Source organism: Thalassospira australica, assembly GCF_000763295.1.
In the GTDB taxonomy this organism is placed as follows: Bacteria; Pseudomonadota; Alphaproteobacteria; order Rhodospirillales; family Thalassospiraceae; genus Thalassospira; species Thalassospira australica.
In genome coordinates this window covers 230,685-273,609 of sequence record NZ_JRJE01000005.1, presented here as the reverse complement: position 1 = coordinate 273,609, position 42,925 = coordinate 230,685, and the positions used below count along the sequence as shown (strand labels likewise).

Genomic DNA, 42,925 nt, shown 5'->3' with positions numbered 1-42,925 from the left:
CATTGCGGCAGGCGACGGTGCCGACGTTATTGATGATGGTGCGGGCAACGACGTTGTCGATGCCGGTGCCGGGAATGACACGCTCGTGGCGGCTGCCGGAGATGACACCCTTGATGGTGGCGCGGGTGAAGATACCCTTGATGTCAGTGGAACCAGCGGTGCGACGGTCGATCTGTCTGCCGGAACGGCGACCTCTGCCGAAAGTGGCACGGATACGGTCAGCGGCATTGAAAATGTTGTCGGGTCGGATGGCGATGATGTTCTGACCGGGTCAAGCGGTGACAACACCCTTCTGGGTGGTGCGGGTGATGACACCATCGAAGGTGGTGCCGGTGGCGATTACCTTGATGGGGGTGAAGGCCGCGATACCATCAGCTACGAAGGTTCTGACGAAGGTGTTGAAATCTTCCTTGGGGATACGGATGCCCACACCCACAATCCGGGTGAAGGCGGACGTGCCTTTGGTGGTGATGCGGTTGGCGACATCCTTGCGAACTTCGAAAAAGTCATTGCATCGGCCCATGACGATTATGTCTATGGCAACAGCCAGAACAACGAAGTTGATCTGGGCGATGGCAATGACACATTTGACAACGTCGAAGCCGATGTCAGCGAAGATACGGTTGATGGTGGTCTTGGCAATGACACGATCTGGACGGGTGATGGTGCCGATACGCTGATGGGCGGGGACGGCAACGATTATCTGAACGGTGAAAAAGGTGATGACCTTCTGGATGGTGGTGCCGGTACGGACCGTCTGATTGGTGGCGATGGCGACGATACGCTGGATGGCGGTTCGGGCGACGACACGCTTTCGGGTGGATCCGGGGCAGACCTTATTCAGGTCAGCAGCCTGATCGGTGACAAACTCGTAACTGATTTCAACACCAGCGTTGATCAGATTTCCCTTGATGCACTCGATGTCAGCACCTGGTCGGAACTGGCCCCGCTTCTGTCGGAAGTGAATGGCAATACGGTTATTGATCTTGGTGATCAGGGCTCTGTCACGTTGCGCGGTGTTCGCCTGAATGACGTTTCGTCTGACATGTTTGTCGGCATCGAAAATGATGGCGGCCCGACACAGTTTGATGATGTCCTGCTGGGCACCAGCGAAGATGATTATATCGATGCCCTTGCCGGGAATGATGTGGTTGATGGCGGTGCGGGTGACGACACGATCAATGGCATGGAAGGTGATGATAACCTTTCGGGCGGCGATGGCGACGACACCGTAACGGGTGGCAGCGGCAATGACGTTGTGTCGGGCGGCGCAGGCAATGACAGCCTTGACGGTAACGAAGGTGACGACGTTATTGCAGGCAATGCCGGTGATGACACCCTGGTTGGTGGCAGCGGCAACGATGTCATGGATGGCGGCGGCGGCGATGATTACATCGACGGCATGGACGGTGATGACACCATCACGGGTGGGGATGAAACCGACACCATTTACGGCTCAAGCGGCGATGATAGCCTTGATGGCGAAGGTGGCGACGACGTTATCTATGGCGGCGATGACAATGACAGCATCGCAGGCGGTGCTGGCAATGACATGCTCTCAGGGGATGGCGGCGATGACACGCTTGAAGGTGGTATTGGCAACGATACGCTTGCAGGCGGTGATGGCGCAGATACGCTGAGCGGCGGTGACGGTAATGACGTTCTGTCCGGTGGGTCTGGCAATGATCTGATGGATGGTGGTGCCGGCAATGACACCCTGACCGGAACCGATGGTGCCGATACCCTGATTGGCGGCACGGGCAACGATACCCTTGATGGTGGTGCGGGTGATGATACCTACACCGGTGGTTCGGGTGCCGATCAGATCCTTGTCTCAAGCAATTCCGGCGATAAGGTCGTTACCGACTTTGATCCGGACGAAGACCAGATCAATCTGGCATCGCTCGACATTGATGACTGGGATGATCTGCAAGACCAGATGAGCCAGGTCGGCAATGACACCGTGATCAACCTCAATGGTCAGGGCACGCTAACCCTTGTCGGGGTTTCGATGAGCGCGCTGACCGCAGACATGTTTGTTGGTGTTGAGCAGTCCACATCCGGTCCGACGCCATATGACGATCTGCTTTATGGCACCAGCAACAATGACACGATTTCCGCTCTTTCCGGTGATGACACGGTCTTTGGCCTTAATGGTCAGGACACGATCAGCGGCATGGAAGGCAATGACAGCCTGTATGGCGGTGATGGTGACGACACGCTTTCCGGTGATGAAGGTGATGACCTGATCGAAGGCGGCAGCGGTCAGGACAGCATCACGGGTGGTACGGGTAACGATACGCTTGATGGCGGTTCGGGCGATGACCGTGTCTGGGCCGGTGATGGTGCGGATACGCTGCTTGGTGGTCAGGGCCAGGACAAACTGTATGGCGAAGCTGGCAATGACAGCATTGTTGGCGGCACCGGTGATGACAGCATCAGGGGCGGTGCTGGTGATGATGTCATCGAAGGCGGCGAAAATAACGACAAGCTGTATGGTGGCGACGACAATGACACTATTTCCGGCGGAAACGGCGATGACAAACTCTATGGCGATGACGGCAACGACACGCTTGACGGTGGTGCAGGCCATGACAGCCTGTCTGGTGGTTCTGGCCGCGATACCGCAAGCTACGCCTCATCGACCACTGCGGTTGCTGCAAGCCTTGAAAACGGCACAGCAACCAGCAGCAATGGCAATGACAAGCTCAGCTCGATCGAGGATCTGATCGGGTCTGACTTCAACGATTACCTGTTTGGTGATGATGGTGCCAATCTGCTGTCGGGTCTGGACGGTGCGGACATCCTTGGCGGTGACGACGGGGATGACACCATCTGGGGTGGAGATGGCGATGACAGCATCAATGGCGGCAAAGGGTCTGACCTGATTGATGCCGGTGCTGGCGACGATTACATCGAATACCAGAAAGATGCGACCTGGAGCGGAAGCTACGCTGCCAAGAACGTTGGCGATCCGAACATGGACGGCAGCAACGAACAGATAAATCTGTCGGGCTATAACCGTTCTGAAGACATCATTGATGGCGGTGATGGTACCGATACGCTGGCGATGACCAGCGGTAATGATGCCCTGTTCCTTGATGACACCATTACCGATCCGGGCACCAGCCCGCGGATTTCCAATATCGAGGTTATCGATGCCGGGAACGGCGATGACATCATCGATCTGACCAGTGATCGGCTGTCATATGGTGACGTCACGATCCTTGGCGGTACAGGTGATGACATCATCTGGAGCAACGCCGGTGATGACGATATCAGCGGTGGTGCCGGTGACGATACGCTTTGGGGCGGGTCGGGCGCTGATACCCTGTCGGGTGGTGCCGGTGAAGATATCCTGAACGGCGGTGCCGGTGGTGATGTCCTGCAATATAATGCCGATGACACCTGGGGCAGCACCTGGTACGCGCTCAATGACGGTTCACCGAGCGAAGATGGCCATCAGCATGACAATGGTTGGGGGCATGATAACCACAATGGCAATGGCTGGGGTCATCATGACGGTGGTGATGACGGCACTGGCGAATATGTCAATCTGGATGGTTACAATCAGTCCCATGACGTGTTCATCGGTGGCGAGGGTGTTGATACCCTGCAAATGACCAGCGGCAATGATGCCCTGTTCCTTCATGACGATGTCAGTGATGGTGATGACGAAGTACGCATCAACGGTGTCGAAGTGATTGAGGCCGGTGCGGGCGATGATATTGTCGACCTGACCAGCAATGAGTTCAGCTACGGCGATGTCACCATCGATGGCGGCGACGGCGATGACACGCTGTGGGGCAATGCCGGTGATGACATGCTGCTCGGTGGTTCAGGTGACGATAACCTCTATGGCAGTGCCGGGGACGATACCCTGACCGGGGGAACTGGTTGGGATACGTTTGAGATCGGCAAGGCCGATGGCCATGACATCATCACCGACTTCACGCCGGGTGAGGACATCATTGATCTGTCTGAATGGAACTACAACAACTTCAATCAGATCCAGCACGACATGCATGTTGATACCGATGGCAATGTTGTCATCGAACTGGGCAATGATGCATCTGTCACCCTGATGGGTGTCCATGATCCCGACGATCTTGATTCTGATGATTTCGGGTTCGGCAGTTAATTGCCTTGAACCAACTGGTGAAACGAAAAACGGGCGGTCATTACGACCGCCCGTTTCTTTTTGGATTAATGCCAGTGTTTCCGGTTATTCCGCGGCAATCAGATCACTTTGCCGCTGATTTTCCGGCAATGACATGTCGTGGCGCAGTTTGGCACAGAGTTCGTCTATGGCGCGAATGCGTTTGATCTCGTCAAAACATTGCGCGCCTTGAACGTGGCTTTTGCGGATCAGGGCCATCCATTGTTTGATGCGTCCGGCCTGATGGTTTTCTGACGCGCCATCGGCAGCCATCAAGTCGCGATAGGCCAGCAACATCGACAGCACATCCGCCCAGCTTTCCTTGGGCAGGTGCGTGCCATTTTCAAACGCCTTGATACGGTTGGCCAAATCTGGTGCTGCAACGGCACCACGTCCGATCATGAAGCTGTCGCAGCCGGAAATATCGCGGCATTTCTGATAGTCTGCGACATCCCAAATCTCGCCATTGCCGGTCATGCCGATTGAAATGGCCTCGCGGATGCGCGCCAAATATTCCCAATGTGCCGGCGGTTTATAACCTTCGACCTTTGTGCGCGCATGAACTGTCAGATGCTGTGCGCCACCGGCCTCAACCGCGCGTGCGATATCAAGGAACAGTTCCTTATCGGAAAAGCCAAGCCGGACCTTTGCACTGACCGGAATGTCATCGGGCACCGCACGACGCACGGCAGAAACGATTTCATACAGATTGTCCGGGCATTTCAAAAGCGACGCCCCGGCTTCGCGTTTGTTCACGGTCTTGGACGGGCAGCCGAAATTGATATCAATTCCCGGCGCGCCAAGTGTGGTGGCGAAGGCGGCGTTTTCACCCATCAGTTCGGGATCATGGCCCATCAATTGGACAAGAACCGGCACCCCCGACAGGGTCTTGCCGCCATTAAGCAGTTCTGGGCAATAGCGGTGAAACACATGGGCGGGAAACAGGTTCTGCGACACGCGGATAAACTCGGTCACGCACAGGTCGAACCCGCCGGCAGCGCTCAGCAATTGCCGAACGCGCCAGTCAACAAGTCCTTCCATTGGTGCAAGCACCAGATGCGTCATCGTCTGTGTATCCTGTCTTCAGGGAAACCGTGGGCGGCTTTTAACACAAAGTACCAAAACGTGCCGTTGAAAAATCACAGATCAGCATTGCCAGATGCGGGGAAAGGCCGCGCAATTGCGGCGAAAATAGCGCATTGCTGACACGGTTTCAGCGGATTTGGCCGCTAGGTCTTAAGGATCAAAAACAACAATCAAGAGACGAAAATCATGCTGTATATTTTTGAAAGTGCCTTTGATGAAGTCGAAGCCGTTTCACGCGAAACCCGCGAAAAGCTGAGTGGCCTTGAAACCGTTTTGAAATCAACGGCCGAAAGTCTTCAGGTCCTTAAGGAGCGACTTGAACAGACCGCCTCCTGAGTTTTCCAGCCACGCTGGAACATGATGCGCCATTGATACGTTACAGGGGAAATTCCGACAGGGTTTGATCTATGTCTTTGATCGGGCACGCCCGTCTGGTCATGATGGACATAAGGTCAATCCGTTACCCGGCAGTGTCCGTCAGGAGGAAAAGAAATGCTCCATATCGTTGAAAAAGCATTGAACGAACTAGAAGCCGTGCCGCGCGAAAAGCGTGAAAGCCTCGTTCATATGGAAGCCGAGATCAATGACGCGGTTGAGAAGCTGAAAGTACTGAAAGCCAAGCTCAAAGAAGCCGATCAGGGCTGATACACCCGTTTGATGATCGCAGATGAATGGTAAAAGGCCGTCCCTGATTGGTGCGGCCTTTTATGTTTCAGGATTGTTTGATCAGTTCCAGCATTTCCTCGACCGCGGCGGTCGGGTTGGTGGTGCCCGAAAGCACGTCTGCCTCAAGCGTCTGAAGGCGGCTTGCCACGTCATCACGTGCGGTAAAGGTTTCAAGCAACCGGTCGCGCAGCATGGTCCACATCCAGTCGCGTTGCTGGCGCGCACGCTTGGCGGTGAACTCGCCTTCCTTTTCCATCACTGTGCGATGCTGGTTGATCAGGTCCCAGATGTTATCAAGCCCGTCATTGATCAGGGCTGAAACCATCACCGATTGCGGACGCCAATGTTTGCTGCTTGGCTGTAAAATGCGCAAAGCTGAGGAATACTCACGTTTGGCTTCACGCGCCTTTGCCGGATCGGCATCGGCCTTGTTGACCGCGATCAGATCGGCAATTTCAAGAACGCCTTTCTTGATGCCCTGAAGCTCATCGCCCGCACCGGGCAGCATCAGGACCAAGAAGAAATCGGTCATTTGCGCGACCATGGTTTCGCTTTGCCCGGCCCCCACGGTTTCGACCAGAACCACATCAAAACCGGCAGCCTCGCATAGCAATATGGTTTCGCGCGTCATGCGATTGACCCCGCCCAGATAGCCACTGCTGGGCGATGGGCGGATATAGGCATTGGGATCAATCGACAGCTCGTTCATCCGGGTTTTATCGCCAAGGATAGAACCGCCAGACCGCGCACTGGTCGGATCAACCGCCAAAACCGCAACCTTTTTCCCAGCACGGGTCAGGTTCTTGCCAAAGGCCTCGATAAAGGTTGATTTGCCAACACCGGGAACCCCGGTAATGCCGATACGATGTGATCCACCGGTATCGGGCATCAGTTGCGCCAAAACGGCTTGCGCCTGTTCGAAATGTTTGGGATTGCGGCTTTCGACCAGTGTGATCGCACGTGACAGAATGGTGCGGTCGCCTGCCAGAACACCCGCAACGATTTCATCGGTTGAAAGCACACGTCTGCGCACGGCCTTGCGCGGGCTGACCGTGCCGCCCGATCCTGCAGGTATGGTGCGAAGCGTTTCTTTCACCGATGGTCCCTTTGCCGATCCAAATCATCCTGCCAACGACAGGGTGGGAAGCAGCCCGGATCAGGCTGCTTCGTCGCCAGATTGATTTAGCTTTTCTAGCAGGTCGCCCGCAGCTTCGGCAATGACCGTTCCGGGCGGGAAGATCGCCTCGGCTCCGGCTTCGAACAGTTTGTCGAAGTCCTGCGGCGGGATCACGCCACCGGCAACAATCATGATGTCATCACGGCCAAGCTTATCAAGTTCGGCGCGAAGCTGCGGCACAAGGGTCAGGTGACCGGCGGCAAGCGAACTTGCACCGACGATATGAACATCGTTTTCGACCGCCTGCTTGGCGGCTTCTTCCGGGGTCTGGAACAGCGGGCCAATATCAACATCAAAGCCAAGATCGGCAAAGGCAGTTGCGATCACCTTCTGACCACGGTCATGACCATCCTGACCCATCTTTGCGATCAGGATACGCGGACGGCGACCTTCGTTTTCTTCAAACGTCGTGATCAGGCGATCGACCTTGGCCAGCGCCTCGTTATCCGCACCGACTTCGGTTTTATAAACACCCGAGATGGATCGGATCACGGCCTGATGACGGCCATAGACCTTTTCAAGCGCATCGGAAATCTCGCCCACGGTGCATTTGGCCCGTGCGGCCTGCACAGCCAGTTCAAGCAGGTTGCCATCACCGCTGTCTGCCGCATTGGTCAGTGCAGTCAGGGCACTTTCAACAGCAGCGTTGTCGCGCTCGGCCCGCAGACGTTCAAGCTTGGCGATCTGTTGGCGGCGGACTTCGGCATTGTCGACCTGAAGCACATCGACCGGGCGATCATCGGTGACGCGGTATTTGTTGACCCCCACCAGTGTTTGGCGGCCGCTGTCAATTCGGGCTTGGGTTCGGGCGGCGGCCTCTTCGATGCGCATTTTCGGAATGCCAGCCTCAATCGCCCTGGCCATACCGCCCTGTTCTTCGACTTCGGCAATATGCGCCCATGCCTTTTCCGCCAGATCACGTGTCAGGCGTTCGACATAATACGACCCGCCCCACGGATCGATGACATTGGTGGTGCCGCTTTCCTGTTGCAGGAACAGCTGGGTATTGCGGGCAATCCGGGCCGAGAAATCGGTCGGCAGCGCCAATGCTTCATCAAGGGCATTGGTATGCAGCGATTGTGTGTGGCCCTGTGTCGATGCCATCGCCTCAACGCAGGTGCGGATGACGTTGTTATAGACGTCTTGCGCGGTGAGCGACCAACCCGATGTCTGACTGTGTGTGCGCAGCGAAAGCGACTTGGGGTTCTGCGGATCGAACTGTTTGATCAGCTTGGCCCAGATCATGCGGGCCGCACGCATCTTGGCGATTTCCATAAAGAAGTTCATGCCAATCGCCCAGAAGAACGAAAGACGCGGCGCAAATTTATCAATCGGAAGACCTGCTGCCTGACCGGCACGGGCATATTCGATGCCATCCGCCAGCGTATAGGCCAGCTCAAGGTCGGCCGTCGCCCCGGCTTCTTGCATGTGATAGCCGGAAATCGAGATCGAGTTGAATTTCGGCATGTTTTGCGAGGTAAAGGCAAAGATGTCCGAAATGATGCGCATCGATGGTTTCGGCGGATAGATATAGGTGTTGCGCACCATGAATTCTTTGAGAATGTCGTTCTGAATGGTGCCTGAAAGCTGTTCGTGTTTCACACCCTGTTCTTCGGCAGCCGCAATGTAAAGCGCCATTACGGGCAGAACCGCCCCATTCATGGTCATGGAAACCGACATTTCATCAAGCGGGATGCCATCAAAAAGGGTTCGCATGTCATAGATGCTGTCAATCGCCACCCCGGCCATGCCGACATCACCGGCCACACGCGGATGATCGCTGTCATAACCACGGTGGGTGGCAAGGTCGAAGGCAATCGACAGGCCCTTCTGGCCCGCCGCAAGGTTGCGGCGATAGAACGCGTTGGATTCCTCGGCCGTTGAGAACCCGGCATATTGGCGGATCGTCCAGGGACGCTGCACATACATGGTCGGATAGGGGCCGCGTAAAAACGGCGGCATGCCCGGCATGGTACTCAGGTGATCAATGCCATCCAGATCCCTGGGGCCATAGGATGATTTGACATCAATCCCTTCGGGCGTGGTCCATGGCGTGCTTTCAAACGGGTCTTTGGCACCGGCGGATGCGCCGTCAAAAAGTGGCAGGTCGGAGAAATCAGGAATGCGGGTCATGGTTATTTCTCCCCCGGTTTGCCAAGAAGGTGATCAAGTGCGGTTTCGCAAATGCCAAGAACGTCCGATCCGACATGGATAAATTCATCAATGCCAGCGGCCTGATAGGCAGAACGGGCATCACCGGGATGTCCGGCAAGGTAAACAAGGCTGGCACCCGATGATTTCAGGGCCTTGGCAACATCTGCTGCCATGTCGCCGTATTGCGGGTCTGATCCACAGATCACGGCGATTTTTGCCCCGCTGTCGTCAAAGCCCTGTGCAACGGATTTTGCGTCCTCGAAACCATTGTTGGTGATGGCCTCAATCCCGCCTGCTTCAAAGAAGTTGCGTGCAAAACTCGCCCGTGCGGTGTGTTGGGCGACCTTGCCAAGATTGGCAAGGAAGACCTGCGGGAATCTGCCGGTTTTGGATTTATGGGCATCTGCACGTTGGCGCAGGTGCTCGTAGTTTTCCGACAATCGGTGTGCGGGCAATTGCGAAATGCGTGTTTCGGCACTGGCACCATAAAGGTCAGCAAAGATATGGCCGATGGTGGCCCCGGAACGGGCAGCCTCGATCATGGAGGCCAGATCAGAACCCACAGTGCCGGCAAAATCGGTTTGACGTGCTTTGCCCTCTGCCCGAATGGCGTCAAGGTCGGGGGTGTCGCAGGTGACTTTGGCCTCGGTGATATTGGGAAATTCCGACACGCCGGTCAGCGGATCGCGCCGGGTTGCCAGACGTTTTTGACGTGCTTGCCAAATGGCATCGATTTCTGTTTTTAACGTTCCGCTGGCGATGGCGCTCAGGATGCTGCCGGTTGCCTCAAGCGACTGGAATTTTGCCCAGGCGGCAGTGGCAAGTTCCTTGGTCAGGTTTTCAATAAACCACGAACCACCCGCCGGGTCGATGACGCGGTGAACGTTGCTTTCTTCCTGCAAGATCAATTGGGTGTTGCGCGCAATGCGGCGTGCAAAGCCATCGGGCAGGCCGATCAGATGATCATAGGGTAGGCAGGTGACACTGTCCGCTCCGCCAAGACCAGCCGCAAAGCTTGTTACGGTGGTGCGCAGCATGTTGACCCATGGATCAACCTTGGTCAGCGCCATTTCGGCGGAGATTGCATTGATGGTAATCGTTGCATCTTCTGCTCCGGATGCGCAAAGCACGCGGCTCCACATCATGCGAAGTGCACGCAGCTTGGCGATTCCGGCAAAGAAATCAGTGCCAATCGCGACATTAAACACAATTGCGCCTGCGGCCTGATCCACAGCCATTCCGGTCTCGGTCAGGGCGCGCAAATAGGTCACCCCGCTTGCCAGAAGGCAGGCCAGTTCCTGTCCATCGGTTGCACCAGCATTGTAGTAGGGGGTGCCATTGACCGAAATGGCAGTTGCCAGCGGGAACAGATCAATCAGCTCAACGGCAATACTTGCGGCGTGATTAACGGCATCATTGGCCGCACAGGGCAGGGTGCCCGTTGCAGCAAGGGTCCCGATCGGGTCAACATTAAAGGCGGGGGCTGCTTCGTCTGCGCCATCTGAATCGGCAATATGGGCCGCCAGAAGGGCGGCGGCAGGAATAGCAGCCGCACCGGCATCAAGAGCAACCGTTGCAAGGTTGGTATACACATCATCAAGTGCGACTTTGAGGTCAGCCAGACAATGAATGGCAATTCCGTCCACGCCGACGTCGCCGGAGTTGATTTCGCGCCCGTTACGCGCAGCGGCATCAAGTTTGAGCGTGACGGACGTCGCACCATTTTCAAGATCTTCAAGAATGGCCGCGTTGGTTGCCTTGGGATCGGGGTGGGTATGAAGCTGTCGGATATCCCATCCGGTAACCGTTTCGCGCGGCTCGACCGAGGCATTGAGAACTTCGTGAATAAGCCGGGTCGCGTCATCTTCGTCATCGCCGGTATAGATCGGCTGAACGGCAAAGCCATCAAGCATGTTTGTCACAAGCTTCTTGTCGAACGGCGCCCCCTTAAGGGCCTCTTCGGCGAGCTTGCGCCAGCTTGCGTAATCAGCAGATGGAAATTCGGATGCGAGCTTAAGCGGGTCGGACATGGTTTCTCCCGGCTTGGTTTGTTTCGTGCCTTCAAAGCGGATATGGGGTTTGAAGGAGCGGAACGTTCCCAGATTTTATTCTACTACGGATTCCCAGTACCCGGTACACCCCGCCCGGCCCATTTATGCCAAGAAAACATCGTCGGTATCCTGACTCGTGCAAAAGCCTTAAAAAATGGCTTCACACTTACAGTTGCGGGGGCAGTTCCGGGCTTGACCAAAGTACGCTAACGATTGGCCTCACCGGATTCCCGACCATGTTTTCCGGTCACATTCGCGACATGGCGGTTTATAGCACTTGTCCCTAATTCCGTAAATAGGCATGGAAATACCTATTTCGATGAAGGGAGAGATACGTTTATCAGACTTCCGTAGCGTTAAATTGCCGAAAACATTGAGCTTTTCCGGTTTGTGAGAATTGCTCATGTTCTGAAAACGGGTTTTGAGGGACTTATACTTTCGCGGAATATGCTGCAATGCGGAAACGATGATGGCAAAAATCTGACGGGTTTAACCAATTTGACATTTTCGTCTGTCAGATTGGGGCTGTCCCAAATCTCGGAGTATCGCCATCCATGAACGCGCTTAGCGCCATGCCGTCGCAGTTTTGTCCTGACGGACTTGTTGCGTTTGCCGACGACAGTCCCAGTGCCAAGGCTGCCCTTGAAACAGTGTTGCGTCGGGCTGGATATGACGTGGCCGGTTTTGATTGTGCTGATGATCTGATTGATCAGCTTGACGGGCTGTGCCCCAATGCCATCATTCTCGATATTGAAATGCCGGGCATGAGCGGCTTTGAGGCGTTCTGTGAAATTCGCCGTCGTTATCCTTCTGCGGTTAATGTGCCGGTGTTCTTCTTTTCCGCGCATTATGACGCAGATACCCGGGCACAGGCAGATGCGCTTGGCGCTGCAGATTTCATCAGCAAGGATGCCAGCCCGAAGGTCGTGCTTGAACAGCTAAACCGGGTGCTTGGCAAATCGATGCCGGCCTGCTGAACCACGCAATTTACCGATTATGATCTGATCGAACGCCCTGCATTACGCAGGGCGTTGTTGTTTGTGCTGTCTTGGCCCAAGGGAAATGATGCTGTTGGCATCACCATGCAGGTGATAAAGGCGATCGGTTGGCAATGTTGTTTGCGGGTCAATTGCGGTTTTGCCAATCAGCCGGTCATAAATCGGCCCCAGGGGCGTATTCATGGCCGCAAACAGCTGATCGTAGTTTTCCAGAACGAAATAGGTCTTCTGAAAGTCATCAATCGCGTAATCGGTTGCCATGACCCGCTCAAGATCAAAGGCGACCCGGTTCGGGGTGGGATCAGTTACCGAATAGATGGTTTCGCTTTGTGATGACAGCATGCCCGCGCCATACGCACGCAAACCGTGGTCGGTCATGATCAGGCCGAACTCGACCATATACCAATACATGCGCGCCAATTGCTTAAGCCCGCCCATGGCAATGGCCTCGGGGCCCTTTGCGCCATAGGCGGCAAGGTAATCGGCAAAAACCGGATCATAAAGCATCGGTACATGACCAAAGAAATCATGGAAAATGTCCGGTTCGACCAGATAATCCATTTCTTCGGGTTTGCGCAGCCAGACCGTCACCGGGAAGCGGCGATTGGCCAGATGATCAAAAAACACATCGTCAGGCACAAGGCCGGGAACAGCAACCAGATGCCAACCGGTTGCAGCATGAAGCTGTTCGCTGACCCGACCGAAATGCGGGATCTGGTCCTTGGCATCCAGACGGGCAAGATTGGCAATATAATCCTCAGCCGCATAGCCAGGCAGAATGCGTGATTGGCGGGCATAAAGGCGTCGCCACAGGTCATGCTCGGCTTTGCTATAAGATTCCCAGTCCTGATTGATCGTGTAGTCATCATTGATGTGGCTGTAATCGCCACGCAGATTGTTTCCCTGATCCATGGCCGTCCTCGTTCGGGTTCTTAAAGCCGTTTTACAGGGATCATTTTACAGTAAATCAAATGTCATTTTCTGACCGATGACGCCGGGAAATAGGGTATGATGTATATATTATGACCGTCTATGCTTGTAATTGAGGTGATAAATGACCGACATCCCCTTGAGCGTGACCGATATTCGAATTTTGCAGGCTCTGCAAAAGGACGCATCAATCAGCAATGTTCAGTTGGCGGAAAAAGTTGGCATGTCTCCTTCGCCCTGTTTGCGCCGGGTCAAGCAGCTTGAAGCATCCGGTGTGATCAAACGTCAGGTGGCGCTGCTGGATCGCAAGAAACTTGGGTTCGGGGTGTTGGCGACCATTCAGGTTCGCTTGCAACGTCATACCGAAGCCGGGGCAGAGGATTTTGCCCGTGTCATGAATGATTTGCCCGAAATCCTGTCATGCTGGGCGATGACCGGCCGTCAGGATTTTCTGTTGGTCGCGGTGGCCAATGATATCGAAAGCTTTGGTGATTTTGTCACGCATCAGTTGCTTTCAATGGCCAATGTGCGCGATGTGCAATCGAGTCTGGTGTTAAAGGAATACAAAAACCACACCGCGATCCCGATGCCCAAAGCTTAAAGTTCGAAAACCTTTGTATTTTCGCAGGTGCAAGATCAGCTCTGCTTGCTTTTGGGGCCGCATTTCGGGCATAGGATGATCAGTCCCACCATTGCCGGAGCATAACCATGTCCCAATCAATCGCCGCCAATCCGATCCTTGTCGAAGCCACCCGTGGCGACATGGTCGAAAGTTTCCATCGTGGTCGCTATGTGGTGATGAAGGCTGATGGCACTGTCATTGAGCAGGGTGGGGATATTGATGCGCTGATGTATCCGCGTTCGGCGATCAAGCCGCTTTTGGCGATTCCGTTGATTGAAAGTGGTGCGGCTGATGCGTTTGGCCTTGAAGACAAGCACATCGCATTGGCCTGCTCATCGCATAATGGCGAGGAAGAGCATGCACAAACCGTCAAAGCATGGCTTGAGAATATCGGGCTGTCCGTCGACACGTTGGAATGCGCACCGCATTATTCGATTCACCCGCCTGCAGGGATCAAGCAGGCCGGTGATCAGATTACCCTGACCAAGGCGCACAACAACTGTTCGGGCAAACATTCCGGTTTTCTGAGCACCGCCCAGCATCTGGGTGAAGCCCCGGCGGGGTATATCAATGAACCCCATCCGGTGCAGCAGCGCCTGATCAAGGTTCTTGAAGAAATGGGCGATTGCGATTTGTCATCGACCCCGCGCGGCATCGATGGCTGTGGCATCCCGGTAATTGGCATGCGTTTGCGTGATCTTGGTCTTGCGATGGCCCGTATGGCCGATCCGGCCGGGCTTTCTGAAACCCGCATTGATGCGATTAAACGTATCCGCAAGGGCTGTGCGCAAGCCCCGTTCATGGTCGCTGGAACCGGTCGGTTCTGCACCGGGATCATGGAAGAATGCGGCGAGGATGCCCTGGTTAAGGTTGGGGCAGAGGGTGTTTACTGTGCAGCCTTCCCCAAACAGGGGCTTGGTGTTGCGCTGAAGATTGATGATGGCACCCAGCGCGGCGCAGAGGTTGCGATGGGCGCGATCTTGCGTAAACATGGCGTGATTGATGATGCCAAGGCCGAGGTCCTTAAAAAATACCTGACCCCGGTTTTGACCAACTGGGCTGGCAAATATGCCGGGGATATGCGCCCGGCCTTCTGATCAATACAGGAAACAGATGCAAAGCATTGCGGCCTATATCTTTGCGGCCATTGCAGAAATTGCGGGATGTTTTGCCTTCTGGGCTTGGCTTCGGTCCGGGAAATCAGTTCTTTGGATCGTGCCCGGTATTGCATCGCTTATTGTGTTTGCCTGGCTTTTAACGCGCGTTGAGGCAGACTTTGCCGGGCGGGCCTTTGCGGCCTATGGCGGGGTTTACATCTCAGCATCGATTTTCTGGATGTGGGTGGTTGAACGCACCACACCGGATCGTTGGGACATGACCGGGATGCTTGTGTGCCTTTTGGGTGCCGGGATTATCCTGTTTGCGCCGCGCTAGGCCTTTATCGCTGTTCCGGACTGTTGGTGAGTTCCCGGTATTTTTCGCTGACAATGGCGGCAAGGTTGGTCCATTCTTCAAGGCGGTGCTGTTTGCCGATTTGCGCAAGATAGTCCTGATCAATGTTGCTGATGACAGCATTGCCGGCATCGCGGTCGGCAATTTCACGGGTCAGGTTCTGGGCAACATATATCGCGGTCAGCCCGTTCATTTCCTTGTGTGGCAAATCCATTGGCCGATGGTGATAGGCAACCGCCTGAATGACGGGGGCTGGGAACCCCCAAAGTCCGAGCAAATAGGCCCCAATTTCCGCATGTCCGGCACCGAAATGTTCTTGTTCGGCCTGATCAATTGAAATGCCCTCTGCCTCGACCCGGGCAAGAACAGCCTCCATCTCTTCGGGCCGGTTGGTATGAAGGATCAGTGTCCCGATGTGGCTCAGCATGCCGATTGACGGGACCGCATGGCAAATTTCACGTGGAAGGTTTTCATATTCCGCGATCAATGCTGCGGTAACGCCGATTTGCTGGCTACGGTGGCACAGGCGTTTGAGCTTTGCAGCCTGATGGGCAGGGCCTTCAAACCCGCGATAGAGCCCAACAAACAGCGCCAGTGCCTTGAGGGTTTCCGTGCCCAGCATCCGAACCGCATGGGCAACCGATGAAATATTCTGTGTCACGGCGAAATAGGATGAATTGGTCAGTTTCAGGACCTCTGTTGTCAGGGCGATATCGGATTCAACAACATCACTGACATTGCCCAGCGCATAATTCGGATCGGCAAACGCGGTTTCGAGACGCATGTAGGTGTCTGGCGGGGATGCTAGGCTTTTGGAGCTTGCGACAAGTGTTCTGAGTTCCGAGCTTTGCAATAATTGTCGCAGGCCGACGGCATTTTCGATGCTGTCGATCAGGGTTTTGTTATCGCAAGGCTTGCTTATGAACTGATGTGCGGGACCAATTGTTCGCAAATAGGACGCGTTGTCTGTATGCCCTGTCAGAATGATGCGCACAGCATCAGGTTGGGTTTTCTGAAGCTTTTCAAGCAGGGTAATGCCATCCATGCCCGGCATCTGGATGTCGGAAATAATGACATCGAAATCCTGATTTTCAGCCAGCTTAAGGGCCTCAATTCCGCCATTGGCAAAATGAAGGTTCCATTGCGGTCGGGCACTGCGCAAACGCCGGCGCAGACCGCTTAGGATGTTGGCGTCATCATCGACAAATAAAATATGGTGCATCGCCCGTATTTTTCTCAATTACCCGGGACCCGTCGTAGTCCTCCGGGACCCGTCGTAGTCCTATTGCAGGTGGGACCTGACAGCCTTGATCTCAAGGCTGGTCGTGCAAGGTTGGTCGTGTACGAGGCTTCAAAGCGAATCGACCCAAAAAGCTGAGCCCACCATGCCATTTTGGGTCTTGTCGACCAAGGTGTTTGGTCAAGGATGTCAAGCAACATATCAAAAGACATGCGTTGGCATCGTTTCAATCAGCGCCTATATCTAAGTATGCGTTATTTTTGATGTGATTGTCATATTTTGTCAGAATGTATGATGCCAAGCACAGCTACAATATAGGACGCGTTAAAACCAACGAGCATAAAATGCCGTTCCTGATCGACCGGGGGTGCGATCTAATATCATGACATCGCGTGCAGAACTGATTGATGCGATTAAAAAGCATCAGCTCTACGCAACAAAACAACCGGGCGGCAAGCGTTTGCACTTACGCAACGGAAACCTGTCGCGCATCAAAATGAGCAAGATCAGTCTTGAGGATGCGGTGCTTCCTGGTGCCAATTTCATTCAGGCCACTATTCGCGACGTCAAGTTTGATTTCAGTGATCTGTTTGGCACGAACTTTGTTGAAGCCGATCTGGAAGGCTCAAGCTTCATGCGTGCGGACCTGCGCGGGGCAAATATGGCGCGTGCAAAGCTGCGCAATGCCAACTTCAAGGGGGCTGATCTTCGATCCGGTGTGATGGTGATCGTTGATGCCGGACGCGAAAAGAAGGTCAAGCGTGCGACCGACCTTGCCAATGCCGATCTGCAAGGGTCGATGATGTCCGGCGCGAACCTTGCGGAAAGCAACATGTCGGGGGCGCGTCTGGCCGATGCAGACCTTAGTGATGCGAACATGTTTGCCGTCAACCTTGCTGGTGCTGACCTTTCGGGCTGCAATCTTTCGGGGGCGAAGCTTAAAAATGCCAACCTGAAGGGGGCGAAGCTTAAGGACACTCTCCTTATCGGTACGGATTTATCCGGGGCCAATCTGCGCAATGTGGATCTTTCCGATGTTGATCTGTCTCAGGCCAACATATCCAACTCAATCGGCAGCAAGGCGGTTGCACCCCTGCCAGAAGATATCCGTAGCCTGATCAACGCCCATACCGAATGGTTGACCAGCGGTGGTGCATCGGGCGCGCCGCTTGATGTGACCGGACGCGATTTGACGGACCTTGATTTCACAGGGCTTGATTTGTCTGCGGCGTGCTTTGATGACTGTATCCTGCGCGGTGCGGTGCTGGTTGATACCATTATGGTGATGACCTCCATGCGCAATGCCGATCTGAGCCGCGCACGGCTCAGCGGTGCCATCATGAATGGTGTCAGGATGTCCTATGCAAATTGCAGCAAGATAATCTGTCAGGGCGTGAAATTTGGCGGTGTCGAACAGCGTGATGGCAAGGGGCAGAAAACCGGTGAAGTCTGGCGCGCTGATTTGACCTTTGCAGACTTCTCGAACGCCGATCTTCGAAATTCGGTCTTTGACGAACCACGCATGAAGGGCGCCATCCTGAGTAAAGCCAATATTGCCGGTGTTGCCTTTGGCGATACGGACCTTGCCGAGGTTGATCTTGATGGCACCAACACCGGCTCCATCCTGAACGGGACAATTCCGGAAAAAGTATAGGATCCTATACTTCGTGCTCCGCCCTGTTCCTGAACAGTTGGATGTTTCCAGACAGCTAAATCATTGAATTTCCCGTCAACAAAATTGCGCAAACGGTTAAATGTGTTGCGCTGCGACGAGACTCTTGCGATCTATTAGTTCTATAATAAAAGACTGATTTATCGTCGGGGGTCTATCTGCCAAATGGCATCGCGTTCTGATCTGATTGATGCGATTAAAAAGCATCAAATGTATCTCAATCAAAAACCGGGCGGACAGCGCATGCAGTTGCGTAATGGCAATCTGTCGCGCATCAAGATGAACAAGATCAGCTTGAAAGAAGCCGTCCTGCCCGGGGCCAATTTTATTCAGGCTTCGGCCCGCGAGGTTTGTTTTGATTTTTGTGACCTGTTTGGTGCCAATTTCGTTGAGGCCGACCTTGAAGGATCGACTTTTGAACGCGCCGATCTGCGCGGTGCCAATATGGCGCGGACCAACCTGCGCAATGCCAACCTGAGCGGCATTGATTTGCGCGCAGGCATTATGATTGTTGTCGAAGGATCCCAGGAACGCCCCGTCAAGAAAGCTACCGACATGAGCAACGCCGACCTTGAAGGGGCGGTCATGTGGGGGGCGAATATGGCGGGTACGAATATGTCCGGTTCGCGTTTGGCCCATACCGATATGAGCGATGCCAACATGTTTGCGGTCAACCTCGAAGGGGCGGACCTGACAGGATGTAATCTGAATGGGGCGAAGCTGCGCAATGCCAACCTGAAGGGCGCAAAACTTGCCGGTTGTGAGTTGGTCGGCGCTGATTTGAGCGGCGCCAATCTGCGCAATGTCGATATGAAAGATGTGGATCTTACCCAGGCCAATACATCCCATTCGATCGGAGGTGGCGCACCCGCAGAACCGCTTGTCGATGATATACGCGAACTGGTCAACGGACACAGCGAATGGCTTTCAACCGGGGGCAAAAGCGGCATGCCGATGATCGCAGCCGGGCGCGATTTATCAGGGATGGATTTTTCCGGCATGGATTTGTCGGGGGCTGTTTTTGATAAATGCATCCTGCGCGGAACCCTGTTTGTCGATACCATTCTTGCCATGTGTTCCCTGCGTGAAACCGACATGCACAAAATCCGGATGAACGGTGCAGTGATGGATGGTGTTCGCATGACCGGCTCAGATTGCAGCGAAGGCATTTTTCAGGGCGTTCAATTCGGCGGCATTGATCAGCGTGACAAGAAAGGCCAGAAAACCGGAACGGTGTGGCGTGCGGACCTGACGGATGTAAACTTTGAACAGGCTGATCTGCGCAATGCGATTTTCGCTGAGGCGCAGATGAACGGGGCCAATCTGACCAAGGCAAATGTTGCAGGCGTTGCTTTCGGGGCAACCGATTTGAGCAACGCCGAGCTTGAAGGCGCAAACGTCGGCCTGATCCTTAATGGATATATTCCCGGCAAGAAATAGCTGTTTGAGCTGATCACCCCTGAAACGCAAAACGCCGCCCTTTGTAAGGACGGCGTTTTTGTTTGGCGAATATTGTGACGCTGTTCGCAATGACCCTAGCTGCGGTAATCGGCATTGATCGAGATATAGCCATGGGTCAGGTCGCAGGTCCAAACAGTGGCTGCACCCTCACCAAAGCCAAGATCGACATCAATATCGATATATTGGCCCTTGATGTGGGCTTCGACCGGGGCTTCGTCATAATCTGCGACCCGCTCGCCGTTTTTGGCAAGCGCGATGCCACCGATGGAAATGGTCAGCTTGTTCGGATCGGCTGTAACACCGCATTTGCCAACCGCCATGACAATACGGCCCCAGTTGGCGTCTTCACCGGCAATTGCGGTTTTGACCAAGGGCGAGTTGGCAATGGCCTTGGCGGCAATCTTGGCTTCGGTACCGTTAACCGCCCCGGTGACATTGATGGTGATGAACTTGCTGGCGCCTTCACCATCGCGCACGATCTGATGGGAAAGATCACGCAGAACGCCTTCGAGCGCCCCTTTGAATTCGGCAAGGGCCGGATCATTCACATCACTGATGGCCTTATTGCCGGCCTTGCCGGTTGCCGCCAAAAGCACGGTGTCTGAGGTCGAGGTATCGCTATCGACCGTGATCGCATTGAAACTGCGGTCATTGCAATCGGCCAGCAAAGCCTGCAACACGGCATGCGGCAGGGCGGCATCGGTAAAGACAAAGCCCAGCATGGTCGCCATGTTCGGCTCGATCATCCCGGAACCCTTGGCAAATCCTGCAATCTTGACAGTGGTGCCGTTGAGGGTGGCGGTGGCCGCTGCCCCCTTGGGGAAGGTGTCGGTGGTCATGATGGCCTTGGCCGCATCCAGCCAGCTTGCATCATTGGCCAGAATGTCATCCATGGCATCGGTAATGCGGGTGGCGGTGGTTGGTTCGCCAATCACACCGGTGGATGCGGTGAAAATTTCGGTCTTGGCACAACCTAGCGCCTTTGACGCGGTTTCGACTTTATCGGCGACGAATGTCTCACCTGCTTTGCCGGTAAAGGCAACCGAGTTGCCCGCATTAACAAAGAATGCTCGTGCCGTGCCACCTTTAAGTGCTTCGCGGCCCCAGCGTACCGCTGCCGATGCGGTGGTCGATGTCGTAAAGACACCTGCGACCTGTGTGCCCGGCTCAAGTTCAGCCAGCAAAACATCGGGGCGGCCCTTGTAGCGAATGCCAAGGGTTGCGGTATGCAGTTTGACACCGGCAATGGCCGGAAGGTCGGGAAACGCCGCGGGGGCAAGTGGTGAAACGGTGGTCGCAACCATCTGTGCAAATTCCTTCAATGGGTCGTCAGCTCATCCTGCCGCAACGGTGGCGAAAAGCAAGCAGCAGAATGCATGTTCAGGATCGAAAGGTGATCCAAATAAAACGGGGTGAAGCCAGTGGCCGCACCCCGTTTCCAATCCCGGAAATATCAAAGCGCCCAGAGCATGCTGATCGCTTTGTTTCCTGTTTTATTCAGCCGGTGCTTCTTTGGCAGCTTCTTCTGCTGCTTTTTCGGCTTCGATTTCGACATTGTTGACGATCTCGGCATTCTCGCGCAGATCAGCCAGCATTGCTTCGTAGGTTTCGCTCTGAATTTCGGAAACAAGCTGCCCGCGAACTTCTTCAAGGGATGGCTGTACGCCTTCCTTGACTTCCTCGACCATGATCACGTGCCAGCCAAACTGGGTCTGAACCGGCGCTTCGGAATAGCTGCCAGCATCCATGGAAAAGGCAGCTTCGGCAAACGGTGCGACCATTTCGCCACGGCTAAAGAACCCAAGGTCACCACCATTCGGGCCGGACGGACCGGTCGATTTTTCCTTGGCGAGTTCGGCGAAATCCGCGCCATCGTCAAGTTCGGCGATGATGGCGATTGCGTCTTCTTCGTTCTCAAGCAGGATGTGGCGTGCGTGAACCTGGGCTTCTGGCTCGTTGGTTTCCAGGAAGGCGTCATATTTTGCTTTGATGGCGTCTTCGGTGGTTGCTTCGTCAAATGCGCGCTGGCGGTATGTTTCCGCGACAAGGCGATCTTTCAGTTCTTCAAGAATCTGGGTGACTTCTTCGTCATCTTCTAGACCGGCTTCGTTGCCCGCCTTAATCAGCAGGCGCTGATTGATTTCACGGGTTAACAGGTCAGCCTTGAGCATCTCAAACGGAAGCTGGCGATACTGTTGCGGCAGGCCCTGCTGGGTTGCGCGAACTTCAGATTCAAGGATTTCCTCGCCATTGACTGTCGCCAGCACCGGGTCTTCGGCCGGTGTCGCGTCCTGCGCCATGACAGGGGATGCAAAGATGACGGTTGCCAGTGACGCGGCAAGAAGTGTGTTGCGCAGCATAGTTTCTCCAGACTTAAATTTCAGACGGGCTTTTTGCCCTTTGCCTCTGTCCACGGGTAAAACACATAAGTGTTGCCTGCACAAGGCTTCGGCGTGGAAGTCGCACCTTTTGACAAAGCATTCTGTCGAAAATGTGAAGTGTCTAATCATGAAGACAGTCATATGGGCAAGCGCGGCACAGAGTTCAAAGTAACCGGCCATGCGGGAATGCTGATGAAAAGGCTTTCACACTGATCCAGTGGATGTAATGTGCCAATGCGCGGGCGTGACAGTTCGATGAAATATGTCGATGCCCGGTGCAGAAAGGAGGTTGTCACGCCCGAACATCAAAGAAGACTTCGCCAACCTGACCGGTCGTGCCGTCTTCACGTTCGAACTGCGAACCCGCAACCAGATTGCCACCAATCAGACGTTCATCAAGTGGGGTGATCAGCGACAGAGAGATGGACTTGATCCCGCCATCTTCCAGGCTTTGCTGACTGCCATCCGCACGCAGCAAAACAAGCGAGCTGAAAACGCCATCCATTTCGTTGATCAACCCGTCCAGATTGTCATCATATTTCGACAGTTCTGCAAAGCCGTCCTTGGCCCCGTTCTGATCACCAAACAGTTCACGGCCGTTATTGATTTCACCGTCATTGTTGCGATCAAGTGCCAAAAGCGCATCCGCACCTTTTATCCAGGCGGTTTGATCCAGCGTGCCGTCACCGTCAATGTCGAAAGCTTTGCCGTCCTGAAGGCTGGTGATGTCAATGCCGTTGCCATCAAGATCAAGGATCAGCGGGTCTTGCTGAAAGGCTTGGGCGATTTCGATGCGGATCAGTTCGATGTGTGCCCGAAACTCTGAAACCGAAACATCAGCAGCGCCCGAGATGTTGGAAAATCGACTTTCGATCGCCTGAAGATCGATATCAACCGTACGCGATGTTACTGAAACCTGCCCCAGATTGATCTCGACACCACCTTGGGAAATGTTGAGCGACAATTCCTGTGCAGACACGGCACCTTGCCGACCATTGGCCTCAACCGCCTTTAATTCGCCGGGATCACCGCCGGTCATGGCATTGGCCATTGCGCGCGCTTTGGCCGGTGGAATGCCCATCATCGCAAGCACGATAAAGGCTTCGCGGTTCATCCGTGTCTGGGCGTCATCAAGAGCGGGTTTTAGCGTTTCAAACGCTTCAAGCGGGGAGGTGTCGACGGCAAATACCGGACGCTGGAAATCACCAAGCGTGTTTTCAATGCGTTGGCTTGCCTCGATGCTTAAATCAATCTGATCAACAATGGCGCGCTGCTGTGCAAGATCTGCATTGGCATTTGAATTGGATGTGTCATCGCGCGGAGAATTTGCCGCATTGTTGGCTGCTGCGCGCTGTATTGCGGCGCTGGCAGCGTTTTCAGCCGCATTTGGCGTTGGAAACGTATTGTGGTCAAACATCCAGCGCCTCCTTCCTGAAGGGCTGCGGGATGCCAGTCAGGGCATCCCGTTTACGGTTAAATCAGAACATCCTGTTCCTGCGTCGGATCAATCACGGGCACGGTTTCACCATTGGGGAAGGTGAAGGTGGCATTGCCGTCATCCTGCCCAAAGCGGCCCATCGGCATCATCATATCGACGGTAAGCTGAAGCGGACCTGCGCCTTCACCGGCGTCAGGGGCGGGTTGATTGATGCTGCGTACAATCAGGGTCGCCTGTTCCATGAACTGTTCGGTGATCTGGGCATTCAATGCGGCCATACGTTCTGCGGCAATCGCCTGACCATTGGTTGGCGCGGCACCGGCTGTCGCGCCATCTTCAGCCTCGCCCGCGGTATCGTCGGTACCGACAGTTGCATTCATCAGTTCACGGATGAATTCGGCGACTCCGTTGTCATTGATATCAAACAGAAGTCCGCCATCTTCGGCAGAGGCCGGATTGCCAAGCATATTGACCAACGATCCGCCACCCAAGCCATTCATGACGTTGCCAAGTGCACCAAGGGCGGCACCCATGCTGTTGCCAATGGCGATGGCTTCGGTTCGAACAACTTCGACCTTGGCAGCCTCGTAATTAAACGAGAACTCACCGGTTTCGTTGTTGATGCTGATATCAAGCGATTGCACCGCCATCATTGCGGTTTCGGACACACCAACCGCAGCGCCATCAGCACCGGCGTAAGAAATGGCGGTTTTGCTATGGCTGGCGATGGCCTGATCAAAGGAAAATTCGAACTGGTCCTGCCCCTGAGCCGCGTCACGAATGCCATTGAACATGGTGTTGGTCGCGGCAATCGCGTCTTCTTCGGACATGCCAGACAGGGCAAACATTTCTTCAACACTGCCGCGGATCAGCTCAAGCGATGCATCAAGGGCACGCTCAAACAGCTCATCGGTTGTCAGCGGTTCAGATGAAAGGGCCTTGCCCGTCGCAGGGACAAGCTTCTGGCTTTCGTTATGGGCTGCAAGGGCGTCATCAGACAATGCCACCGGGTCGACACGGGTGCGCGCATCAGATCGGGCTTGCGCAGAATTCTGACCGGCATCGGGACTGGTTTTTGCAAGGGGCTGACGCGTATCCTGAAGGCTTGTCTGACCTTGGCGAAACGGATTTAGCGCGGAAAAATCGACCATATCCTCCTCCTGAGGATGTATTTGGCGTCGCTACCGGGACATTCCCGCGCGCCAAAACGAGCTACATGCTCTGTTAGGGTTTGAAACTTTAACGCGCATAATACGATTAAATTTTGCATTTCTCAAGCAGGAAGGTATCCGCATGGCTAGTTGCATCGGGCCGATGGGGCGAATTTGCTCCTGATCAGGTGCGCAGGATTGTAAATTCCGGCCCAACATTAGCGATATTGGTTCGTTCCGTTGACAGATGGCAGACAGGGTTCTATCTGTGATCGGGCTCCGGCTTATATCGGGGCTCATAGTGTCTTATTCATTTGTTCAGGAACGTATTAATGCTCGGCGCCATTGCCCGGAAAATTTTCGGTTCAGCTAACGATCGTGAAGTCAAAGCCCTGCGGGCCACGGTCGAGCAAATCAATGCCCTGGAACCCGAAGTCGAAAAGCTGTCTGATGATGAACTGCGCGCCCGCACCGACTGGCTGCGCGAACGTCTCAAGAATGGCGAAACTCTGACTGATATCCTTCCTGATACCTTTGCCACCATCCGCGAGGCATCCAAGCGTGTGCGCGGCGAGCGTCACTATGACGTACAGCTTCTGGGCGGCATGGTACTGACGTCCGGCAAAATCGCCGAGATGAAAACCGGTGAAGGTAAAACCCTTGTTTCCACCCTGCCGGTGTATCTGAACGCGCTTGAAGGCAAGGGTGTTCACGTGGTCACGGTCAACGACTATCTTGCAAGCCGTGATGCGGAATGGATGGGCGAGGTTTATGGTTTCCTTGGTTTGACTGTCGGTGTGATCATGCATGGCATGACCGATGATCAGCGCCGGGCGGCCTATGCCTGCGACATTACCTATGCGACCAATAACGAGCTGGGCTTTGATTATCTGCGCGATAACATGAAGTTCCGCCTTGAAGACATGGTGCAGCGCCCGTTCAATTTTGCGATCGTCGATGAAGTCGACTCGATCCTGATTGACGAAGCCCGTACCCCGCTGATCATTTCCGGCCCGGCCGAAGACAGCTCAGAGCTGTATCGCGCGATTGACGCGCTGATCCCCAAACTGGTCGAAGAAGACTATGAAAAGGACGAAAAAGCACGTGCCGTTACCCTGACCGAAGAGGGTACCGAACATGCCGAACAGCTTTTGATGGAAATGGAAATCCTGACCGAAGGCACGCTTTATGACGTTGCCAACGTTCACCTTGTCCATCACGTCAATCAGGCGCTGCGTGCGCACAAGCTGTTCCAGAAAGACACCGACTACATCGTCAAGGACGACAAGGTTGTCATCATTGATGAATTTACCGGTCGTATGATGGAAGGCCGTCGTTATTCCGATGGTTTGCATCAGGCGCTGGAAGCCAAGGAAAAGGTCAAGATCCAGAACGAAAACCAGACCCTGGCATCTATCACCTTCCAGAACTATTTCCGTCTCTATCCGACTTTGGCCGGTATGACCGGTACGGCAATGACCGAGGCCGAGGAATTCGAGGAAATCTACAGCCTTCAGGTTGTCGAAATCCCGACCCATCGCCCGATTGCCCGTATCGATGCAGATGACGAGATTTACCGTACGGCCCATGAAAAATGGGTGGCGATTTCCGAACAGCTTGAAGATTGCCACAAGCGCGGCCAACCGGCCCTTGTCGGCACGGTCTCGATTGAAAAATCGGAAATTCTTTCGGACCTTCTGAAAAAGAAGAAAGTCCCGCACGAAGTTCTCAACGCCAAGCAGCATGAACGCGAAGCATTGATCGTGGCCCAGGCCGGTGCGCCGGGCGCGATCACGATTGCCACCAACATGGCCGGTCGTGGTACCGACATTAAACTTGGCGGTAACGTTGAGATGCGCGTCGAACATGAACTGGCTGATGTGACTGACGAAGCTAAACGCGCAGCTGCAATCGAAAAGATCAAAGCCGAAGTCAAAGCCGATCAGGAAAAGGTTCTGGCTGCGGGTGGTCTGTTTGTCATTGGTACGGAACGTCACGAATCACGTCGCGTGGATAACCAGTTGCGTGGTCGATCCGGCCGTCAGGGTGACCCGGGTGGATCAAAGTTCTATCTGTCGCTTGAAGATGACCTGATGCGTATCTTCGGCTCTGAGCGCATGGACAGCATGCTCCAGAAGCTGGGTCTGCAGGAAGGTGAAGCGATTTACCATCCGTGGATCAACAAGGCGCTGGAAAAGGCACAGCAGAAGGTCGAGGCGCGTAACTTCGACATTCGTAAGAACGTGCTTAAGTTTGACGATGTCATGAATGATCAGCGTAAGGTCGTTTATGAGCAACGCCGTGATTTGATGCAGGCAAAACATGTTGCCGAAGACGTCGCCGATATGCGTGCTGAAGTCATCGAAGACATGGTCGAAAAATACTGCCCGGCCAAGGTTTATCCGGAACAGTGGGAAACCGACAGCCTGCACGAGGAAGTCACCCGTCTCCTGGGAATTGACCTGCCGATCAAGGATTGGGTCAAGGAAGAGGGGATTGATCAGGAAGTCATGCGGGAGCGCATTGAAAAGGCCGCTGACGAAAAAATGGCTGCCAAGGTTGCCAATTATGGTGCCGATATCATGCGCCAGGTTGAAAAAAGCCTTGTGCTTCAGCTTCTTGACCAGTCGTGGAAAGAGCACCTTCTGGCACTTGACCATCTGCGTCAGGGGATTGGTCTGCGCGCCTATGGTCAGCGCGACCCGCTGAATGAATTCAAGCGTGAAGCGTTTAACATGTTTGAAGCGATGCTGGTCAGCTTGCGTGAACGTGTGACCCAGATGTTGTCACATGTTGAACTGCAGTCGACCCCGAAGCCCGAAGACCTTGAAGCGCGTCGTCCGCAACAGGAAATGCGCGAAAATCGTGATGAACTTGAAAGTGCCGAACAAGGCGCTGACAGTGCCACGGTTCAGTCGCGTCAGGCATCAAACAATGTCGATGCCAACGATCCATCCACTTGGGGCCGTGTGGCACGCAATCAGGCCTGCCCTTGTGGTTCCGGCAAGAAATACAAACATTGCCACGGTCAGTTGACCTGATCCTGAAGGGCATGGTTGAAATGAAAAACGCGCTTTCATCGGAAAGCGCGTTTTTTGTTGATCATTGCTGCGCGGTTAACCGTGATGTTGGATGCCGGTTTTCAAGAAACTGTTTGACCGGTTCGAGAACCGCTTTGTCCGTCGTTAAATAAAACCCAAGCGCAATCAGCGTTCCGGCGTGCCCGGCTTCGTCAATTTCAATCAGTTGCGCGGTTGGGGCCAGTTCTGCAAGCCTGCGCGAATTGCGCGGGAAAACAGTGTGGTCACGTGTTCCGGTAACAAGCAAAAGCGGCGGCATATGGGCCAGATCCATCTCGACCGGTTGGCTTTGATGGGCAGGTGTTTCGCCAAAGGCGTCTTGGGTTGCGGTCACATCATAGGGATGAAAATCATAAGGCCCCGACAGGCCGATGATCCCGCTGATGTGCGTGGCATCAAGCCCGACATCACGCAAATACCGTTGGTCAGCCACAACCTGCACGGCGTTATAGGCACCCGCTGAATGGCCTGCCAGTATCACTGGTCCGGTTTTGATATGGTCTGGGTTGGTATCTGCATAATCCTTCATGCGGGCGATGGCGGATGCCGTGTCCGTGATGAAAGCCGGGAAATGGATGTCAGGCACCAAACGGTAATCCGGGATGGCAACCGCATAGCCAAGTTCAGTGAACCGTTTGGCGACAAAGGCATATTTGGCCTTGTCCCCCGAATCCCATGATCCGCCATAAATCCAGATCAAAAGCGGGGCCGGTTGCATCGATTTGTCGGGCAGATAAAGATCCAGAACCTGTCGGTCATCCGCACCATAGGAAAGGTCGATCACATCGGGTTTGGTATCGCCCGCCTGCCAATGATTATAGGCCCCAAGCTTGTCACAGCCCGCAAGCATGAAAACAGCGATGAAAGAATTGGCCGTAACGCCCAAAAATCGGTGTGGGAACGCATTTCGGCGGCGACGTGCAGGTTTGACAGGCGGCATTCAGGTGGCCTTTGTTATGGCAGAACTTTTTGATTTCTTCTGTACGTGATCTGTTGGCGGGCAGTTTGATATTTTCTGTGCTTGGCGAAGGTTTGATGGCGCGATAAAACAGTGCCATGACAATACAACAACCAGATAAAGGCTGCATGTCGATTGACCTGCGCCAAGGCAAAACGCCAGATAAAACTGTTTTCGTCAGCGCGGTTGCGCTGGTTGACGTCGATCATCGTGTGCTGATTGCGCAGCGCCCGGAAGGCAAGTCGATGGCAGGCCTTTGGGAGTTCCCCGGCGGCAAGGTCGAAGCCGGTGAAACTCCGGAAATGGCGCTGGTGCGTGAGCTCAAGGAAGAGCTTGGCATCGACATTACCGAAAGCTGTCTGGCACCCTTTACGTTCGCCTCATTTACCTATGATGACTTCCATCTGATGATGCCACTTTATCTGTGCCGCGTCTGGAAAGGGGAAATTACCCCGATGGAAGGCCAAAAGGTCAAATGGGTGCGCCCGGTGCGTTTGGGCGATTATCCGATGCCGCCTGCCGATGTGCCGCTTGTGGCAATGTTGCGCGATTTCCTGTGAGCCATTCCCCATTTGGGGCCGTATGGACGCGGGAAGAAACGTTTGAGTGAAGTTGTGGGGTTATAATGTCTGATCCGGTCCGCGCCTGTCTGATTATCATCGGCAATGAAATCCTGTCTGGCCGTACGCATGACAAGAATCTGCCCTATCTGGCAGAAGAACTGAACAAGCTTGGCGTGCGTCTGGCGGAAACCCGCGTTATTCCCGATATCGAAGACACCATCATTGCCACGCTTAATGAGTGCCGGGCAAAATTCGATTACGTCTTTACCACCGGCGGGATCGGCCCGACCCATGACGACATCACATCTGAATGTGTTGCCAGGGCATTCGGGGTGCCGATCGAACTCAATGCCGATGCGCATGAACTGCTCAAAAGTCATTACGAAAACCCCGAAGACCTGAACGAAGCCCGTTTGCGTATGGCCCATGTCCCGGTCGGGGCGGAATTGATCCAGAACCCGATTTCCAAGGCGCCGGGTTTTCGCATGGAAAATGTCTATGTCATGGCTGGCGTGCCCATGATCATGCAGGCCATGTTCCAGGGCATCAAACATCAACTGATCGGCGGAAAGCCGATGGTATCGCGGTCTGTAGGGGGCTATATCCCCGAAGGAACGATTGCCAGGGTGTTGGCCGAAATTCAGGGGGATTTTCCGGCAACCGATATCGGATCCTACCCGTTCCTGCGCGAAGGCAAGCTGGGCACGACGCTGGTGGTGCGCGGTGAAAACCCCGATGACGTCAATCAGGCCTCAGAACGCATTCGCACCGCCATCACCGATGGTGGTCGTGACGTGATCGAAGATACCGGCGCTGTCTGATCACGGGAACCTTCCGGCCCCGCCATTGCGTTTGATCAAGGAATTTGGTGGCAACGGCGTCTAGAATTGTTCTGACCTTGTGAGGGAAAGAACATGACGAAGCCAGACCGCAAATCCAAAAACGACACATCAGATGAGGTCCGCAACAGTCAGGCTGCGCGTGAGGCGCGTTCGATTGTGCGTTTTATGATTGAACATACCGCCTATGGCGGTGTCGGCGCGCTGGTGTTTGGCGCACTGGTGCTGTTTTTTGATATTGGCGGGATTTACAGCCTTGCCACAGCATCACGCGATGCGCCGATCTTTATCTTTTTGCTGTTTTTTGGCCTGTTTATCACTTTCGGCGGGATCAGCCTTGGCATCGGTATCATGACGTTGGGCGGTTTTTCCGATGATGACCGTTATCGTGATGAACGCACCCGCAACCGCGATTCCGGTGACGATAGATAAATCAAATACCGAACCCGGATGCCTTTTGTGCCCTTTAACCGGGGTTTCAGCTGTGATCTGCGCCAGATTTCTTCGTCATCATGCGCGCAACCAGCATACCGATAATCCAACCGACCAGCGGGACGATAAAGATATAATCAAACAAGGGGTGGTTTGAATCCCCACCCGATGCCGCGAGAATGAAACCCACCCAGCCTGCGGTCAGCAAGTAACCAATGATCTTGAAATAAGCCCTGGTCGACAGCCCTTTCTTTTTGGGCTGTTCGTTGGGAGTGTTTGGTCCGCTTTCTTGGCCAGACATCATGAATTCCTTGCGCTTGAGAACAAATAATTGATGTTGCGAGATCAGCGTTCGAGTGTCAGCGCATCAGGATCAATGCGTTCCTGCCAACCTTCGCGCACCAGTTCGGGGACAACGTGGTCTTCTTCGGGATAGCCGATGCACAGATATGCGATCAAACGCCAGTGTTCGGGCACATCAAGGGTTCTGCCAACCACATCGGGTTCAAGGATCGAAACCCAGCCAACGCCGATGCCTTTGACACGTGCGGCAAGCCACAGCAGCTGCACCGCCGCCACGGCAGAATAATCAAGCATTTCAGGCATGGTTTTGCGCCCAAGACCCATGCCGGCTTCCGTTTCCTCGTCGGCAAATACGGCAAGCTGTATCGGGGCCTGATCCATGCCCTGCAATTTCAGCGATGCATAAAGCTTGGCCCGTTCGCCGTGATAATCATTAAGCGCTTCGGTATTCGCGCGTTCAAAACTGTCGCGGATGGATTTGCGCCGTTTTGGGTCATTGACCTTTACAAAGCGCCATGGCTGACAATTGCCGACAGACGGGGCAAGGCAGGCTTCCTTGATCAAATCATCAATGTCGTCTTGCGGGATCGGGTCGGTCCGAAAGCGCCGCACGTCGCGCCGCCACAGCAGAAGATCAATGAACTGCTTCTGAAAGGTGTGATCAAAGACCGGCGGTGTCGGTTCATCGTTGGATGTGACAGTGCGTGTCTCAAGATCGGGCTTGGTCATGGCGCAAACCTGCTGGAATTTTCGTTATGGTTTAAGCCTACTCGTCACAGACTCCTGCGCCAATAGCAAGATGTAAATGCCGCCCGTTTTAACGCGATGGTCTGGATTTTCTTTGGTTCCTTGGTGTCATTCAATCCGCGTTGCTTTTGATCTGTGCCTCAAAACGGGAAATCGATGGTCACCAGGCTTGAGAATTCCCCTTGCTGGACCTCGTAGCTGAATGTTCGGCGCATTTCCAACCTTAGTTGTCCGGGGATTTGTCCCCAATCGTGGGTGAGCCCACCGCCAAGCTCCAGATACTGGTTGGTGCTTTCGGTCATGACATGCGGATTGACCGTGCCCCAGTTGCCGGGCAGATCACGCGTTACGTTGATTTCCGAACGCACACCTTCGAGTATGGATGTATCGGTTGCCGTTTCGCGAAAGCCACGCATCTCGATGTTGAAACCAAGCGGGGTATAGGCATATTCACTGCCAACAAAATAGCGCGACACCCCACTGCGCCCGAAGTTCTGGTTCATCATCGCGATTGTTTCATCGCGCCCGGAAAAAGGTGTGAACGCATGGGTTTGGTTACCCAAGTGCAATCGCATTTCTGCCGTGCCATCAAAGGTTTGTGTATGGGCGATGCTGTCGGCAATCCGATCGCCATTTACCGCACGGGCAGAGGCGAAATATTCCCGCGCCGTAATCATATCCCCATCAAGCGAAACCGATAGCGGAATGAAACCCAGTTCGTAGTGTGAACCAAAGCCGATGCTGCTTGATACAGTGTGGCTATCACGTGTACGGGCATAGGCCAGATTATCGGGGACTTCGCCGGTCGCGGATTGATGGATGTCGCTTTGACCGAAGCTTAGGCTGCCACGCAGGTTCAGCCAGTCTGTCATGCGCGCCACCAAATAGGGTGTAACAGACAGGCTGGTTTCGCGAAATCGTAACTGATGGGCGCCGATCGTGCCTTCTGTATTGCCCCAGCCAACGCCAAGGCCGACAACCAAACCATCATCAAGCATATAGTCGACCCCGCTATCAATCGATAGCGTGTCACCGCCAAGTTGCGGATCGTATCCGCCCTCCGAGATATGATTGCTTAGCGACGTCTGATTGCCCGAAACCCAGATGCTCAGTGGTGCGTTTGGGCCGCGGGCCTGAAAAGGAAAGGTTCCTGCCGCACTATCAAAATCAATTTGACCAGCTAGCGAGCTAAGCGCTTCGCGGCCGCTGTATGTTCCGGCGGCGCCGCCAAACTGCAATCCATCCGGCGCACTTGGTAGCTGTGCAGTATTGAGGAAAAATGGCGTGATTTTTGTGTCGTAAAGATCATCATCCATTTTGTTATACAGGCGGTTCATATGCCGAAGCCTGTTTTCCGAACGGTTGATGGTTTCGCTACGCAAAACGGGTGCATCCGGACGTACGTGTTGGTCGCGGGCGAATGCCTGCGGGATCACCATGGCCGTATATATCTCGCGGCGATGTGCAATGGCTGTGGCCGCAAGACAAGTCGCGGCAATCAGGACTGTTTGCAAGTGCCGGTGCATGAAACTGCGCGCATGTCGGTTGTGAATTGACGGCCATGTTGCCGCAAAAACATGCAGGCATTGTGGAGAAACACGGGCAATCCTGCCGCAATGTCGGCGCAAACTTCCAGTCAAGCTGATGGTATTGGGGAAAACGACAATAGAATGTTGCGTCGAAAACAAACCCACGCTAGAACCCTTTTTTACCGGTACAAAACCGGTAACGGCACGATCTGCGGGCGTGGCGAAATTGGTAAACGCAGCGGACTTAAAATCCGTCAGCCCTAAGGCTTTGCCGGTTCAAGTCCGGCCGCCCGCACCATTCCACTTTTGCGATCAGCAACCTTGTCGGTGTTGATCGGCACGGAATGGCCTGATTCTGCCATTAAATTACCCGTTTCCCATTTTAAAACTTCATGCATCGTCCTCCTGTTCTGTGTTCAGAACAGATGGGGCATGGTTGTTAACGACCCAAATCAGGAGACTGAGCATGATCCATTTGATCGCCTTTGGCGTGATTGCGGTTGCCGCACTCGCCGTGAGCTAAGCTTTATCGGTTTTAATCAGTAGAAGGCACGATTTGCCATATGATCGGGGTGGGTTTTCATCGATCAATTGGTGATGCAGATAAGGTGCGTCTGGTTCGATCCCGGTATTTTCCAAACACGGTGCCATTGCCATTATCAAGGCCGCATCCGCACCAACCTGATGATGAGATGCGCATCTTGATCTGAATATGTGCGTGTTAATTACCTGCGCTGTGATGAAAAGCACATTGGGATTGGGTTTACCGGATTTAAATCGGTTGCGACTAGAAGCAAGATACGCTGCTATTTGCGTCCGATGATGAAAGAGATCCGGTGAATATGATCGAGAATGAACAGGACGAAGGTCCACGCAAGAAAGAACGGATCGGCAAATACGTCGCCCCCGAAGAGCGTGCCGCCAATATCGTCAAACAACTCGATGATTTTCTGCGTAAAGGTCCACGCAAAGGGTTGAAATATTCCCGTTGGCAGCAATTGGCATGGTATGAAATCGTTGACGAGATCAAACGTGCCGAAACCGCCCAGAAAAATCAGGATACCCTGACCAAATCAGCCTTCCTGAGCCTTGCCATCGGGTTTGGTACTGTTGGCTTCTGGGGGTTGGTTTTGATGGCGGGAAATGGCCTTGGCGGGATCGCTGCCGGGGTGATCGTTGTCGCCGGTCTGGTGATCTGGCGGGCGATGGCCAAAGCCAAGTGGTTTAAATAAGTCTGTCGGGCAAAGAGCGAAATGAACAAGGACGCAGCAGAAACACTGGCCATTCGTGCGATTGCCCATATCGCTGGTGATGATGAGTTGTTGCAAGGATTGGTCGCACAAACCGGCATGGGGCTTGATGATCTCAAGGCCGGGATCGGATCAAACGAAGTGCAGCTTGGTGCCCTTGAATTCCTGCTCTCGCATGAGCCGTTCCTGATGCGGTTTGTCGAAGATTCCGATTACAGCCCCGAAGACCCGGCGCGCGCGCAAATTGTTTTATCCGGCGGTCCTGTCTGGCAGGACTAAACAGCGATCTGAGCCTAGGCTGGGCGCAGTAAGGGTGGTTTGCCCGCAATCTCTGGGCGTGGGTCTGTGCGCAGCAATCCGTAAACCACAGAGTCGCGGATGCCGATATGGGTTTCCCATTCGCCGCGCAAAACCCCTTCGCGTGTGAACCCCAGTTTTTCAAATGTCCTGAGCGACGCATGATTGTCCGGATCAACATCGGCAAAGACCCGGCGTGCTTTTGTGGTGGCAAACAGGTCATCTATGGCGGCGGAAAGTCCGCGCGCGGCATAATTCTGGCCCCGTGCCTTGGGGCTGATCATGCAGGCGGCTTCCCAGATATCCTTGTCGCGTCCGGTGTTATAAAGCGCAATGCGTCCAATCGCCGGGCCCTTGGGCTGTTCACAAACCACCCAGGACGTGTTTTCAAGCCCCTTTGTCCATGATTTCAATATGGCCGTGGTGGTTTCGATGTCGGGGAAAGCCGGATCGGGAAGCCACAGGCAGCAGGTCGGATCGCCAAAAATCACGTGCAGGTCCGGGCCATCAGCCACCGGATCAAGAGGGCGCAGAAACATGGCAGCAGGTTCTTTGTTTTCGTCAGCGTTAATTGAAGAAGGGCAGGGCCGCAGTATCATAGACATAGATCCAGACAAGCAGCGCGCCCCCCAAAAGAATGCGATAAATGGCAAATGGGGTGAAGCTGGATCGTTTCAGCCAACTCATCAGAACCGCGATGGCAATCAGGGCGGTTACAAAGGAAAGGCCCGCCGCCAGAAGAATCTCCTGATTAAGCTGAATATTACCTGCCTGATGCAAGTCGATACCTGCCAACAGGCCAGCCCCAAGAATAACCGGGATAGACATCAGCATGGAAAACTGTGCTGCGTCTGAGCGCTCATATCCCATGAATCGGGCGGCGGTCATGGTAATGCCTGACCGGCTGGTTCCCGGAATAAGGGCAAGGACCTGTGCCAGACCGATAAACAGCGCGCCGCCCCAGCGCATATGTTCAAGGCGGTTGATCGTCATGCCGACCTTGTCAGCAATCCAAAGCAGGATGCCAAAGCCAAGGGTGGCCCATGCGATGATCTCGATTGAGCGCAGCTGTTCCTCGATTCCCGATACCTTCAGGTAGAATCCAACCGCAATAACCGGAATTGTTGCCAGAACAATATGGATTGCCAGTCGGGCACCCGCGTTGATTCGCCCGGTTAACAGCCGAACGAATCCACCAAGCATGGCGAAAACATCACGCCAGAAATAGATCAAAACAGCAGCCAGCGTGCCAACATGCACTGCGACATCTACCAACAAACCCTGATCGGGGCTGCCGGTGATGGCGGGGGCCAGGACCAGATGGCCAGATGAGCTGATCGGAAGAAATTCTGTGATCCCCTGAACGATCGCCAGAAGAATTATGTGCTGTAGAGTCACGCCAGCCTCTGTGCCTGTTCGCTGCAAAAACTCATCGCTTATAGCAGTTTAGCCCATTTTGACGAAACGCATTAATAGTACCATTATGGTACTAATGAAACAATATTACAGAGGGGTGCAACCCGAACCCGGGAAAGACCGGAAAATTTGTCAGGGTATTTAGGTCAGTAATATTGACCTAGCTTGCATTTTCTGCTGGATTCTTGCGTATGTGCCACGTATATAAAGCGAAACCCGCAACATAAAACCCTTCCAGAGGGCCGTCATGACAGAAAAGATGCTGAAGTTTGTTCATCTCGAACAAAAATATCCGCACAAAAGAGAAGCTTCCGAACGCCGTACCGATTTTGATGAAATTTACGAGCCGTTCGAGGACGACAAGGCCGCTGACCAGGCGTCGCGCTGCTCTCAGTGTGGTGTGCCATTCTGCCAGGCACATTGCCCGCTTTATAATAACATCCCCGATTGGCTCAGCTTGACGACCCAGGGTCGTATGGAAGAAGCGTATGCCATTTCGGCGGCGACGAATAACATGCCTGAAGTCACGGGTCGTATTTGCCCGCAGGATCGTCTCTGTGAAGGCAACTGCGTGATCGAGCAGTCGACCCATGGCGCTGTTACCATCGGCTCTGTCGAAAAATACATCACCGATACCGCTTTTGAAAAAGGCTGGGTAAAGCCGCCAAAGCCGACCAAGGAAAACGGCATGTCGGTTGGCATCATCGGCGGTGGTCCCGGTGGCATGGCCGCAGCAGAGCAACTGCGCCTTAAGGGATATGAAGTTCATATCTATGACCGTTATGACCGCATCGGCGGGCTTCTGGTTTATGGTATTCCGGGCTTCAAGCTTGAAAAAGATGTGGTTGAACGCCGCGTGAAGCTTCTCGAAGACGGTGGTGTTATTATGCACACCGAATTTGAAGTTGGCCGCGATGCCACCCTTGAAGAACTCCGTAAAAAACATGACAGCGTTCTGATCGCGACCGGCGTTTACAAGGCCCGCGATCTGAAACTGCCTGGTGCGGGCCTGGAAAATGTCTATCCGGCGCTTGAATATCTGACCACGTCCAACCGTCATGGTCTTGGCGACACTGTTCCGGCTTATGAAGACGGAACGCTCAATGCCAAGGACAAGAATGTCGTGGTTATTGGCGGTGGTGATACCGCCATGGACTGTGTCCGTACCGCGATCCGTCAGGGTGCGAAATCGGTCAAATGTCTTTATCGTCGTGACCGTGCCAACATGCCGGGTTCCCAGCGTGAAGTGGCCAATGCCGAGGAAGAAGGCGTTGAATTCGTCTGGCTGACCAACCCCGAAGCATTCGTGGGTGATGACAAGGTAACCGGTGTACGTGCGGTCAAGATGCGCCTTGGCGCCCCGGATGCCGGTGGCCGTCAGAGCCCGGAAATCATCGAAGGGTCAAGCTACACCATGGATGCCGACATGGTCATTCTGGCGCTTGGTTTTGAACCCGAAGACCTGCCGACCCTGTTTGATGCACCGGAACTGGGCGTGTCGCGTTGGGGCACGGTCAAAATCGACTTCCGCACCATGATGACCAATCTGGATGGCGTGTTTGCTGCGGGTGATATTGCCCGTGGTGCGTCGCTTGTGGTCTGGGCAATTCGCGATGGCCGTGATGCGGCTGACCGGATTGATGAATATTTGCTGGCGCGCAAAGAAGCTGCCGCTTAAGTCCGCTGCCGCATTAGGAGAGAGAGTTATGAACAAGATCGTTCACAGCAAGGGCGCTATGGATATCGCCCGTTTTGAAAAGAACGCGGCTCATCTTGAAGCCAGCGGAATGTATGATCCGGCAGAAGAACACGCCAACTGCGGTGTGGGTTTGGTCGGTGCCATTGATGGCAAGCCGCGTCGCGAAGTGGTCGAAGCCGGTATCGAGGCCCTTAAGGCCATCTGGCACCGTGGTGCTGTGGATGCTGATGGCAAAACCGGCGATGGCGCAGGTATCCACCTGCAGATCCCGCAGGACTTCTTTAAGGCCTACCTTAAGGTCATCAATCAGGAAGCCCCCGATAGCCTGATCGCTGTCGGCCAGGTCTTCCTGCCGCGTATCGATATGGCCGCACAGGAACGTTGCCGTGCGATTGTCGAAACCGAAATCCTTAAACAGGGTTATGGTATTCTCGGCTGGCGTCAGGTGCCGGTTGATGTGTCCGTCATTGGTGAAAAAGCAAACCAGACCCGCCCGGAAATCGAACAGGTCCTGATTGGTGTGCGCGATGACGTGAACGAGGAAAAGTTCGAAGTCGATCTTTACGCCATTCGCCGTCGCATCGAAAAAGCGGTTCTGGCCGAAGCGATCAAGGATTTCTACATCTGTTCGATGTCGTGCCGTTCGGTAATCTACAAGGGCATGTTCCTTGCCGAAGATGTCGATACCTTCTATCCGGATTTGCGCGACGAACGGTTCATTTCGAACTTCTGCGTCTATCATCAGCGTTATTCGACCAACACCTTCCCAAGCTGGCCGTTGGCACAGCCGTTCCGTGTTCTGGCCCACAACGGCGAGATCAACACGCTGCGCGGTAACGTCAACTGGATGAAAAGCCACGAAGCGCGCATGGCGCACGACGCCTATGCTGACAGCATTGATGATCTTAAGCCGGTCATTCAGCCGGGATCGTCTGACTCGGCGGCTTTGGATGCTGTATTCGAATTGATGGTGCGTGCCGGTCGTGACCTGCCGATGGTGAAAACCATGATGGTGCCCGAAGCCTGGTCGAAAAAGGCATCCACGCCAGACAGCTATAAAAACCTTTATGCCTATTGCAATGCGGTGATGGAACCGTGGGATGGCCCGGCAGCCCTTGCGGCCTATGGCGGCGAGTGGCTGATGGGCGGTACGGACCGTAACGGTCTGCGTCCGCTGCGCTATGCGGTGACCGGCAATGGTCTTTTGATTGCCGGTTCCGAAGCAGGCATGGTTCATATCGACGAGGAACGCTGCGTTGAAAAAGGCCGCCTCGGCCCGGGGCAGATGATTGCGGTCAACCTTGCCGAAGGCAAACTGTTCCATGACGGGGAACTGAAAGACAAGCTTGCCAACCGTCGTGACTGGTCGAAATGGGTTGGTCGCACCAAGGTGCTTGATGACCTGATTTCACCGGAACATTCCGAACCGTCGCACATCGAAAAAGAACGTCTGCTGCGGTTGCAGAAATCGATGGGCCTGACCCATGAGGACCTTGAACTGATCCTTCATCCGATGGGCGAAGACGGCAAGGAAGCCATTGGCTCGATGGGCGATGATACCCCGCTTGCGATCTTGTCTGATCGTTATCGTGGTTTGCATCACTTCTTCCGTCAGAACTTCTCGCAGGTGACCAACCCGCCGATCGATTCCCTTCGTGAAGCGCGCGTCATGAGCCTGAAAACCCGTCTGGGCAACCTTGGCAACGTCCTTGATGAAGACGAAAGCCAGTGTGATCTGCTTCAGCTTGAAAGTCCGGTTCTGACCAACGCCGAATATGACGCCATGCGCGGCTATATGGGCGACAGTGCGGTCGAGATCGACACCACATTTGATATCAACGGTGGCAAGCTGGCGTTGCGCGAAGCAATTTCGCGTATCCAGCGCGAAGCCGAAGAAGCTGTACGCGGTGGTGCCCTGCACATTATTCTGACCGACGAGGCAATCAGCGAAGAACGTGCCGCGATCCCTATGATCCTTGCGACCGGTGGTGTTCACAGCCATCTCGTCAAGACGTCACTGCGGACCTATATCTCGCTTAATGTTCGTTCGGCTGAATGCATGGATGTGCATTACTTTGCCGTTCTGATCGGTGTGGGCGCGACCACGGTCAACGCCTATCTCGCACAGGAAGGTCTGCTGGATCGTTATGCGCGTGGCCTGTTCCCGAATGTGAGCAGCACCGCAGAAGTCATGCAGCGCTTCAAGGCTGCTATTGATGCCGGCCTGCTCAAGATCATGTCGAAAATGGGCATCTCGATCATCAGTTCCTATCGTGGTGGCTATAACTTCGAAAGTATCGGCCTGTCGCGGTCCCTGGTGGCGGAATTCTTCCCGGGCATGCCGTCGCGCATTTCGGGGATTGGCCTTCAGGGCATTCAGCGTCGCTGCATCGCCCAGCACAAAGAAGCGTTTAACGGCAATGTCGTGACCCTTCCGGTTGGCGGGCTTTACAAATATCGCCGCAGTGGTGAACGCCATGTCTGGACCGGTCCGCTGATCCATACGCTGCAGTCGTCGGTCACCACCGGCAGCTATAATTCATTCAAGAAATTCTCCGATGGTCTGCGCTCGCGCGAGCCGCTGCATCTGCGTGATCTTCTTGATTTCCGTTCTGACCGTAAAGGTGTTCGTCAGGATCAGGTCGAAAGCATCACCGAAATCCGCAAGCGTTTCGTAACCCCGGGCATGTCGCATGGCGCGCTTTCGACCGAGGCACACGAAGCCTTGGCGATTGCCATGAACCGCATCGGTGCGAAATCGAACTCCGGTGAAGGCGGTGAGTCGCGTGAACGTTTCCGTCCGCGTGCAAACGGTGACAATGCGCGTTCCTCGATCAAGCAGGTCGCATCGGGTCGTTTCGGTGTGACGGCGGAATATCTCAACAACTGTGAAGAAATTCAGATCAAGGTCGCCCAGGGTGCAAAACCGGGTGAAGGTGGTCAGTTGCCGGGCTTTAAAGTCACGGTCGAGATTGCCCAACTGCGTCATGCGACGCCGGGTGTCACCCTGATTTCACCGCCGCCGCACCATGACATCTATTCGATCGAAGATTTGGCCCAGTTGATCTATGACCTCAAACAGATCAACCCGCGTTGCCGCGTCTGCGTCAAGCTGGTGTCACGTTCGGGTGTCGGTACGATTGCGGCCGGTGTTGCCAAGGCAAAAGCCGACGTGATCCTGATTTCCGGGTATGATGGTGGCACGGGTGCAAGCCCGCAGACCTCGATCAAATATGCCGGTGTTCCGTGGGAAATGGGCCTGTCGGAAGTCAATCAGGTGCTCACACTCAACAACCTGCGTGACAAGGTCAAACTGCGTGTTGATGGCGGTTTCAAAACCGGCCGTGACATTGTCATGGGGGCGATGCTTGGTGCCGAGGAATTCGGTATCGGCACGGCATCCCTGATCGCACTTGGCTGCATCATGGTCCGTCAGTGTCACTCCAACACCTGCCCGGTGGGTGTCTGTACCCAGGATCCGGCGCTGCGTGCCAAGTTCGTTGGTACGGCAGACAAACTGGTCAACCTGTTCACCTTCATGGCCGAGGAAGTCAAAGACGTTCTGGCCGAACTTGGTTACACCAAACTTGAAGAGGTCATCGGGCGTTCCGATCTGCTTCAGCAGGTTCACCGTGGCGCCAAGGACCTTGTTGACCTTGATTTGAACCCGCTTCTGGCACAGGCCGATGCCGGTGATCATGCACGCTTCTGCACCATCGAAGGGCGCAACGAAGTGCCCGATACCCTTGATGCCCAGATGATCAAGGATGCCCGTCCGCTTCTTGAAGACGGCGAAAAGATGCAGTTGCAGTACAACATCCAGAACACCCAGCGTGCGATTGGCACCCGGATGTCGTCCCTGATCACGCAGAAATACGGCATGACCGGCCTGAAACCGGGGCATCTGCATGTCCGTTTGCGTGGCTCTGCGGGGCAGTCGCTTGGTGCCTTTGCCGTGCAGGGGCTTAAACTTGAAGTACAGGGCGATGCCAACGACTATGTCGGCAAGGGCCTGTCGGGCGGTACGATTGTTCTGCGTCCGCGGCCTTCAAGCCCGCTTAAGACCAACGAAAACACCATCATCGGCAACACCATTTTGTATGGTGCGACGGCAGGCAAACTGTTTGCCGCAGGTCAGGCCGGTGAACGGTTCTGTGTCCGTAACTCCGGGGCGACCGTTGTTGTCGAAGGCTGTGGCTCAAACGGTTGTGAATATATGACCGGTGGTACGGCCGTTATCCTTGGTTCGGTTGGTGAGAACTTCGGTGCAGGCATGACCGGTGGCATGGCGTTCATCTATGACGTTAATGGCACGTTCGAAAATGTCGTCAATGACGGCTCCATCCTGTACCAGCGCATTGAAACCCAGCATTGGGACGAACATTGCCGCTCCTTGATTGAAGAGCATGTTGCGGAAACCGAAAGTGGTTTTGCACGCACCATCCTTGATAACTGGGATCGTGAACGCGGCAACTTCTGGCAGATCGTGCCGAAGGAAATCGTCGACAAGCTGGAACATCCTATTCGCTCGGTGAGCGAAGACCAGGCAACTGCGTGATCTGATCACGCTTTTGCGCAAGCTCCCTTGTCCAACACACCTGGACAAATTAACTCGCCCCGTACTTCGGTACGGGGCACTTTTCTTTGTCGCAGGTGATGGGATGACAGGGGGCGAAGAAGGCGGGTCGATTCGGCCCGCCTTTTCTTTTGCGATGGGCCGATCTTTTGCGATGCAACCTAATCGGAATAGACTCTAGGTTTTACAAAACGATATTCAGATAGGTGCCACGCCGCGCATTATGGTCGATTTGATCGGTTGCGATCAGATTGCGCAGGCGGGCAAGTTGGGACGCGATGAAACTGTCCGATGACGGCTGATCGGAATTCGCACCAACGCGGCCACGCGACGCTATCCCGCCTTGCGGGCGGTTGCGTGCATCCTGAAGCCCGGTATGGGAGGAGCCTGTGCCAATTCTGTTGGTGGTCATCTTGCCATCCACGTTTTATGCCAATCGGCAGATTATCATGTGAACGATAAATTGTCATGACCGTGCTTGGCCTAAAGGATGAGCGCGCATTTCAGACAGAAAAAAGGGTGGTCACTTGACCACCCCCGGAGGAAGCTAACGAGAGGGAAAATCACGTTAGGATATTAACTTTGGTGCCACGGTTGC

At 54.4% G+C, this 42,925-nt stretch carries 34 protein-coding genes, 1 tRNA gene, 1 pseudogene and 1 riboswitch (1 of these 37 running past the window's edge); of the genes and pseudogenes, 18 read left to right on the top strand and 18 right to left on the bottom strand.

What is annotated here, in order from left to right; all coding sequences use genetic code 11:
• Positions 1 to 4,141: pseudogene (locus JF44_RS20585) on the top strand (hypothetical protein); the annotation flags it as partial.
• Positions 4,142 to 4,225: 84 nt separating this feature from the next.
• On the opposite strand, the gene JF44_RS0105425 reads toward JF44_RS20585, so the two are convergent.
• The gene (locus JF44_RS0105425) at positions 4,226 to 5,224 is read right to left on the bottom strand and encodes a tRNA dihydrouridine synthase (RefSeq protein WP_033067915.1); all 999 of its coding nucleotides are present in this window, start codon (positions 5,222 to 5,224) and stop codon (positions 4,226 to 4,228) included.
• A gap of 207 nt (positions 5,225 to 5,431) precedes the next feature.
• Between JF44_RS0105425 and JF44_RS20285 the strand changes: the two genes are divergently transcribed.
• Positions 5,432 to 5,581 carry a hypothetical protein gene (locus JF44_RS20285; protein ID WP_156111602.1) on the top strand — a complete coding sequence of 50 codons (150 nt, stop codon included), beginning with the start codon at positions 5,432 to 5,434 and terminating at the stop codon, positions 5,579 to 5,581.
• Positions 5,582 to 5,737: 156 nt separating this feature from the next.
• Entirely contained in the window at positions 5,738 to 5,890 is a 153-nt protein-coding gene (locus JF44_RS20280; protein ID WP_156111601.1) for a hypothetical protein, read from the top strand.
• A 67-nt stretch (positions 5,891 to 5,957) separates the two neighbouring features.
• On the opposite strand, the gene meaB is transcribed toward JF44_RS20280, so the two are convergent.
• From meaB to JF44_RS0105410, 3 genes are read right to left on the bottom strand one after another with little or no spacing between them, the layout of a single operon-like run.
• Entirely contained in the window at positions 5,958 to 7,007 is a 1,050-nt protein-coding gene (gene meaB, locus JF44_RS0105420) for a methylmalonyl Co-A mutase-associated GTPase MeaB (protein ID WP_156111600.1), read from the bottom strand.
• Between the two features lie 60 nt (positions 7,008 to 7,067).
• Positions 7,068 to 9,221: a methylmalonyl-CoA mutase gene (gene scpA / locus JF44_RS0105415; protein ID WP_033067914.1), complete on the bottom strand. Its 2,154-nt coding sequence runs from the start codon at positions 9,219 to 9,221 to the stop codon at positions 7,068 to 7,070.
• 2 nt (positions 9,222 to 9,223) lie between these two features.
• Positions 9,224 to 11,272 (bottom strand): methylmalonyl-CoA mutase family protein, encoded by a 2,049-nt coding sequence (locus JF44_RS0105410; RefSeq protein ID WP_033067913.1) that lies wholly within the window; start codon positions 11,270 to 11,272, stop codon positions 9,224 to 9,226.
• 123 nt (positions 11,273 to 11,395) lie between these two features.
• Positions 11,396 to 11,547: riboswitch (cobalamin riboswitch) on the bottom strand.
• Between the two features lie 300 nt (positions 11,548 to 11,847).
• Between JF44_RS0105410 and JF44_RS0105405 the strand changes: the two genes are divergently transcribed.
• Positions 11,848 to 12,270 carry a response regulator gene (locus JF44_RS0105405; protein WP_033067912.1) on the top strand — a complete coding sequence of 141 codons (423 nt, stop codon included), beginning with the start codon at positions 11,848 to 11,850 and terminating at the stop codon, positions 12,268 to 12,270.
• 42 nt (positions 12,271 to 12,312) lie between these two features.
• On the opposite strand, the gene phhA is transcribed toward JF44_RS0105405, so the two are convergent.
• Entirely contained in the window at positions 12,313 to 13,203 is an 891-nt protein-coding gene (gene phhA, locus JF44_RS0105400; protein ID WP_033067911.1) for a phenylalanine 4-monooxygenase, read from the bottom strand.
• Between the two features lie 142 nt (positions 13,204 to 13,345).
• Here phhA and JF44_RS0105395 point away from each other — a divergent pair, with 142 nt between their 5' ends.
• The 3 genes from JF44_RS0105395 to JF44_RS0105385 all read left to right on the top strand — a co-directional run bounded on the left by JF44_RS0105395 (position 13,346) and on the right by JF44_RS0105385 (position 15,277).
• The gene (locus tag JF44_RS0105395; protein ID WP_033067910.1) at positions 13,346 to 13,822 is read left to right on the top strand and encodes an Lrp/AsnC family transcriptional regulator; all 477 of its coding nucleotides are present in this window, start codon (positions 13,346 to 13,348) and stop codon (positions 13,820 to 13,822) included.
• Between the two features lie 107 nt (positions 13,823 to 13,929).
• Entirely contained in the window at positions 13,930 to 14,940 is a 1,011-nt protein-coding gene (locus JF44_RS0105390; protein ID WP_033067909.1) for an asparaginase, read from the top strand.
• 16 nt (positions 14,941 to 14,956) lie between these two features.
• Positions 14,957 to 15,277, top strand: a complete 321-nt coding sequence (locus JF44_RS0105385) for a YnfA family protein (RefSeq protein ID WP_033067908.1) — start codon at positions 14,957 to 14,959, stop codon at positions 15,275 to 15,277.
• 4 nt (positions 15,278 to 15,281) lie between these two features.
• Here the strand turns inward: JF44_RS0105385 and JF44_RS0105380 are convergent, their stop codons facing one another.
• Positions 15,282 to 16,517, bottom strand: coding sequence for a response regulator (locus tag JF44_RS0105380; RefSeq protein ID WP_033067907.1), 1,236 nt, complete (start codon positions 16,515 to 16,517; stop codon positions 15,282 to 15,284).
• Positions 16,518 to 16,917: 400 nt separating this feature from the next.
• Here JF44_RS0105380 and JF44_RS0105375 point away from each other — a divergent pair, with 400 nt between their 5' ends.
• A complete protein-coding gene (locus JF44_RS0105375) occupies positions 16,918 to 18,189 on the top strand; it encodes a pentapeptide repeat-containing protein (RefSeq protein WP_033067906.1) in 1,272 nt (423 codons plus the stop codon).
• 183 nt (positions 18,190 to 18,372) lie between these two features.
• A complete protein-coding gene (locus JF44_RS0105370; RefSeq protein ID WP_033067905.1) occupies positions 18,373 to 19,647 on the top strand; it encodes a pentapeptide repeat-containing protein in 1,275 nt (424 codons plus the stop codon).
• A 95-nt stretch (positions 19,648 to 19,742) separates the two neighbouring features.
• Here the strand turns inward: JF44_RS0105370 and argJ are convergent, their stop codons facing one another.
• The 4 genes from argJ to JF44_RS0105350 all read right to left on the bottom strand — a co-directional run bounded on the left by argJ (position 19,743) and on the right by JF44_RS0105350 (position 24,638).
• Positions 19,743 to 20,972 (bottom strand): bifunctional glutamate N-acetyltransferase/amino-acid acetyltransferase ArgJ, encoded by a 1,230-nt coding sequence (argJ, locus tag JF44_RS0105365; RefSeq protein WP_033067963.1) that lies wholly within the window; start codon positions 20,970 to 20,972, stop codon positions 19,743 to 19,745.
• A 189-nt stretch (positions 20,973 to 21,161) separates the two neighbouring features.
• A complete protein-coding gene (locus JF44_RS0105360) occupies positions 21,162 to 22,028 on the bottom strand; it encodes a peptidylprolyl isomerase (RefSeq protein ID WP_033067904.1) in 867 nt (288 codons plus the stop codon).
• Positions 22,029 to 22,341: 313 nt separating this feature from the next.
• Positions 22,342 to 23,466: a hypothetical protein gene (locus JF44_RS19865; RefSeq protein ID WP_052065456.1), complete on the bottom strand. Its 1,125-nt coding sequence runs from the start codon at positions 23,464 to 23,466 to the stop codon at positions 22,342 to 22,344.
• Positions 23,467 to 23,522: 56 nt separating this feature from the next.
• Entirely contained in the window at positions 23,523 to 24,638 is a 1,116-nt protein-coding gene (locus JF44_RS0105350; RefSeq protein ID WP_033067903.1) for a hypothetical protein, read from the bottom strand.
• Positions 24,639 to 24,970: 332 nt separating this feature from the next.
• Between JF44_RS0105350 and secA the strand changes: the two genes are divergently transcribed.
• On the top strand, positions 24,971 to 27,679 hold the full coding sequence (gene secA, locus JF44_RS0105345; RefSeq protein WP_033067902.1) for a preprotein translocase subunit SecA: 2,709 nt from the start codon (positions 24,971 to 24,973) through the stop codon (positions 27,677 to 27,679).
• A gap of 61 nt (positions 27,680 to 27,740) precedes the next feature.
• Here secA and JF44_RS0105340 read toward each other — a convergent pair whose 3' ends face one another.
• Complete coding sequence (locus tag JF44_RS0105340) at positions 27,741 to 28,658, bottom strand: alpha/beta hydrolase (protein ID WP_052065455.1); 918 nt, start codon at positions 28,656 to 28,658, stop codon at positions 27,741 to 27,743.
• 146 nt (positions 28,659 to 28,804) lie between these two features.
• On the opposite strand from JF44_RS0105340, the gene mutT reads away from it, so the two are divergent.
• From mutT to JF44_RS19860, 3 genes are all read left to right on the top strand, one after another.
• Positions 28,805 to 29,236, top strand: coding sequence for an 8-oxo-dGTP diphosphatase MutT (gene mutT / locus JF44_RS0105335; protein WP_033067901.1), 432 nt, complete (start codon positions 28,805 to 28,807; stop codon positions 29,234 to 29,236).
• Between the two features lie 65 nt (positions 29,237 to 29,301).
• Entirely contained in the window at positions 29,302 to 30,060 is a 759-nt protein-coding gene (locus tag JF44_RS0105330; protein WP_033067900.1) for a competence/damage-inducible protein A, read from the top strand.
• A gap of 93 nt (positions 30,061 to 30,153) precedes the next feature.
• Positions 30,154 to 30,510, top strand: coding sequence for a hypothetical protein (locus tag JF44_RS19860; RefSeq protein WP_052065453.1), 357 nt, complete (start codon positions 30,154 to 30,156; stop codon positions 30,508 to 30,510).
• A 46-nt stretch (positions 30,511 to 30,556) separates the two neighbouring features.
• Here JF44_RS19860 and JF44_RS0105320 read toward each other — a convergent pair whose 3' ends face one another.
• From JF44_RS0105320 to JF44_RS0105310, 3 genes are all read right to left on the bottom strand, one after another.
• The gene (locus JF44_RS0105320) at positions 30,557 to 30,811 is read right to left on the bottom strand and encodes a hypothetical protein (protein WP_033067959.1); all 255 of its coding nucleotides are present in this window, start codon (positions 30,809 to 30,811) and stop codon (positions 30,557 to 30,559) included.
• A gap of 44 nt (positions 30,812 to 30,855) precedes the next feature.
• On the bottom strand, positions 30,856 to 31,542 hold the full coding sequence (gene bluB, locus JF44_RS0105315) for a 5,6-dimethylbenzimidazole synthase (RefSeq protein WP_033067899.1): 687 nt from the start codon (positions 31,540 to 31,542) through the stop codon (positions 30,856 to 30,858).
• A gap of 158 nt (positions 31,543 to 31,700) precedes the next feature.
• Positions 31,701 to 33,086 carry an autotransporter domain-containing protein gene (locus JF44_RS0105310; protein ID WP_238318379.1) on the bottom strand — a complete coding sequence of 462 codons (1,386 nt, stop codon included), beginning with the start codon at positions 33,084 to 33,086 and terminating at the stop codon, positions 31,701 to 31,703.
• Between the two features lie 214 nt (positions 33,087 to 33,300).
• Here JF44_RS0105310 and JF44_RS0105305 point away from each other — a divergent pair.
• From JF44_RS0105305 to JF44_RS0105295, 3 genes are all read left to right on the top strand, one after another.
• Positions 33,301 to 33,387: transfer RNA gene (locus JF44_RS0105305), tRNA-Leu, on the top strand.
• A 544-nt stretch (positions 33,388 to 33,931) separates the two neighbouring features.
• Entirely contained in the window at positions 33,932 to 34,321 is a 390-nt protein-coding gene (locus JF44_RS0105300; protein ID WP_033067898.1) for a hypothetical protein, read from the top strand.
• 21 nt (positions 34,322 to 34,342) lie between these two features.
• Positions 34,343 to 34,618, top strand: coding sequence for a DUF3572 domain-containing protein (locus tag JF44_RS0105295; RefSeq protein WP_033067897.1), 276 nt, complete (start codon positions 34,343 to 34,345; stop codon positions 34,616 to 34,618).
• A gap of 14 nt (positions 34,619 to 34,632) precedes the next feature.
• Here JF44_RS0105295 and JF44_RS0105290 read toward each other — a convergent pair whose 3' ends face one another.
• The gene (locus tag JF44_RS0105290) at positions 34,633 to 35,175 is read right to left on the bottom strand and encodes a GNAT family N-acetyltransferase (RefSeq protein ID WP_033067896.1); all 543 of its coding nucleotides are present in this window, start codon (positions 35,173 to 35,175) and stop codon (positions 34,633 to 34,635) included.
• A 28-nt stretch (positions 35,176 to 35,203) separates the two neighbouring features.
• Positions 35,204 to 36,034: an undecaprenyl-diphosphate phosphatase gene (locus tag JF44_RS0105285; RefSeq protein WP_033067895.1), complete on the bottom strand. Its 831-nt coding sequence runs from the start codon at positions 36,032 to 36,034 to the stop codon at positions 35,204 to 35,206.
• A 265-nt stretch (positions 36,035 to 36,299) separates the two neighbouring features.
• On the opposite strand from JF44_RS0105285, the gene JF44_RS0105280 reads away from it, so the two are divergent.
• Both JF44_RS0105280 and gltB read left to right on the top strand, forming a co-directional pair.
• Positions 36,300 to 37,730: an NAD(P)-dependent oxidoreductase gene (locus JF44_RS0105280; protein ID WP_033067894.1), complete on the top strand. Its 1,431-nt coding sequence runs from the start codon at positions 36,300 to 36,302 to the stop codon at positions 37,728 to 37,730.
• 28 nt (positions 37,731 to 37,758) lie between these two features.
• Positions 37,759 to 42,309: a glutamate synthase large subunit gene (gltB, locus tag JF44_RS0105275; RefSeq protein ID WP_033067893.1), complete on the top strand. Its 4,551-nt coding sequence runs from the start codon at positions 37,759 to 37,761 to the stop codon at positions 42,307 to 42,309.
• A gap of 202 nt (positions 42,310 to 42,511) precedes the next feature.
• Here the strand turns inward: gltB and JF44_RS0105270 are convergent, their stop codons facing one another.
• A complete protein-coding gene (locus tag JF44_RS0105270; RefSeq protein ID WP_033067957.1) occupies positions 42,512 to 42,739 on the bottom strand; it encodes a hypothetical protein in 228 nt (75 codons plus the stop codon).
• 151 nt (positions 42,740 to 42,890) lie between these two features.
• Positions 42,891 to 42,925 carry the 3' end of a hypothetical protein gene (locus JF44_RS0105265; RefSeq protein WP_033067892.1) on the bottom strand. 190 nt of this gene lie beyond the right edge of the window, so the window shows 35 of its 225 coding nt (coding positions 191-225); its start codon lies beyond the right edge, outside the window; it ends in the stop codon at positions 42,891 to 42,893.

Bases quoted from the DNA above. Each gene is read 5' to 3' on its own strand.
- JF44_RS0105425 (WP_033067915.1), bottom strand. From the start codon at position 5,224: ATGACGCATCTGGTGCTTGCACCAATGGAAGGACTTGTTGACTGGCGC.
- JF44_RS20285 (WP_156111602.1), top strand. From the start codon at position 5,432: ATGCTGTATATTTTTGAAAGTGCCTTTGATGAAGTCGAAGCCGTTTCA.
- JF44_RS20280 (WP_156111601.1), top strand. From the start codon at position 5,738: ATGCTCCATATCGTTGAAAAAGCATTGAACGAACTAGAAGCCGTGCCG.
- scpA (WP_033067914.1), bottom strand. From the start codon at position 9,221: ATGACCCGCATTCCTGATTTCTCCGACCTGCCACTTTTTGACGGCGCA.
- JF44_RS0105410 (WP_033067913.1), bottom strand. From the start codon at position 11,272: ATGTCCGACCCGCTTAAGCTCGCATCCGAATTTCCATCTGCTGATTAC.
- JF44_RS0105405 (WP_033067912.1), top strand. From the start codon at position 11,848: ATGAACGCGCTTAGCGCCATGCCGTCGCAGTTTTGTCCTGACGGACTT.
- phhA (WP_033067911.1), bottom strand. From the start codon at position 13,203: ATGGATCAGGGAAACAATCTGCGTGGCGATTACAGCCACATCAATGAT.
- JF44_RS0105395 (WP_033067910.1), top strand. From the start codon at position 13,346: ATGACCGACATCCCCTTGAGCGTGACCGATATTCGAATTTTGCAGGCT.
- JF44_RS0105390 (WP_033067909.1), top strand. From the start codon at position 13,930: ATGTCCCAATCAATCGCCGCCAATCCGATCCTTGTCGAAGCCACCCGT.
- JF44_RS0105385 (WP_033067908.1), top strand. From the start codon at position 14,957: ATGCAAAGCATTGCGGCCTATATCTTTGCGGCCATTGCAGAAATTGCG.
- JF44_RS0105380 (WP_033067907.1), bottom strand. From the start codon at position 16,517: ATGCACCATATTTTATTTGTCGATGATGACGCCAACATCCTAAGCGGT.
- JF44_RS0105375 (WP_033067906.1), top strand. From the start codon at position 16,918: ATGACATCGCGTGCAGAACTGATTGATGCGATTAAAAAGCATCAGCTC.
- JF44_RS0105370 (WP_033067905.1), top strand. From the start codon at position 18,373: ATGGCATCGCGTTCTGATCTGATTGATGCGATTAAAAAGCATCAAATG.
- argJ (WP_033067963.1), bottom strand. From the start codon at position 20,972: ATGGTTGCGACCACCGTTTCACCACTTGCCCCCGCGGCGTTTCCCGAC.
- JF44_RS0105360 (WP_033067904.1), bottom strand. From the start codon at position 22,028: ATGCTGCGCAACACACTTCTTGCCGCGTCACTGGCAACCGTCATCTTT.
- JF44_RS19865 (WP_052065456.1), bottom strand. From the start codon at position 23,466: ATGTTTGACCACAATACGTTTCCAACGCCAAATGCGGCTGAAAACGCT.
- JF44_RS0105350 (WP_033067903.1), bottom strand. From the start codon at position 24,638: ATGGTCGATTTTTCCGCGCTAAATCCGTTTCGCCAAGGTCAGACAAGC.
- secA (WP_033067902.1), top strand. From the start codon at position 24,971: ATGCTCGGCGCCATTGCCCGGAAAATTTTCGGTTCAGCTAACGATCGT.
- JF44_RS0105340 (WP_052065455.1), bottom strand. From the start codon at position 28,658: ATGCCGCCTGTCAAACCTGCACGTCGCCGCCGAAATGCGTTCCCACAC.
- mutT (WP_033067901.1), top strand. From the start codon at position 28,805: ATGTCGATTGACCTGCGCCAAGGCAAAACGCCAGATAAAACTGTTTTC.
- JF44_RS0105330 (WP_033067900.1), top strand. From the start codon at position 29,302: ATGTCTGATCCGGTCCGCGCCTGTCTGATTATCATCGGCAATGAAATC.
- JF44_RS19860 (WP_052065453.1), top strand. From the start codon at position 30,154: ATGACGAAGCCAGACCGCAAATCCAAAAACGACACATCAGATGAGGTC.
- JF44_RS0105320 (WP_033067959.1), bottom strand. From the start codon at position 30,811: ATGTCTGGCCAAGAAAGCGGACCAAACACTCCCAACGAACAGCCCAAA.
- bluB (WP_033067899.1), bottom strand. From the start codon at position 31,542: ATGACCAAGCCCGATCTTGAGACACGCACTGTCACATCCAACGATGAA.
- JF44_RS0105310 (WP_238318379.1), bottom strand. From the start codon at position 33,086: ATGCACCGGCACTTGCAAACAGTCCTGATTGCCGCGACTTGTCTTGCG.
- JF44_RS0105300 (WP_033067898.1), top strand. From the start codon at position 33,932: ATGATCGAGAATGAACAGGACGAAGGTCCACGCAAGAAAGAACGGATC.
- JF44_RS0105295 (WP_033067897.1), top strand. From the start codon at position 34,343: ATGAACAAGGACGCAGCAGAAACACTGGCCATTCGTGCGATTGCCCAT.
- JF44_RS0105290 (WP_033067896.1), bottom strand. From the start codon at position 35,175: ATGTTTCTGCGCCCTCTTGATCCGGTGGCTGATGGCCCGGACCTGCAC.
- JF44_RS0105280 (WP_033067894.1), top strand. From the start codon at position 36,300: ATGACAGAAAAGATGCTGAAGTTTGTTCATCTCGAACAAAAATATCCG.
- gltB (WP_033067893.1), top strand. From the start codon at position 37,759: ATGAACAAGATCGTTCACAGCAAGGGCGCTATGGATATCGCCCGTTTT.
- JF44_RS0105270 (WP_033067957.1), bottom strand. From the start codon at position 42,739: ATGACCACCAACAGAATTGGCACAGGCTCCTCCCATACCGGGCTTCAG.